The sequence below is a fragment of the Haloferula sp. A504 genome, assembly GCF_044385805.1.
Classification (GTDB): Bacteria; Verrucomicrobiota; Verrucomicrobiia; order Verrucomicrobiales; family Akkermansiaceae; genus Haloferula.
This window is the reverse complement of record NZ_JBISBU010000042.1, coordinates 1-48,766: the sequence shown is the minus strand read 5'-3', so window position 1 is coordinate 48,766 and position 48,766 is coordinate 1. Positions and strand designations below refer to the sequence as shown.

Genomic DNA, 48,766 nt, shown 5'->3' with positions numbered 1-48,766 from the left:
GGCGGTTGGGTTTTGTGTGTGAGTCATTGATTTGAACACCAACAACTTACACCAAAACTCCAACCGCCCTCAATTCTCGGTATGAGAAATCCGGGATAAACATCCTCCCGGCCGCGAAACAGCGACCGGAAGAGCGCCACCTTCTCCTCCGCCGGGCTGCGGTGGTCGATGGCCGCAGCGGGTTCATGATTGGCGCTGCCCTGCATGGCATTTCCCCTCACCCGGCTGCGGCCAGCGGCGTCGCAAGTCCCTCGGCCTGGGCCAGGGCGCACTGGTTGGCGTCGAAGCTGAGAAACTCTTCTGCGCCCAGCACCAAGGCGGTGGCGACGTGAAGGATGTCAAGACTGCGGTGGCCGCCGGAGTGGGTGCGAGTCTTCGACAAGTGCTCGGCGGTGATGAGGATGTCGGTGAGATCGCAGTTCACCATCCGGATGATCCCGGCTTCAAGATGCTCGGAGATCTTGGCGATCATCTTCTCCGCCTCAGTGAGCGGATAGCCCATCTGACGGTTGTGGGAGTGCCGGAAAGCTTGGAAGCGCGCCCCTTGCCGGAATTCCCACAGCAACAGGCGGGTGACGTGCAGGGGCTCGGTCATCCGCTTTCGGTAGGCGAGCGCCTCCTCCGATTGATCCTGCCGCCGGTAGAGCGAGCAGAGAAACGAAGTGTCGGGGTAGGCCTTCAACTGAAGTCTCCGAGTTCGGCTTCGCGCATTTCCCGGACCTCCTCCGCCGAAAACACGCGATCACCCCAGGTCTCCTTCATCCACCGCTTGTGCGCCTCAACATCGAACTGCGGCCCTCTGCCGGAACGCGGCGGCGAGAGTAACGCCACCGGCTTGCCGTGCTTGGTGATCTCGATCTCCTGGCCGTCCGCCAACCAGGCCTCGACCTTGGCGAAGTCGTAGCGCAAATCCCTGACCGTGAGCGTTTGCATGATTGTGATGTTTTGTTTCATCACAGCATACCGGAGCAGCAGATGGTGTCAATCCAACCGAAAACGCTGCCGTCGACTCACCTGCTGGTCACCAGGGACTTGAGCCGACTCTTGAGATCCAAACATGCCGGTTCCCCACGGGCGAACCCCGAGCGGTTGGGAAGCGTCCGGACCTGAAGTGAAGTGCCGGGAGGTGGCTACATGAAACATCCCGTGATCGCCGAGCCCGAGGACGAACTCATCGCCCACCTGTCGCCCGTCCCGAGTTCCCTCCTACTTCAAGGTCGTCGCACCCATCAGGAAGCGGTCGCACTCGCGGGCCGCGCCGCGGCCCTCGTTGATCGCCCACACCACGAGCGACTGCCCGCGCCGCATGTCACCCGCCGCGAAGACGCCCTCGACGTTCGTCGTGTAGCGCTCGTGCTCGGCCTTCACGTTGCTCCGCGCGTCGGTCTCGAGGGCGAACTTCTCGACGATCTCCTGCTCCGGCCCGAGGAAACCCATCGCCAGCAGCGCCAGCTCGCAGGGGATGACCCGCAGCGTGCCTTCCTGCTCGACGGGCGTCATCCGCCCGTCCTCGCCCTTCGACCATTCGATGTTCACGATCTCCAGACCGGTGAGCTTGCCGTCCGCATCCTTGAGAAACTGCTTGGTCATCACCAGGTACTCGCGCGGATCGGTGCCCTGCACCGCGGCCGCCTCCTCCTGGCCGTAGTCCATCTTGTAAATCCGCGGCCACTCGGGCCACGGGTTGTTCGGCTGACGTTCATCCGCCGGACGCGGCAGGATCTCGAGCTGCACCACGTTCTTGCACCCGTGGCGCAGCGAGGTGCCGACGCAGTCGGTCCCGGTGTCGCCACCGCCGATCACCACGACGTTCTTGCCGGCCGCATTGAGCTCCGGCTTCGTGCCGTCGTCGTTCGTGTCCAGCAGGTGCTGCGTGTTCCCGGTGAGGAATTCCATCGCGAAGTGCACGCCGTCGGCGTCGCGTCCGTCGATCGGCAGGTCCCGCGGCAGCGTCGCTCCGCAGCAGAGCACGACCGCATCGAACTCCTCGCGCAGGCGCTCGACCGTCCAATGCTCGTCCCGGCCGATCGCGACGCCGCACTTGAAGACGACTCCCTCCTGCTCCATCAGCCCGATCCGCCGCTCGACGACCTCGCGCTTGTCCAGCTTCATGTTAGGAATGCCGTACATCAGCAGTCCCCCGGGCCGGTCGGCGCGCTCGAAGACCGTCACCGAATGCCCCACCTGGTTGAGCTGGTCGGCGCAGGACAGCCCGGCCGGTCCGGATCCGACGACCGCCACCGACCTGCCGGTCCGCTCGGCCGGAGCGTGAGGGGTCATCCAGCCTTCCTCCCAGCCGCGGTCGATGATCGAGCACTCGATGTCCTTGATCGTCACCGGCGGCTCGATCGATCCCAGCACGCACGATCCCTCGCACGGTGCCGGACAGACCCGGCCGGTGAACTCCGGAAAGTTGTTTGTCTTCCGCAGGCGCATCAGGGCCTCCTTCCACCGGCCGCGGTAAACGAGGTCGTTCCATTCCGGGATCAGGTTGTTGATCGGGCACCCGCTCGCCGCGCCGGCCAGCGTGATGCCCGTGTGGCAATACGGCGTGCCGCAGTCCATGCAGCGCGAGGCCTGCTTCGAGACCGCCGCGTCGTCGCGGTCGGCGTGGATTTCGCGCCAGTCCTTCAACCGCTCCAGCGGGGGACGGTTGGGAATGGTCGTGCGTTCGACTTCGAGGAATCCGGTGGGTTTGCCCATGATCTGTAAATGGTGGTGGCGCCGCCGACGCCCGGTGATGGATGTGGATGTTAGTGGCCGACCTTGGCGTTTTCTTCGAAGGCCGCGAGGATTGCGTCGTCCCCCTCGAGGCCGCTCTCGCGGGCCCGCTCCAGCGCGTTGAGCACGCGCTCGTAGTCGGCCGGCATCACCTTCAGGAATTTCTCCAGGCTGGAGTCCCAGTCGTCCAGGATCGCCCGGCCCTTCGCGCTGCCGGTCAGCTCGACGTGGCGTTCGATTCGGTTTTTCAGCTCGGCGATCTCGACGTCGCGGCACTCGATCATCGGATAGAGGTTCACCATCGCACGGTTGAGCTTCGACTCGAAGTCGCCGTTCTCGTTGAAGATGTAGGCCACCCCGCCGCTCATGCCGGCGCCGAAGTTGCGTCCGGTGCCGCCGAGGCAGGTGATCGACCCGCCCGTCATGTACTCCGCGCCGTGGTCGCCGATGCCCTCGATCACGGCGTGGACGCCGGAGTTCCGCACGCAGAACCGCTCGCCGGCCACGCCGGCGATGAACGCCTCGCCGGAGGTCGCGCCGTAGAACGCCACGTTGCCGATGATGATGTTCCGGTCCGCGACGAACGACGCGTGCGAGTTCCTCGGCGGATAGACGACGATCTTCGCCCCGCAGAGCCCCTTGCCGACGTAGTCGTTGGCGTCGCCCTCGAGCTCGAAGGTCATGCCCTTCGGGCAGAACGCCGCCAGCGACTGGCCGGCACTGCCGGTGAACTTCAGGTGGATCGTCCCGTCCGGCAGGCCCTCCGCGCCGTGGCGGCGCGAAATCTCGGCCCCGGTGATGGTGCCCACCACCCGGTTGGTGTTGATGATCGGCAGCTCGGCCCTGACCGGCTCGCCCTTCTCGATGGCGGGCTTGCAAAGCTCCAGCAGCGTCGTGTTGTCGAGTGCCCGGTCGAGCAGGTGGTCCTGCGCCTGCTGGCAGAAGGTGCCGACCTCGGGGCCCATGTCCGGACGGTAGAGCGTCTTCGAGTAGTCGAGGCCCTTCGCCTTCCAGTGCTCGACCGCCCGGCGCATCTCGAGCCGGTCGCTGCGACCGACCATCTCGTCGATCGTCCGGAACCCGAGGCTGGCCATGATCTCGCGCACCTCCTCGGCCACGAATCGCATGAAGTGCACCACGTTCTCCACCGCTCCGTTGAACTTGGCGCGGAGCCGCTCGTCCTGCGTCGCGATGCCCACCGGACAGGTGTTCTTGTGGCACACCCGCATCATCAGGCAGCCGAGCGCCACCAGCGGCGCGGTCGCGAAACCGAATTCCTCCGCCCCGAGCAGGGCCGCCACCACCACGTCCCGGCCGGTCTTGAGCTGGCCGTCGGTTTCCAGCACCACGCGGCTGCGCAGGTCGTTGAGCAGGAGCGTCTGGTTCGTCTCGGCCAGGCCGAGCTCCCAAGGGCACCCGGCGTGCTGGATCGACGACCGCGGGCTGGCCCCGGTGCCGCCGTCGTGGCCGGAAATCAGGATCACGTCCGCCTTCGCCTTCGCCACCCCGGCGGCGATCGTGCCCACCCCGACCTCGGAGACGAGCTTCACGTTGATCCGCGCGTGGACGTTCGAGTTCTTGAGGTCGTGGATCAGCTCCGCGAGGTCCTCGATCGAGTAGATGTCGTGGTGCGGCGGCGGTGAGATCAGGCCGACCCCCGGGGTCGTCCCGCGCACCTTCGCGATCTGCGGCAGCACCTTGTGACCGGGCAGCTCGCCGCCCTCGCCGGGCTTCGCCCCCTGCGCGATCTTGATCTGGATCTCCTCGGAGTTCACGAGGTAGTGGCTCGTCACGCCGAAGCGCCCGCTCGCCACCTGCTTGATCTTGCTTTTCTTCGAGTCGCCCTGCTCGTTGGTCCAGGTGAAGCGCTCCGGATCCTCGCCGCCCTCGCCGGTGTTGCTCCGGCCGCCGAGGCGGTTCATCGCCACCGCCAGCGCCTCATGGGCCTCCTTCGAGATCGACCCGTAGGACATCGCGCCGGTCTTGAAGCGCCGCACGATGTCCTCCACCGGCTCGACCTCCTCGAGCGGGATCGCCTTGCTCTCGTCGACCTTGAATTCCATCAGGCCGCGCAGCGTGTAGAACTGCTTCGACTGCTCGTCGATGAGCTTCGAATACTGGCGGAAGACGCCGTAGTCGCCGTTGCGCGTCGCCACCTGCATCAGGTGGATCGACTCCGGGCTGAAGAGGTGGCCCTCGCCGCCCGCACGCCACTGGTAGAGACCGCCCGGATCGAGCTCCTTGTCATCGGTCTGGCGCGGCGCGAAGCCGTCGTCGTGGCGCATCTTGACCTCCCGCGAGATCTCCGGCAGGCCGATGCCCTCGACCCGCGATGCGGTCCGCGTGAAGTAGCGCTCGATAACGTCGGTGTTCAAACCGACCGCCTCGAAAATCTGGGCCCCGCGGTAGGAGGCCACCGTCGAGATGCCCATCTTCGACATCGTCTTCACGACGCCCTTGATCGACGCCTTGAGAAACTTCTGCTCGGCCTCGTCGCGGGTCATGTCGAGCTCACCGGACTCCACCATCTCGCCCAGCGTGTCGATCGCCAGCCACGGGTTGATCACGTCCACGCCGTACCCGAGCAGGACCGCGAAGTGCTGGACCTCGCGCGGCTCGCCGGACTCCAGCAGGATCTTGATGCGGGTCCGCGTTCCCCTGCGGATCAGGTGGTGGTGCAGGCCCGCCACCGCCAGCAGCGCCGGGATCGGCGCCTTGGCGGCATCGACACCCCGGTCGGAAAGCACCAGCAGGTTCGCGCCGTCACGGATCGCCAGGTCGGCCTGCTCGCAGAGCGTGTTCATCGCCTCCCGCAGCGCCTCGCCACTCACTTGGTTCGAGTGGTGCCGGAACAGGTGCGGATTCGCCGCCTGGCCGGGCAACTGCCCCTCGGCCAGACCCTCCTGCTGCAACTCGGGCGTGTAGAGGATTGGCAGGGTCACCACCTTGAATCCGGGCTGGTTCAGATCACGCAGCTTCGCAAATTCCGCATTCCCGAGAATCGGGCTCTCGAGCCGCACCATCCGGCAGTTTTCCGGACCGGAAGACAGCAGGTCCTTGCCGGACCCCACAAAGGTCACGCTGGCCGTGATCAGCTCCTCGCGGATCGGGTCGATCGCGGGGTTGGTCACCTGCGCGAAGAGCTGGCGAAAATAATTGTAGAGCAGCTGCGGACGGTCGGAGAGCACCGCGAGCGGGGCGTCGTTGCCCATCGCTCCGAGCGGTTGGTTGGCGGTCTCCGCGCTCGGCCCGAGAATGAAACGCTTGTCCTCGAAGGTGTATCCGAAGCTCCGCTGCTGCTTCAGCAGCTCGTCGCCGGTCACCGGCTCCTTCGGCTCCCCGGCGGGAAGGTCCTCGAACAGCAGGCGCTCCTGCTTCAGCCAATCCCCATAGGGCTTCTGGCCCGCGATCTCTTCCTTCACCTCGGCATCGTCCACGATGCGCCCCTTGCTGGTGTCCACCAGGAACATGCGGCCGGGCTCCAGGCGGCCCTTCTTGACCACCGTGGCCGGGTCGACCTTCAGCACGCCGACTTCCGAGGCCATGATGACCAGGTCGTCCTCGGTCACGTAGTAGCGCGACGGACGCAGGCCGTTGCGGTCGAGCACCGCGCCGATCGAAATGCCGTCGCAGAACGCGATCGACGCCGGGCCGTCCCACGGCTCCATCATGCAGGCGTGGTATTCGTAGAAGGCCTTCTTGGTCGGGGTCATGTGCTCGTGCTTCTCCCACGGCTCCGGGATCATCATCATGACCGCGTGCGGCAGCGAGCGGCCCGAGAGCACGAGGAACTCGAGGCAGTTGTCGAACATCGCCGAATCCGATCCGTCGTCGCGGATGATCGGCAGGAGCTTCTCGAGGTCGTCGCCCAGCACGCCGGTCCCGAGCAGTTGCTCCCGGGCGTGCATCCAGTTCACGTTGCCGCGCATCGTGTTGATCTCGCCGTTGTGCGACATGTAGCGGAACGGCTGGGCCCGCGGCCAACTCGGGAAGGTGTTGGTGCTGAAGCGCGAGTGCACCAGCGCCATCGCCGACTCCATGTCCGGGTGGGTCAGGTCCGGGAAATACGCCCCGAGCTGGCCCGTCGTCAGCATCCCCTTGTAAACGATCGTCCGTGCCGAGAGGCTGGCGTGGTAGAAGTGCTCGCCGCCGGGCTTGCCGCGGTAGCGGATCACGTCGGAGGTCATCCGCCGCACCACGTAGAGCTTGCGCTCGAAATCCTGGTCGTCGGTGATCTCCTCCGGACGCCCGATGAAGACCTGCTTCATCTGCGGCTCGCATTCCGCCGAGGCCTTGCCCAGCAGGGAGCTGACCACCGGCACGTCACGCCAGCCCAGGAGCTCGAGGCCCGCCTCGGCCACCACTTCCTCGTATTCCCTGACCTGCTGGCGGCATTCGGCGGCATCCGGCGAAAAATACACGAAGCCCACCGCATACCGCCCCTCGGCCGGCAGCTCGATGCCCAGCTCCGGCGTCACGGTGCGGAAGAACTTGTCGGGCAGCTGCAAGAACAGGCCCGCCCCGTCGCCGGTGTCCGGATCGCAGCCACACCCGCCCCGGTGATCCATGTTCACGCACATTTCCAGCGCGCCCGCCACGATGTCGTGGGAGCGCTTTCCCTTCAGGTGGCACAGGAAGCCAACCCCGCAGGAATCGTGTTCGTTGGCGGGATCGTAGAGACCTTGGGGAGCGGGGAGACCAGGTGGGTTCATCAGGGTGACTAAAAACGGTTTTGGGGAGTCAGGGGGGCTGGGTTAAACCAAGATCCGGGAGCTTTGGTCAATGCTGATAGCGAAATCGCTCCCATCACCCCCAGCCTGCCAGCCCCTTTTTGAAGCCTTGGCGGCACGGAAAACTCCTTTGAATTGCCCCTTTTCCGGAATGGACCTCAGCCCCCGGCCGACCGGATCACACTCCAGCGTCCGCTGACACAGAAGATCGCGGGTCCGGGCACCCCGCGCCTTCGCGTGAGGCTTTCGCCTTCCTCGCGAGCGTCCGACTTGGAATGCTTGCGTCAACGATGGACGGGGACGCGCAACGCTCGGCATGGCTGGAAAACCTTGAGTCCGGCTGGCGACGTGAGCTTCGGGCACAGCGTACGGAGGTCGAGGAACTCTGGCGCACCCCGCTGGCGGAACGACTCTCGGACGGGAATGCGCTCCGGATCTCCAGCTTCCGGATAACCGGCAACCACCAACTCCTCGTGGTACCGGTCGATGCCGACGCCTGCCGGTTTCGCGAAGGCGACTTCCTTTGCCTCAGCCAGGACCACCCACTCGCGCCGACGGGGAAGTTCATCCACCTCGGCGAGGACGACGACGGACTTCATCTGTGGCGCTGGTGGGGCGAGATGCCCGACCCCGGCTCGGAGGGCTGGGTGCTCGACCGCGATTTCGTCGATCTGAGCGACCGCTACGAGCAGGCCACCCGCGCGCTGGCCGAAACGGTGCGCGGTCGCGAGAAGGTCCTGCCTTTCCTGCTCGGGGACAGCGGCGGCGAAATGGACGGCGGGCTTTTCACGACCACCATGGACGAGTTCGAGGACGAGGATGCGCCGCGTGATGTCCTCTGGCATGATTCCCAGCAGGATGCCATCGCCGCCTGCGTGGCCACCCACGACGGCTACCTCGTCCAAGGTCCCCCCGGCACCGGCAAGACCTTCGTGCTCGCGGAAGTCGTGCGGCGTCTCGTCGGGAACGGCGAGCGCGTCCTTGTGACCGGTCCGACCCACCGCGCGATCCAGCACGCGCTCGAAGGCTGCCGCAGGCTGCTGCCCGACTCGGTCAGGGTGGTGAAGATCGGCCCCGCGATGCTCGCCCGTGGCGACATCGAGCATTTCGAGACTTTCGCCGACAGTGGGCTCATCGAGGAAGCCGATGCCTGTGTCGTCGGCGCCACCCCCTTCGCCCTGTGGTCGAGTTTCACCGGGCTTCGCGAGGTGGAGTTCGACACGGTGGTGATCGATGAAGCCTCGCAGGTCACCGTGATGATCGCGGTCATGGCCATGCTCCACGGCGAGCGCTGGCTTTTCTTCGGCGACGACTGCCAGCTGCCGCCGGTGATGATCTCCGGCAGCGGACGGGAAGCGGCGGAGTCCTCCATCTTCCGGCTGCTCAAGAACCGCGGTTTCGAAACGATGCTCGAGGAAACGTGGCGGCTGAACGAGCAGCTCGCGGCATGGCCTTCCGCCACCTTCTACGGCGGACGCCTGACCTGCCGCACCAACCGTCGGCTCCTCCTCGATCCCCCGCCCAGCCACCCGGTGCTTCTCGGCGGAAATGCCGTCGGACTCGTCCTCTCCGGCGATGACCGTGCGACCGTCCGCTCCGAGGCGGAGGCGCAGACCGTGGTCGATCTCGTTCGTGAACTCGTCCGCGGCGGTGTCGGCCCCGGAGACATCGGCGTGATCACGCCCTTCCGCGCACAGGCGGCGGCGATCCGGGCGGTGCTCCGGATCCCGGCGGAAACCGCCTCGCTGCACCGCCTGGTCACGGTGGACACCGTGGAGCGGTTCCAGGGGCAGGAACGCGAGGTCATCCTCGTCAGCCTCGCCGCCGCCCGGCCGGAATGGGTCCGCCACCTGGCCGGCTTCCTGTTTCAGCCGGAGCGCTGGAATGTCGCCGTCACACGTGCCCGCCGGAAGCTCATCGTCGTCGCCTCGCGTGGGCTCCTCGACGCCGCCGAATCCCTCGCCGACGGCGGCGATCCGGGTGCTGTGTGCTTTTCCTCATGGCATCGCGAGGTCGCGCGATCCGCCGGCATCACATCCGAAACGGAAGGAGGTGGCTGATGGCGGTGATGATCCCGGACAGACCGCCCGCCTCCGCGCGCAAGTCGGTGCAGACGATGTTCCGCCTGCTGCGGAAGCTCGATGACGGGTTCCAGATCTGGCTGCGGATGGACCCGCTGCAAACTCCGGGATTCCTCGTACTTTGGCGCGGCCGGCACGCGTTCCTCATCAAGGTCGCCGACACCAGCCAGGAGCTCGCCGATCGAGCCCTCCAGCCGGACTTTCTCGACGGGGAAAAGGTCACCGCCGAGTCGCTGGAGGAGTCGGCGGGATTCCGCGAGCTGCTCGACCCGGACGACCACGGCCTCGTCCGCTGCCTGCTGGTGTTCCCGAACGTCGACGAGGGATCGATCGACGCGATCGAAAAGCTCCGCTCGGCGGACACCGGGGTCACCTTCCTCGGGCTCAAGCAACGCAACGCCGACGACTTCGGCGAACACCTCAAGTCCCTCGCCGAGTCCGCGGTGCCCCAACCGGTCCTGCTGCGACTGCGGGCCCGCTTCACGCCCGAGTCCGTGATCGCCACGCCCGCCGCGCGGGTCCCCCTCGCCCGCCGCGGCGCCGGGGAATCCCTGCCGCCCGCGTTCCTCGACCTCGCCCAGGAGTCGCTCGCCAAGCTCGAAGTCGAGCTGCCGCGCGAGCTCGAAATGGAGGCGCGCCGCTTCGAGACCCGCCTGATCACCGGCCCCGCCGGCTGCGGCAAGTCGCTCGTCCTGCTCCACCGCGCCCTGCTCGCCGCCCGCCTCAATCGCGGCGCCCGCCTGCTCGTCCTGACCCACAACCGACCCATCAACGGCGAACTCAAGCGCCGCCTCACCACCGCCGCCGGTCGCGCGACCCGCATCGAATGGCGCACCTTCTTCTCGTGGGCGCGAAGCCAGTCGCCCCACCGGCCCGGAGGCATGGTGCACGATTACCAGATGGAGGAGCGGGTCCGCGCCCTGATGCGGGACCGCGACTTCGGCAGGCTCACCCCCGCCTTCATCGCCGAGGAGATCGGATACCTCCGCGACCTCGGCATCGACACTCTCGACGAGTACCTCGCGCTCGATCGCTCCGGCCGGCTGAAGCGCCTCGGCCCCGAGCAGCGCCGCGCGATCTGGAATCTGCTGGGTCGTCATCGCGAGAGCATGGAGCGAGCGGACGAAAGCGACTGGCACGAGCAGGCCCTGCGCTTCCGCGACCACGCCCGGTGCCACCCGGAACTACTACGGAAATACGACTTCATCTTCATCGACGAGGCGCAGTTCTTCGCCAAGGTCTGGTTCGAGCCGGTCCTCGCCTCGCTGGCAGCCGGCGGTCAGCTCTTCATGGCCGCCGATCCCACCCAGGGATTCCTCAAGCGCCGTGAAAGCTGGGCCGCCGCCGGCATCGATGTCCGCGGCCGCTCGAACCGCCTCGCCAAACCCTACCGATCGACCCGCCGCATCCTCGAGTTCGCCCGCGAACTCGTCGAGCGCCGCCGCGCCCTTCACCCCGACACCGCGGACGACCTCGACCCGCCGACCGACGACGAGCTCGATGCCATCGAGGAGGACGGCGAGGATCCCGCCATCCTCCGCCTTCATCCCCAGGCCGCGCTGCGCCAACTCGGCGACGAGCTTTCCCGACTGCGCGAGGAAAGCCCGCAGCTCCGCGGCAGCATCCTCATCCTCCACGCCGAGAGCAGCGCCACCCGCAGCGTGACCGCCCTGCTCCGCGCGAAACTCGGTGCCGGCGAGGTCGCCGACCTCGACGACCGCGGCGACCCGCCCGCCGGTCCCTTCTGCTCCATCGCCCGCTTCCACTCCGCCACCGGCCTCGAAGCCGCCGTGGTCTTCCTCCTCGGCATCGACTCCCTGCTCGAAGCCGAGGGCGACCCCCGTCTCGATCCCGAGTCCCGCGCCGAGCGCGCCGCCGCCCACACCCGCCTCCTCTACATGGCCACCACCCGCGCCGCCCGCCGGCTCGTCATTTTCTCCCGCCACTGGCCCTGATCTAACAGCGGCTGTGACTTCCATCCGCGTGGCCTGATCCCGTCGAAACTCTCGGGATTTCCGTGCTCGTCGGGGAACGCCGGCATGCCCTGCCGAACATGAACCGATCATCGGGCGCCCGGCGGAGAAGGCAGGTCATCACGCTTTCCCAAGACGACGAAGTGCCTGGAATAGGCTTCTTCGAGCTTGGGTTCGCCGCTGCGGGAGAATCGCAGCGGGTGTTTGCGGTGGTGATAGACCGTGTGCGAGGGCTTGAGCTTGAGATCGTGGGCGTGGAAACGGAGCAAACGCAGGATGCGGCCGGCCCGGGTGAGGTTGCAGCGGATGACGCGCTCCAGGCAGGGCACCTGGCCGCGTTTCCAGCTTTCGAGATCCGCAGGCCGCAAGAGGCCCATTTCCACGAAAAGCTCCACCGGGGCGACGAAGCGCTTGCGGGCAAGGATGCGCGGCACGGTCGCCACGATCTTCGGGTAATCCTTGAACTCCCGGTAGTTCGCGACGGTGAGCTTGGGCAGGGAGGACATGGGGTTCTCAGTGAGAGTGCAGCCGGGCAGGAACAGGAGATTTCAAATCCGGCGGGGGTCGGGCAAGCACGAAGGCGGAGGTTTCCCTGGCGGGCGGCATGGAAAACGATTTGCCATCTCCGCGCCGTCCCAGAAGTCTCAGAGCATGCCGACACTGCACGACACCCTTTGGGATCTGACGGTCGATGAACTCCGCTACCGCCTCAAGTTTCTCGTCCCGGGGTCGAAGGCGACGCGCAAGGCCGAGATTATCGACGGCATCAAAGCCGCGCTCGACGGGGATGGTCTTGCGGCGGTGTGGGGCACGCTGGACGAAACGGCGCGGCACGCGGTGAGCGAGGCAGCGCATGGTTCCAGCGGTCGGCACGATTCCGTGCGCTTCGCCGCGAAGTATGGAAGTGACGCCAGCTTTTTCACGACCTCCGGGCAATCCCGGTATCATGATCGTTACCAGACGCCGCAAAACTCGACCTTTCTGAACGTGTTCTTCTATCCGGAAAAGCGCCCGCGCGCCCGGGTGATCCCATCCGACCTGGCGGAGCGCCTGCGGGCCTTCGTGCCGCCGCCACCCGCCCTCACCATGCCCAGCGTGCCGGAACCTGCTGCGAAGGATGGACTCATGGTCCGGCACACCGAAGCCGAGGCCCTTGCGGATCTCGGCGCACTGCTGCGGCTGGCCGCCATGGGCAAACTGGGGTTCGGAGCGAAGACCGCGATGCCTTCGAAAGGCTCCCTCCCCGGCATCGAGGCCGCGCTGACGGGCGGCGATTGGTTTCCACCCGAACTCAGCCGCATCCCGAACCGCAAACCGTGGCAGCAGGAGATCGGTCCGATCAAACCGGTCGGCTGGACACGGATGCTCCACGCTGCCGGACTCATCGCGATGAAGGGCACGAAGTCCTCGCTCACTCCGCAGGGCCTCTGCGCCGTGGAAAAGCCCGCCTGGGAGGCCGCCGTGGACATCTGGCGGAAGTGGATCACCAACCAGGCGTATGATGAGTTCAACCGGATCGACGTGATCAAGGGCCAATCGGTGAAGGGCTCGCTTACCGCCCGGGCGCCCCGCCGCGCGGCACTGCTCGAAGCCCTCGGCAAGTGCCCGGCAGGAGAGTGGATGGCCTTCGACGACTTCTCCCGCTTCATGCGCGCGAACGGCCACCTCTTCGAGGTGTCTTCCGATCCTTGGAAACTCTACATCTGCGATCGGGAATACGGCTCGCTCGGGTATGATGGATACGGCGGATGGGCCGTGTTGCAGGATCGCTACCTCATGTGCGTGCTCATGGAGCACGCCGCCACCCTCGGCCTCGTCGATATCGCCTACACCATTCCGGATCGAGTCCGCCCGGTGGATAACTGGGGCATGGACGATTACGCGTGGCTGTCCCGCTACGACGGACTGCGGGCCTTTCGCATCAACCCTCTCGGTCAGCATGTGCTCGGCGGCGGGCATGCTTCCTTCAAGCCGACCCAGCCCATCGCCCAAGCACGCCTCACGGTCCTGGGAAACCGCAGCATCCGCGTGGTTTCGGGAAATCTCACCGCTGGCGAGCGATTGCAGCTCGAAACCTGGGCCGAGCCGACGGGCGAGGGCGTCTTCCGCCTCGATGAAGGTCGCGCGATCGAAGCGGTCGAATCGGGTCGCGGGCCGGATGACTTCGCGCGTTTCCTCGAAGAGCGCGACGATCAGCCCCTGCCGGAGACGGTGGTCGCCTTCCTCAAGCAGGCCCGCGACAACGGTGCTGCCGTGCGCCAGTCCGGCAGCGCGGTGCTTTTCGAGTGCCGCGATGCTGCCACCGCCGAGATGATCGCCGGTGCCAAGGAGCTCACAGGCATCTGCCTCCGCGCCGGGGAAACCACGCTGGCCATACGCGAGGACAAGCTCGCCAGATTCCGCAAACAGGTCCGCCTGCTCGGCCTGGGCATTCGCTAGCTCGATTCACACTTCCCATCACCCGCCTCCGCCGCATGATTTCCCCGCCCGCATGATCTTCGACCTGCCGCTTCCCCACGCCCCGGACTCCGATGGCGAACCCGTCGTCGCCGCGCTGCCCGATCCCCTCCTCGAGCAACTCTTCGCCGCCGCCGCCGAAACCCTGAAGGCCCGGCCTTGGGAAAAACTCCACGACACCGACTGGTTCGTCATCGTCGATCCCGACACCGGCGCGACCCACATCGTCGCCATCATGGGCGCGGCCCGGCAGTTCTACGCCGTCCAGGTTTACCTCCCCGACGAAGGCATCCGCTTCTGGAACGACTTCATCCACAACGGTGCCCCGAACACCCAACTCGGCCAATACCGCCAGCGCATGGTCTCCTGCGAGTTCGTCGCCTTCAACACGGACGATCTCGACGAGACCGACATGGACCGCAACGACACCTTCGTCGATCCCGATTTCGAGCCCGATCATCTCGACTCCTTCCTCTTCCGCGCCACCCACCCCGGCTGCGTCAACTGGCATCCCGATGAAAGCGAGGCCCGCTGGATCCTCGACGCCCTCCGCCTGGTCCCCCGTTTCCTGAAGCAGTGGAAAAAGCTGCCCCACAAATGCTATCAGCACGAGCCCGGCGACCTCATGCCGTGGATCCCATGCTACCGGCTTCCGGAAAACAAGGACCGCGCCCGCGCCGCCGACTGGGAGCTCACCACCATCCGCTTCCCCGAGGTCGATGCACCCGACACCTATCTCACCGACGAACTCTTCCCCGCCCGCCTCGACGCCTTTCCGATCCAGAAAGACGAGACCTGGCAGATCGGCAACAACTACTTCGGCAAGGCCGTCTTCATCGGAGGCCGCCCCACCTGGCTCATGCTCCACGCCATCGCCAGTGAAACCACCGGCTTCGCCCTCGGCGCGCAACTCCTCCCCTGCACCGAGCCCATCGAAGTTGGCCTCCGCAAGTGCCTGCTCAAGGCCGCCTCCGAGACCGGCCACCTGCCCGCCACCCTGAAGGTCCGCTCGCCCCTCGCCGACAAGGTCTTCAGCGGCATCCCGCGCCTGAAGACCGCCCTCCAAGATGACCTGCCACAACTCGACGAAGTCCTCGGCGGCCTCACCCACCAGCACGATCTCCTCGCGGAAGACCATCCCCTCAACCAGCTCTCCGAAGAGGCTCTCGAGAAATTCGATGCCATCATGGCCGGGCTGCCATCACCCGACCAAGTCACCCCGAAAGAATTGACCGACCTCATGGAGCGGATTGCCCAAGTCGAAGGCGGCGGCGATTTCCTCCAGGGAGTGCTCGGCAACCTCGGCGCAGCCCATCAGGACTCGACCCCAGGCAAGGCCGGAAAGCTCGATGACCATCCCGACCTCTTCGCACACACCGCGCTCGTCCAAGGACCGAAACCCGGCAAATCCAAGTTGGCGAAACGCGGCACGGGAGATACCGGCGAACGCTTCATCTTCCGCATCGACCTCGAACGCATCCGCCCTCCCATCTGGCGACGCCTCAGCATCCCCACCGACGCCACCTTCGAAGACCTGCATTTCGCCATCCAGGTCCTCTTCGACTGGGACGACGACCACCTTCACTCCTTCATGAAACGCCAGGCCCGCCGCCTCATTCACAGCATCGGCCCCGACCCCGAAAACGACGAGCTTCCCGAAGACCGCACGCCGCTCAAGGACATCTTCACCCGCAAGGGCACCAAGCTGCACTACATCTACGACTTCGGTGACAACTGGACCCATCTCATCCAGCTCGAAGACAAGGTGAAATCCCAGCCCGGCGAGTCGGGTCCCGCCTGCCTCGCCGGCCGCGGCATCGCCCCGCCGGAAGACTGCGGCGGCATCCGGGGGTTCATGGACCTCCTCAATCCCGACTCCGGATATGCCGAGGACATCGGGTGGGAGCCCGAGGAAATCCAGCGCCTCCGCGAAGGGAAATTCGATCCCAAAAGCATCCGCTTCCGCTAACCGCCCATACGCCCCGTGCTCCCCGCCCTCACCGGACTTTCCCGCGACGACCTCACCGCCCTCATGGCGGGGTTGGGTTTGGAAAACGACTGCTTCGGGAACAGGTTTGTGCCTGGAATTGCCACCTGCTTCAGGAAAATAAATCGTTGATGCGCCTCCTTTATTCTGTTCACTTGAACTCATGCCCCGCCGAACCTTGATCAGCCTCTTCAGCGGTGCCGGCGGTCTCGATTTGGGACTGGAGGCCGCCGGATTCGACACCAAGGTGGCCGTGGAGTTCGACGCGGCATGTGTGGAAACACTCCGTCAGAACCGCGATTGGCCGGTCATCCACTCCGACATCCACGCAGTAACCAATCAAGCCCTTCTGAAAACGGCTGGACTGCGGGAAGGTGAGGCCGACCTGCTGGCAGGTGGACCGCCGTGCCAGCCTTTCTCAAAGTCCGGCTACTGGGCGAGTGGAGACGCGAAACGCCTTCGCGATCCGCGAGCCACGACCTTGGATGCCTACCTCCGGATTCTCGAAGCAGCCAAGCCGAAGGCCTTCCTTTTGGAGAACGTGAGTGGTCTTGCTTACCGAGGGAAATCGGAAGGTCTCGATTACCTGCTCCGTTCCATCGATGCCATCAACAACCGTACGGGACTGAATTACGGAGTCGAGGTTCTCCAGCTGAATGCCGCCCATTTCGGAGTTCCCCAGATTCGCGAGAGGGTGTTCCTCGTGGGATCACGCGAAGGAGAAAGCTTTGGCTCCTTGGCCGCCACGCACCAGCTCCCGGACGATTCTCAGTGCGATGCTTTGCTGGATTCGGCCTTTACCGCCTGGGACGCGATCGGAGATCTGGAAGATGACGATTCCCCGGACCTCGCCGTAAAGGGCAAGTGGGCGGATCTTCTGCCATCGATCCCCGAGGGCATGAACTACCTCCACCACACCGATCGAGGCGAAGGTCTGCCCCTTTTCGGCTGGCGGCGGCGCTTTTGGAATTTCCTGCTCAAGCTGTCCAAGGACAAGCCATCTTGGACACTGACGGCTCAGCCTGGACCCGCAACCGGTCCGTTCCATTGGAAAAATCGCCACCTGTCCTCGCAGGAACTTGCCAGACTCCAGACCTTCCCAAGGGACTACCAAATCCTGGGCAATCGAGTCGTCGCACAAAAGCAGGTCGGCAATGCGGTCCCCTCGGCGCTCGCCGAAAAGTTGGGCCAGGAATTGAGGTCCCGCTTCCTGGGAGATACCCTCCGTTCCGGTGGGGCTCTCACCTTGCTGCCAAAAAGATCCTCGAAAAGAGCACACCCGGAGCCCGTAAAACGCGTTCCACGCAAATACTACGAACTCAAGGGAGATCACGAAGCGCATCCAGGAACCGGACTCGGGTACGGAGCCGTGCAGCGAATGAAGTCCGCCTGAGGCATCTCCCTCCGAAATCATGAGCGATTTCAGGCGCTACTCGGTGTCCAAGTCCGCCAAGCAGCCCTTGGTTGATTTCATGACCAAGGCTCTTGAGGCGAGTGGATGTCGCATCATCCGCGCCTCCGAGGCCGACCATGCTCCCTTCAAGATCACCTTCGAAACACGACAAGGAGAGCGAGCCGGGATCATCGCCTACGCCTTCTTTGCGAATGCGAAGCTCACCCGCAACCGGCCGGAGGACGAACATCGATTCCAAGTGAAATACGGGGCAAAGGACGGGCAGCTCCATCAGCTATGGCAAGATCCATTTGGTCTCTACACGACCCTTTTTCTCGGAATCAATCCCGAGGCAGGCTTCTTCGTTGCGGCCGATCCTGTGCTACACAGCCCGACCAGGATGTTCATCTCCATCGAGTTCAAGGAGGAGCACGCCCGCTTGGTTCTTCGCGACGGATGGCATTTCTGGGAACGTGAGAAATCGAGCAAAGGCTACGACTCCCCTGTCGAGACGATGGTGGGCGGGACTCCCGATCGCTTTCTCGACTACGTTCGTTTCGAACAAGCGGCACTCGGCCTTGATCAGGGTCACCGCTATCTCCTCGCTGAACGCTTCTCGCAAGGTTCTCGCCTCACCCCCTCCACAATCCCCACGCTTTCTGCAACCCCGGCCGGACCTCATCTACACGCGTTGTCGGAAGAGTTCGAAATGACAGCAGGTCAAATCCTCTCGCTCATCGAATCGGCACCCATGCTCAAAATGGCCGTTCGGGGTTGGGTCGCGGAGTCGCACCTCGAAACCGAACTGAGAAGTGTCCCGGGAATTCGTGAGGTGATCCGGCTTGAGTCGGCCGGCAAACCCGATTTTGAACTCAAGCTCGAACGCGGTCCGAGGGTTCTCGTCGAATGCAAGAATGTCCTCAGGAAACGGATGGCCGACGGAACGATCCGTGTTGATTTTCAGAAAACCCGGGCTTCCAAAGCAGATCCATGCTCGCGCTACTACCGGCCGGCGGATTTCGACGTGCTCGCCGCATGCCTGCACCCGGCGACGGAAAACTGGGAGTTTCGCTACAGACTGACCCGCGACATGCCGCAGCACCGCAAATGCCCCCTCCGCTTGGACAACAGGGTTCGAGTCGGAGCGGACTGGTTCCCGACCTTTCCCGAAGTCATCACGGCACTTTGATCTCGTTCCAGCGGAGTTCGAGATTGGAGCTTCCTTCCCCATGCTCCACCCTCCCCACGTGCTTCCCGCCCTCACCGGACTTTCCAAGGACGACCTCACCGCCCTGATGGCGGAATGGGGGCAACCCGCGTTCCGGGCCGGGCAGATCCTCGACTGGGTGTGGAAAAAGCAGGTCGGCTCGATCGACGAGATGACCAACCTGCCCACCTCGCTGCGGGAAAAACTTGCCGAAACCCACCGGCTTCACGCCCTCGAGCACAGCCAGACCCAGGGCAGCGGCGACACCACCCGCAAGTTCCTCTTCAAGCTCCACGACGGCCGCTACGTCGAAAGCGTCCTCATCCCAGCCAACCCGGCCCTCTACGGCGAGCGCTCCGACCGCCGCACGCTGTGCGTCTCGTCCCAGGTCGGCTGCGCCTACGGCTGCAAGTTCTGCGCCTCCGGCCTGGCCGGCTTTTCCCGCAACCTCGACCCCGCCGAAATCGCCGGCCAGGTGCTCGCCGCCGAACAACTCTCCGGCGAGCGCGTCGACAACCTCGTCTTCATGGGCATGGGCGAGCCCTTCGCCAATTTCGACAAGCTGATGGCTGCGATCGAGATCATCACCGCCGAGTGGGGCCTTCACCTCGGGGCCCGGCACCTGACGATTTCCACCTCCGGCCTCGTCCCGCAGATCCGCAAGCTCGCCGATCATCCGCAGCAGATCCGGCTGGCGATCTCGCTTCATGGCGCCACCGACGAGGTCCGCGAGCGGATCATGCCGGTGAACAAGAAGTGGAACACCGAGAAGCTCTTCGAGGCGCTCGACTACTGGAACGCCCACAAGAAGCAGCACCTGACGCTCGAGTACATTCTCATCAAGGACGTCAACGACGAGCTTGAACAGGCGCGCATCCTCGCCGGTCACGCCCGGCGGCTGCGGGCCAAGGTGAACCTCATCCCCTACAACACCGTCGAGGGTCTCGACTGGGTCCGCCCGTCGGAAACCCGCTGCAAGGCCTTCCGCGACATCCTGAAAAACGCCGGCGTCTCCGCCACCCTGCGCCTTGAAAAGGGCCACGACATCGACGCCGCCTGCGGCCAGCTCCGCCTCAAACAGGAGACCGAAGAAGGCATCATCGAGGCGCCGGTGAAGTAGACAGCCGGATCCGTCAGCGAAACGGATTCAGAATCCGCAGCGGCCCGATCCCGCGCTCGTGCTGGAGGTCTTCGGAATAGAGAACCGGTGCCCCGGATTCGAGCGCCGAGGCCACGACGAGTGAGTCGTAGAATCGATACCGGGTGAGCTCACGGATCTTGAGCGCCGCCTCCCAGATCGACGGAGTCGGGTAAACCGCGCAATGAGGCACCAGCAGCAGCTCGAGAAGATCGCTCAAATAGGGCTGATCCAGGGGCCTCTCAAAACGGTGGAGCGCCACCGAGCAGAACTCCTGCACCACCTGCCAACTGATCGCCCACGGCGCTTCGTCCGCCATCAGTTCGCGCGCCCGCGCCTGCTTGCCCGGGTTCTCCGGGTCGAAGGCATACACCAACACGTTGGTATCCAGGAAATACTCAGCGCTCATTCATCTCATCCCGCGTGAAGGGCCCTCCTGCCTTGTATTTCCCCGCATCCTCCATCAGTCGGGAAATCCGTTCGCGCCGCTCGTCGCGACGGGCAAGATCCGCCAGCCATTCCCGGAACAGGGCATTCAGCGTGGTGTGCCGCCGCCGGGCCTCCTCGCGCGCCTCGGCAATCAGGCGCTCGTCCGCACTGAGGGTGATGTTCTTCATAGCACGAAAGTAGTGCGCACATGATTCGTGATCAAGAATTTCCGCCGCCTTGCCGGCATCCATCAGCCCCGTAGGCTACCACCACGCCCATGATCCCCCGACTCCTCCTCGTCGCCCTGCTCGCTGCCCTCGCGGCGGCATCCGGTGCCCGGCCCAACCTCGTGCTCATCGTCGCCGACGACTGCACCTACCTCGACATGGAGGTCTACGGCGGCCAGGCGAAGACCCCCCACCTCAAGAAGCTGGCTTCCGAGGGGATGACCTTCAGCCGCTGCTTTCAGGCGGCGCCGATGTGCTCGCCGACCCGCCACAACCTCTACACCGGCATCTACCCGGTGAAATCCGGCGCCTGGCCGAACCACACCGCGGTTTATCCGGGGACGAAATCCATCGCCCATCACCTGCAGGCCGCCGGCTACCGCACCGCACTTTCCGGGAAGACCCACATCGGCCCGAAAGCCTCGTTCCCCTTCGAATACTCGTCGGATTTCGCCCAGGACGGCCCCGACACCCGAGCCCTCTACCCGAAGATCCGGAACCTCCTCACGGAGTCGAAGCAATCCGGCACCCCCTTCTGCCTCATCGCCTGTTCGAAGGAGCCCCACAGCCCGTGGGACAAGGGCGATGCCTCGGCCTACCCGCCAGCCGGACTGAAGCTCCCGCCGAACTGGGTCGACACCCCGGAAACCCGCGCCGCCTATGCCGACTATCTCGCCGAGGTCACCTACTTCGATTGGCAATGCGGGCGGCTTCTCGCCCTGCTCGATGAGTTCGGCCTCCGCGACAACACGCTGGTTGTCGTCCTCTCCGAGCAGGGCTCGTCCTTTCCCTTCGCCAAGTGGACCTGCTACGAGATGGGGCTCGCCTCCGGCCTGATCGCCCGCTGGCCGGGCAAGGTGGGAGCCGGCTCGAAAACCGACGCGATGGTCGAGTACGTCGATGTCACCCCGACCTTCCTCGACGCCGCCGGGGTCGAGGCCCCCGGAAACCTCGACGGCCGGTCCTTCCTGCCCGTCCTCAGGGGTGAAACCGACACCCACAAGCAATTCACCTACGGCCTCCACACCACCCGCGGCATCATCAACGGCTCCGAAGCCTTCGGCATCCGCTCGATCGGCACCGCCACCCACCGTTACATCTGGAATCTCCACCCGGAGACCAGCTTCACCAACGCCGTCACCGGGAAATATCAGGCCGGATGGTGGGGGAGTTGGACCGAAAAGGCGGAGTCCGGCGACGAACAGGCCCGGGCTCTGGTCCACCACTACCAGCACCGACCCGCCGAGGAACTCTACAACATCGTCGAGGACCCCCACTGCACCCGCAATCTGATCGACAACCCCGACCTCGCCGAGCTGCGCAAGGACCTTCGCCGCCGCCTCGAGGCATGGATGGCAAGCCAAGGCGACAAGGGAGATGAGACCGAACGCCTCGCCCTGACCCGGATGCCGCGCCACAAGGATCGCAGCGGACGCCCGAGAACCAGCGATTCGCCCCGAACGAAGAACCCGCAATGAAATTTGCATCTTATTTACTTTTAATAAACAAGTAATATTACTTGCTATTAACAAGTGAACCGCTATGCTCAGGGCATGGTTGAACGGCGGAGAACCTGCCCCCTGGCGTGTGCGCTCGACCTTTTCGGAGACCGCTGGACCCTGGTGCTGGCCGACCAACTGATGTCAGGACCCTCACGCTTCAAGGACTTCGTGGCCCGTGCGGACGGAATTCCCACCAACATTCTCACCGAACGGCTGAATCGCCTCGTCGAGACGGGGATTGCCGAGAAAGTTCCGGTGGCCGAAGGTTCCAGGCGGCAGGCCTACCGGCTCACGGAGAAGGGCACGGCCCTCCGCCCGGTCCTGGCCTCCATCCGCCGCTGGCAACGCGACTGGGACAAGGCCCCGGAAGCACCGCCGGAGCCCGTCCCCCCGGCCGGCCCATTCTTCGAAGAACCCGAGCACTTCGCCGACCTCGGCTGATGCCTCACCCATGCCCTCGCCTGCTCCGCTCCTGATCACCGCCTTCGGCCCCTTCGGCGGCCGCACGGTCAACGCCTCCGCACTGGCACTCCGCGGTCTCCGGCAGACCGACCGGTCTTTTAATTACCGCATTCTGCCGGTGGACCAGTTCGAGGGGCCGCGGCGGCTGCGCGATGCGGTGCGGCGCCTCGCCCCCCGGGCCCTGCTGCTGCTGGGGGAGGCGGCCGGGGCGGGAGGCATCCGGCTGGAGACGCGGGCGTGGAACAAACTCGATTTTTCCATCCCCGACATCGCGGGCCGCCAGCCCCGGGGCCGCCCGATCGATGCCACGGCCCCGGCGACGATCTCGACCCCGGTGGATGTCCGCCGACTGCGGCAAACCCTCAGCCGGGCCGGTCATCCGGTGGAGCTCTCCAAGGATCCCGGCCGCTACCTCTGCAACCAGATCTACTTCACCGCCCTCCACCAGGCCGCAATCCCGGCGATTTTCGTCCATCTGCCGCTTGAGGAACGATTCCCCACGGCCCGGGCGGTGGAGGCGATCCGGATCATCGCCGCCGCGCTGTGACGGTGTCGTCGCAGCCCGGAGACTGCTTGTCCTCTCGCGCCATGGCGTTCAGCCTCAGGTCATGATCCGCTTCACGCTCATCGCCCTGCTCGCCGCCGGTCTGTTCTCATCCTGCGCCACCTGCTGGTCCGGCGGCATCCCGCTGCGTCCCAGCGAGGAGGCCGCGCTCCAGGGCGCGGTGCGCGATTTCGGCGACACCTCGAAGGCGGTGGTTTATCGCGGGCTGGCCCACCCCGAGGCCGACACGGCCCGCTACGAAAAACAGGTCAAGGCCGGAGGCTGGGTCGAGTTCGAGGACTTCAAGTTCTTCAAGGAACCCGTCGACGTCCCGCGCCGGACGATCGACCAGGTGCTCTCGCTCTACGCCCAACCCGGCTCCCACCAGGCATGGGGACCGAAGGAACTGTGCCCGGGATTCCACCCCGACTACGCCATCGTCTGGTCGGACCGCGGCACCCGCCGCGTGCTCCAGTTGTGCTACGGTTGCCACGAGTGGAAATTCTTCGGACCCGGCGGGATGCTGCTGACCGACATCTCGGAGGAAGCCTACTTCGGACCGCTCACGACCGAGTGGCTGGAGAAGGAAGGTCGCTAGCCGCAATGGCACTTCCCCAAATGTGTGTTCGCGAGCCGAGGTGGTTCAGGGCAGTCCTTCGACCTTCAGACCGGGGCACTCGTCAAGAGAAGTGCCATTTTCGCCAGCCGCCCCAACGTGCGCGGTTCACCCATCCTGCTTCGACGCGGGAAACGGATTGCCCCGGAGCCCGGTGGCTGCTTGATTCAGGGGTATGACGCCGTCCAACGATGGCAGTGACATGGCGGATGTCGACGGGAGTCGGCTGGAGCTGGCGCTGCGAGCTTCCAATGAAGGCATCTGGGACTGGTGGACGGACAAGCGCGAGATCTACTACTCGCGCCGGATCCTCGAGTTCCTGGAATGCGGCGATCGCCGCGCCCCGAACTTCTTCCTCGCTCCCCACGAGTCGATCCACGAGGAGGACCGCGAGGAATTCGCCGCCGCCCTCGGCAGCGCGCTCGACCCGGGTGGACCGGAGTATCTGGCCATCGACAGCCGGGTCCACACCGGCAGCGATGGATGGATCTGGCTGCGCATCCGCGGCAGCGTCGTCCGCGACCGCACCGGCCACGCGACCCGCATCGCCGGGTCGATGATCGACATTTCCCGCCGCAAGGCGGCCGAAGCCCAGATCGAGGAGGAGCGCCACGTCCTCAGCACGCTCATCGAGCACGTTCCGCTGCAGATCTATTTCAAGGACACCGAATCCCGCTTCGTGATCGTCAACCAGCAGATGGCCGAGTGGAACGGCATGGCCGGGCCGGAGAAGATCATCGGCAAGCACGACCGCGACCTCTTCGCCGAAGCCCACTGGAAGGAGGCCTTCGAAGACGAGCAGGCGATCATCCGGTCGGGCGAAGCGATCACCGGCAAGATCGAGCACGAGGTCCGCGACGACGAACGCGGTGACACCTGGGTGATGACTTCCAAGTTTCCGTGGCGCGACCGCAAGGGCCGGATCAAGGGCACCTTCGGCGTTTCCAGCGACGTCACCGACCTGGTGCTCGCCCAGAAGCAGGCGGCCGAGCTCGCCGCCGAGCTCGCGCTGCGGAACCAGACCTACGAGGAGGAAGTGCAACTCGCCCGCGAGATCCAGCAGGCCCTGGCGTCGTCCGCCTTCCCGATGGTCAGGCACCACCGCGGCAATCTCCACTTCGGCTCGCGCTACCTGCCGATTTCCGGCCTGGCCGGCGATTTCTTCGAGGTCGTCCAGGTCGGCAGAACGGGAGTCGGCCTGCTGATCTGCGACGTCATGGGCCACGGTGTCCGCGCCGCCCTGGTCGTCGCCATGCTGCGGGGCTTGCTGGAGAAGCAGCGGCGCGACGCCGGCCGACCCGGGCGCTTCCTCAAGGGGCTCAACGACGGCCTGAGCGCCATCCTCCAGCGGGCCGATGCCACGATGTTCGCCACCGCCTTTTATGCCCTGATCGACCTGGAGAAGGGGGTCGTCCGCTACGCCTGCGCCGGGCATCCCGGGGCGATCATTTCCGGCCCCTCGGGCGTGCGGCAGCTTTCCTGCGAGCGAGACCAGCGGGGTCCGGGTCTCGGCATCATGCCCAAGGCGGAGTTTCCGGAGAACGAGGTGCCCCTGCGGGAGGTCGACCGCCTGCTGCTCTTCACCGACGGCATTCTCGAAGCGGAGGACCACACCGGCGAGGCCTTCTTCGAGAAGAGACTGATGGACGTCGTCGCCGAGCGCTCCGAGGAACCCCTCGAGGAGATGCTCGACGGCATCATCGCGAGCGTCCTCGAGTTCGCCGAGGGCGAGCACTTTGATGACGACGTCTGCCTGCTGGCGACCGAGTTGCCGAAGTGAGGCGATCAAAGAGCCGCCCGCCACAGGCAGGCGATTCCAAGCTTCAGGCCTTCAGACCCTGAACCGCCGCCACGATGTCGGCCACTTCGGCCATCCGGCCGAGGCCTTCGTAGCCGCAGGCGAGCTGTCCCGCCGCCGGACCGACGAAGCGGCAGCCGTCCTGCGTGAGTTGAGCGACGTTGCGCTGCGTCGCCGGGTGCTCCCACATCTTGCCGTTCATCGCCGGTGCCAGTACGACAGGCGTCGTACGTGGCAGCGCGAGATACACCGAGCCCAGGGAATCCGGTGCCATGCCGTTGGCCAGGTTTGCCAGCGTGTTGGCGCTCGCCGGGGCGACCAGAAACAGGTCGGCCTCGTCGGCCAGCTCGATGTGGCCCGGCTTCCACGAGCTTTTCTCGTCCTCCAGCCCGAGCAGCACCGGCCGCCGGGTCAGCGTCTGCAGCGTCAGGGGCGTGATGAACTCGGTCGCCGCCGCCGTCATCACCACGTTCACTTCGTGGCCGGCCTTGACCAGTTGCGAGGCCAGCTCCGCTGCCTTGTAGGCGGCGATCGAGCCGCTGATGCCGAGGACGATGTTCATGGGTTCCGCAGGCGTGAAATTCTCATCCGCTCCGCCACCAGGAGCGACTTGAACTGGGCGTAGTCCTCCTCGCGGGTGGCCGAGACGAGGCGGTAGCTGTAGTCGCTCCAGTGCGACATTTCCTCGATCGCATTGCGCAGCCGCAGCTGGATCACCTCCTCGCTGTCGGTGGCACGACCGCGCAGGCGGGCTTCCAGCTCGCGCTCGTCGGGAGGCATCACGAACAAGTCGACCAGCGCTCCCCGAATCACCGGATCCTCGATCGCCCGCACCTGGGCGGCACCCTGGACGTCGATGTCCATCACCACGTCGATGCCCTCCGCCAGGCGGTCGACCACCTCGCTGCGCAGCGTGCCATAGAAGTTCCCGTGCACCTCGGCGTGCTCGATGAAGTCGCCCGCGGCGATCCGGCGCTCGAAATCCTCGCGCTTGAGAAAATGATACTCGCTGCCGTCGCGCTCGCCCTCTCGCGGCGCGCGGGTGGTGCAGGAAACCGAAAACTCCGCCTCGCCCTCGGATTCCAGCCGCCGGCAGAGTGTGGATTTCCCCGAACCCGAAGGACCCGAAACGAGAAACAGAATCCCGGTGCGCATGAGGAAAGGGTGGGAAGGCGGCGTGCCATGAGCAAGCCAAAGCTCGTGAGGACCGCACGACGAGGTCGCGCAGCGAGGAACCTTGCCGGACCTTTCTTCAGCGAATGGGCGTCGTCCTCGGGCGCTTCCTGCCCGGGTGATGAGCACAAACGCCGCGGGTTGGCACCCGTGGCTATGCGCCACCCGGAACCGTCATGCCATCATCGCTCCCGCCAGCCCGGAGCGCTCGAGCAAAGGCTCGAGCTGCGGATCCCGGCCCATGAACCGGCGGAACGACTCGTCCACCGGTCGTGAGTTGCCTTTCGACAGCACATGCTCACGGAACTCGAGGCCGACCTGCTCGGACATCACGCCGTGGTCGCGGAACTTGGTGAAGGCGTCGGCATCGAGCACCTCCGCCCACTTGTAGGAATAATAGCCCGCCGCGTATCCGGTCGGCGAGCTGAACAGGTGGCTGAATCGCCGCGCCATGCTCGGCGTCTTGGTCTTCAGTTCGACCTGGTAGCCCCTCAGGATCTCCTTGTCGACCTCGTCGAGGTCGCGGCCCTTGTATTTCGCGTGGTGGACGTGCAGTTCGAGGTCGAGCTTGCCGAGGGCGAGCTGTCGCATGAAGACGGTGGCGCTCATGTAGTTCCGCGCCGCGAGCATGCGCTCGAAAAGCTCGTCGGGGATCGGCTCGCCGGTCTCGTGATGACGGGCGAAGAGGTTCAACGATTCGCGGTCCCAGCAGAAGTTCTCCATGATCTGCGACGGCAGCTCGACGAAGTCCCACGGCACGCTGGTCCCCGCCAGCGAGCGCACCGGCACGTCACTCAACAGCCCGTGCAGCAGGTGGCCGAACTCGTGAAAGATGGTTTCGACCTCGCGATGGGTCAGCAGCGCCGGCTTGCCGTCCACCGGCGGGCTCATGTTGCCGGTGATCAGGCCCAGATGCGGCTTGCGTTCTCCGCCCGCCACCGGCGGCAGGCCGGTCTCGAGGCAGTTCATCCACGCCCCGCCGCGCTTCTCCTCGCGCGGATGCCAGTCGGCGTAGAACGACCCCAGGTGATCCCCGCTCCGCCCATCCCGCAGGTCGTAGAACTTCACGTCCTCACTCCACACCTCCGGGCGGTCGTCGGCGCCGTCCGGTCGGCCACCCCGTTCATAGTAGACCGATTCGCGTTCCTCGATGCGGATCCCGAAAAGCCTGGAGCACAGCTCGAAGAGGCCGGACATCACCCGGTCGACCGGAAAATACGGGCGCAGCACCTCGTCATCGAGGTTGAACTCCTCCTGGCGCCGCTTCTCCGCCCAGTAGGCCGTCTCCCAGGGCTCCATCGGCTCCTGCGGATCCCCGCCCGTCTTCGACGCCTTGAACTCCCGCAACTCGCGGTAGTCCTGCTCAAACTGCGCCTCGATCCGGTCGTGCAGGTCCTCGACGAAACCCAGCGCCTTCGCCCCGTCGCCCGCCATCCGGCGCTGCAGCGCGAGGTCGGCGAAATTCTTCTTCCCGAGGATATCCGCCTTCTCCTGGCGCAGCTCGAGGATCTTCGCGATCAACTTGGTGTTGTCCCAGTCGCCCTTCGCGCCCACCTCGATCGACCCCTCCCACACCTCGCGCCGCAGGGCGTCGTCGGCGGCGTGCTGCATCACCGGATACATCGACGGAAACTGCAGCGTGAACCGCCATGCCGGCTTGTCGTCGGTCGCCACGCCCTTGGCCCTGGCGTTGGCGAGCGCCGCCGCCTTGGCCGACTCCGGCAGGCCGGCCAGCCGGGACTCGTCCTCGACCACCAGCTCCCAGTCGTTGGTCGAATCGAGCACGTTCTCACCGAAGCGCTGGGTCAGCTTCGAGAGCTCGGCCTGCACCTCCGCCAGCCGCTCCTTTTTCGCCGGCGGCAGCTCGGCACCCGCCTGGATGAAATCGAGCATCGTTTCCTCGACGAACCGCTTCTCGACCGGCTCCAACTCATCGGCGGCCGCCGACGATCCAAAGGCATGCAGCACCGACCATAGCGCATCGTTCAGCGGGATCGAGGAATGGAAGTCCGACACCGCCGGGAGCATCTCGTTGAGCGCCTCGCGCTGCTCGGGGTAGTCGCCCACCGAGTCGAGGTGCTGCAGCCGGCCCCAGCCGCGGTCGAGCAGCTCCGTCGCCTCCTCCAGCGCGGCGAAGGTCGACTCGTAGGTGGCCCGGGCCGGGTCCTGATCGCAGATGGCCTGGATGCCCGCCTTCGCCACCTCCAGCGCGTGGGCGATGTCGTCGCGGATGGACTCGGCGGTCAGGGTCGACCACTTGACCTCGAAATCGTCGGCAAGAAACGGATGCATGGGCCTTTCCTAGGTCATCCCCGCCCGATTGAAACCGGAAATTCCCGGCATTCCCTCAACCGCGGCCCGCCATGGATCGGGGAGCAGGATGGATGGGATGGGTTCCAGAATCAAACATGCGAATCCTGATCCATTCGAGATCCCGTGCATCCTCTTCCATCAAGTGCATCAAGCGACCCTTTCCCAAAACCCCGCTTCCTGTGAAGATCCCCCCATGCCGCACGACCTCCTCGCCCTGAGCCGCGAAATCAAGGGCATCGCCGAGACCGGGCTGCGCTATGGCGACAACGAATTCGACCGCCAGCGCTACCAGCGCCTCCACGCAATCGCCAGCGAACTGCTTGCCAGCGAGTTGCCGGGATTCCGCTGGCCGGTGGAATTCGGCTACCCGACCCCGAAGCTCGATGCCCGCGCGGCGGTGATCGAGGACGGCCGCATCCTGATGGTCCGCGAGGCCTGCAACGGCCTCTGGACCCTGCCCGGCGGCTGGATGGATGCCGGCCACACACCGACCCAGAACGTCCTCCGCGAGATCGAGGAGGAAAGCGGCTACCGCGCCGAAATCGTCAAGCTCGCCGGGGTCTGGGACAAGGCCTGCCACAACCACCCGCCCGAGCCCGAATACAGCTACAAGATGATCTTCCTGTGCCGCCTGCTCGGCGGCGAACCGGCGCCCGACCACGAAATCCTCGAGGTCGGCTGGTTCACCCCCGAAGACCTTCCCGAGATGTGTCCCGACCGCGCCTCGCCCGACTACGTCCACCTCGCCTTCCGCCACCACGCCGACCCCTCCCTGCCGACCGAAGTCGACTAGCCGGTGGAAGCGGCGGGCCTGCAGGATCTCCGTTGCTCGATGAACGTGATCGATCAGGATGAACGAGATGGATCTTCAGAATCAACAATCCAAAACCTGATCCGGTCCGGATCCCATCCATCCTGATTCATCCCATCCATCCTGCCAAAACCCCTTCCGACTCCGCCTCCCGTCGGCCCCATGCGCACCATCCTCCACATCGACATGGACTGCTTCTATGCAGCCATCGAGGAACGCGACCATCCCGAGCTTCGCGGCAAGCCGGTCGGGGTCGGCGGACGCTCGCGGCGCGGGGTGCTGACCACCGCCAACTACGAGGCCCGCAAGTACGGCTGTCATAGTGCCATGCCGGTCTTCAAGGCGCTCGAGAAGTGCCCGCACCTCGTCATCGTCCCGGTGCGCTTCGACGTCTATCGCGCCGAGTCGGCCCGCATCCGCGCCATCTTCGGGCGCTTCACCGAAACCATCGAACCGCTTTCGCTCGACGAGGCCTACCTCGACGTCTCCCACCTCAAGTCCTCCGGCGCCGCCGTCGCCCGCGAGATCCGCGCCCAGATCCGCGAGGAGACCGGCCTCACCGCCTCGGCCGGCATCGGCCCCAACAAGCTGGCCGCCAAGATCGCCAGCGACTGGAACAAGCCCGACGGCCAGAAGGAGGTGAAGGCCGACGAGATCGACGCCTTCCTCCGCGATCTGCCCGTGGGCAAGCTGTGGGGAATCGGTCCGAAAATGAAGGCACGCCTCGCCCAGCTCCAGATCCACACCTGCGGCGAACTGCGCCGGCTCGACAAGATCGAGCTCGCCCGCCGCTTCGGCTCGTGGGGGCTCGAGCTCTACGAGCTTTCCCGCGGCATCGACCGGCGCGAGGTTCGCACCGAACGCATCCGCAAGTCGCTCTCCAGCGAGAACACCTTCTCCGAGAACGTCGAAACCCTCGCCGCCCTCAGGCCGCTGATGCTCGGCCAGCTCGAGGGCATCCGCGAGGATCTGGTGAGAAAGCACGCCGACCGCGCGATCCGCTCGCTGGTGGTGAAGCTCAAGTTCGCCGACTTCACCCGCACCACCGCCGAGCGCGCCCATCCCTCACTCGAGCCATCCATCTACGAGGAGCTCCTCGCCGAGGCCTGGAAGCGCGGCGGCAACCGCCCGGTCCGCCTGCTCGGTGTCGGCGTCCGCTTCCGCGACCCCGAGGAAAAGCAGCAGCTGGACCTCTTCTGAACGCCCGCCACTGCAGTTCGTAGTCCCCCCTTCAGGGGGTCTTCCGTCGTGTTCTTGAGGCGGGAGTCGCCGGACCCTTCGTTGGACCCCCTGAAGGGGGAACTACGAACCCAACCCGCCCACCGTAAGGGCAATCCCGGCCCCAAATCCCAAAAAAGCCCGGACCGCTCACACGGCCCGGGCTCTCCAAAAACGAATGCGGCGCGAGGGCGCACCGCCTCCAGATCACTCGTCCTCCATGAACTCGTCGTGGCCCTTCTTCTTCGATTCGCGGAGCGGGGTGATGAGCTCCTTCACCTTGTCCAGGTCCTCGGCGAGAAAGGCGGTCTCGATTTCGCAAAGCACCACCAGCAGCTGGGCGGTCTGCATGCGGTAGGAGGCCATCGCCTTCTCCTTGCCCGCCGGGTGACCGCCCTTCTCGACAAACTCCGGAGTCATCGAAAAGGCCTTCGCCACCGCGGCCTGGGCCTCGCGGGCGAGCTTGGCGCCCTCGGCCGCGTCGTCCGTGCGGCGCATCGCCTTGTAGGCATCGTTGAGAATCTCCATTTGCTCCGCGAGTGGCGTGTCGTCCGCCTGCGCGGGGGCAGGAGCAAGCACCACCAGACCGAGAGCCATTGCCGGAATCAGAAGCATTTTCATACGGCGTCGATACAGCCCATCCCGTGCCGACCTGTCAACTTGTCGGTGAGTCCGGCATCAAGAATGCGCCAGGCCCCGATAATACGCAGGCAATGACCCGTGGCCAACTTCCTGGTAACGAGCGCGGTGGTTGATCTCGCCGGCGCGTGAACAAAGCACCGCCGACTACCTGAAGGACTTCGGACTCCCGCCGCGGATTCCGGAAAGGCGTGCCTGCCGTCGGCCGCAAATCCTGACTTGGACAACGGCGATCCCTCGGGGTAAGCAATGTCACCCCTCCCGACCGCCGGATCTTCACCCGCTGTGCATGCGAACGAAGGCCACCCGGGACGAACTCCCCCCACCATGGCCATCACCCGCAAGAACCTCGGAGGTCTCGAGCATCTCGACACCAGGCTTTACCTGCTGCTCGCCTTCCTCGGTGTTGCGATACTCCGGGCCTACCTGCTCCTTTCGGTCTATCACGATCCGTCGGTCTATCACACCAGCACCCGGCTCGATGTCGTGCTGCACAGTCACTTCGCATTCGGGATGCTGGAAGGCGAGTTCTTCCACTACGATGTCAATGGAGTGGATATCGAGTACTCACCCGTGCTCCCGGTTCTCGTGGGCTTGATTGCCATTCCCCTCCATTTTTTCGGTGTCCCGGAACTCCACGCAACATTCCTGTCCGTCTCGATCCTCATGGGGCTCACCTCCCTCGGCCTGCTGCTCCAGTTGTCCCAGTACAACTTGTCGCGGCTCGCCATTCTTTTCATCGTGATCCTGAACCCGATCGACACGATAGGGGTGCTTCCATGGGGTGGTTTTTCGATGACCCTGAGCGCGGGGCTGACGGCCTTCGCCATCTACTTCCACCGCCGGCATCAGGAGGAGGAGGGAAACCGGTTCCTGTGGCTGTGCATCGCGAGCATGATGCTGTCCGCTTCGATCCACCGGACCGGCCTGCTGGTGCAGGCATCCGTCCTGATGGTGTTGATCGTCGGCCAGCTGGCAAACCGGGAGCGGCGGAAGGTCCGGCGCCGCGAATGGATGGTGATCGCCGGATGCCTCGCCCTGCTCGTTCCCCTGTTCCTCGGCAGGGTCCTGCCGCTGATCCAGGCCACACCGGTCCTCGCGGGCAATGGCTTGTTGGAGAAGTTCGGCTTCGTCTTCCTGGTTCTCCCCATTCGCTTCACCCTGGTGTTTGCCGTGCTGTGCGCCATCGGCTTCATGATCCGGCTCCGGCAGCTGAGCTCGCAGACGACACCTCTCAGCTTGCGCTATCCATCAACGTCCCGGATCCGACTGGACGTCATCTATCTCTGCGTCGGTCTGATGTTCTACGTGATGCCGCTCAAGGATATCGAGCTCAGCACCCGGTTCTTCGCCTTCTTCCACGGGGTCATCTACTACTTCTTCTGCTACTCCTTCAAAATGTTCAACCGCCCTTCGATCCGAACAAGATGGTACAATACCGCGCTCGTCGGCATCCTCGTCTTCTGCGGATTGTGCATCTCGACGAGAAACATCCTGCATCACTCTCAGTCGCTCATGATCTTCTTCAGGGACACCCTGGGCTTGGCTTGAAGACGGGCCGCAGGCGGAATGCGCGGCGTCCCGGGGTCCGTGGAACCTGCGCCATTGATCATTCCGCCAGCCCGGCGACAATGGGGGCGACATGAAAGCCGTATTTCTTTTCCCGCTGATTCCCGCGCTGGCCATCGCGGCGGAAACCCTCCCGCTCTTCAATGGCAAGGACCTCGACGGCTGGACCCTGGACGTGCCCGCCCGCGACAAGATGGCCGCTGCGGACGAGGTCGAGATCAAGGACGGCATCATCACCTTCGACACCCGCAAGGTCGCGTGGTGGCAGGCGAACCCACCAAGCTTCATCGTCCGCGACGGCCTGCTGGTGAGCCTGGGCAAACCCGGCGGGCACCTGGTCACCGAGAAGGAGTTCTCCAACTACGAACTCGTCGTCGAATACCGCTTCTCGAAGGACCCCGGCAACTGCGGCGTGCTGGTCCACGCCTCGACGCCGCGCCGCCTCTACGACATGTTTCCGCAATCGGTGGAGGTGCAGATGATGCACAAGAATGCCGGCGACTTCTGGTGCATCGGTGAGAACATCGAGGTGCCCGACATGGAAAGCCGCCGCCCGCGCAAGGACGAGAACCAGAAGTTCGGTGGCGACGCCAAGGACGCCCGGCGCATCGTCAAGCTCACCGACGGCGCCGAAAAGCCGCTGGGCGAATGGAACACGATGAAGATCGTGTGCAAGGGCGACGAAATCATCGTCCACGTGAACGGCACGCTCGTGAACCACGGCCACCACAGCACCGCCACTTCCGGAAAGATCGCGCTCCAGGCCGAAGGGGCGGAGGTCGAGTTCCGCAAGGTCGAGCTGACTCCGTTGGACGGGGACTGAGCGGGGTTTGCACTCCACATCTCCCCTTGCACTCCACCGGATCGGTCGCAGCTTCGATCCCATCCACCATGAGCACCTCGAAACTTCTCCAGCCCTATTCCCTGCACGATCTTTCCTTGAGCAACCGCATCGCGATGGCGCCGATGACCCGCGCCCGTGCCGGCAAGGAGCGTGTGGCCAATGCCCTGATGGCCGAATACTACGCCCAGCGTGCGTCGGCCGGCTTGATCATCACCGAGGCGACCGTGGTTTCCGAGCAGGGGATCGGCTGGCTCGACTCGCCGGGGATCTACACCGATGAAATGACGGAAGGCTGGAAGCTGACGACCGACGCCGTTCACGCGAAGGGCGGCAAGGTCTTCCTCCAGCTCTGGCACACCGGTCGGGCGTCGCACAGCAGCTTCCACGGAGGCGAGCTCCCGGTGTCGGCCTCGGCCGTGAAGCTCGAGGGCGACGGCATTCACACCGCCGGGGGCAAGGTTCCCTACGAAACACCGCGGGCCCTGGAGACCGATGAACTTCCCGGCATCGTCGCCGACTACCGTCGCGCCGCCGAGCGGGCGAAGGAGGCGGGCTTCGATGGGATCGAGGTCCACTCGGCCAACGGCTACCTGCTCGATCAGTTCCTGCAGTCGAAGACGAACCATCGCACCGACTCATACGGCGGCAGCATCGAAAACCGCTACCGCCTGCTCGACGAGGTGGTGCGGGCCGTCACCGAAGTCTGGCCGGCCAACCGGGTCGGCGTGCGGCTGGCACCCAACGGCGCGTTCAATGACATGGGTTCGCCCGACTATCGTGAGCAGTTCTCGCATGCCGCGAAGCAGCTCGACCGCTTCGGGCTCGCCTACCTTCACGTCATGGACGGCCTCGCCTTCGGCTTCCACGAGCTGGGCGAACCGATGACGCTGGAGGAATTTCGCGCGCTCTTTTCCGGCCCGCTCATGGGCAACTGTGGCTACGACAAGGAGTCGGCCGAAAAGGCGGTCGCCGACGGCCATGCCGACATGATCGCGATCGGTCGCCCCTACCTCAGCAACCCGGACCTGGTCGAGCGTTTCGCCGCGGGCGCCGGGCTGAACCCCGAATCCGACATGTCGACTTGGTATTCCCCCGCCGGCGCCGAGGGCTACACCGACTTCCCGACGCTGGCGGAGGCCGGGTGATCGGATCGGCTCTTCCGACCAAACCGATCTCCGTCAGCCTCCCCCACCGAGGATGGCGATCAGGGCGAGGAAGACGCCCGACAGGCTCTCGCCGGCGATGATGCCCGAGGCGGCGATGATCATGAAACGGCTGCTCCAGTCCGGAGCAATCTTGCCGGCGACCAGCGCCACCATCGATCCGAAGAACAGCGAGAACGAGGTGCTGGGCGCGATGACAAAGGACAGACCGACGCTCGGCCCGCTCGGCACCCAGGCACGGCCCTTCTCCGGCAGGACCTTCTCGAGCACCGCCAGCACGATGCCCACCAGGGCGCCGACGATCATCGCGTTGACGGCCCCGGGTGGCAGCGCATCGAGGCCCTTCATGAACAACTCGGCGACGGATTTCCAGGCAGCGACGCTGGGAGCGGGCCACTCCGCGGTGAGCAACTGCCTTGCGGGATCCGGCACCAGGATCAAGTAGCCGGCGCAGCCGACCAGCGATCCGGCCAACACGCCGAAGATCTGGGCGAGGTACTGCGGTCGGGGATCGGCGCCGAGCATCTTGCCGGTCTTGAGGTCATGCATCATGTCGGCGCACAGCGCCGCAGACCCTCCGGTGACGTTGGCTGCCATCAGGTTTGACGAAGGTTGGGCGGGCGCGATCAGGGCGAAGGTGAGCTGGGTCACCTTTCCCATGGCGGTGACGGGGGTGACGTTGACCTCGCCCGAGACGCGGGCGGCGACCAGCGCGAGGAGGAAGGTCAGCATCACGCCGAAGGTCGCCACCCATGGCTCGATCCCGAAGAACAGGGTCTGCAGGATCACCGACAAGGCGGTCACGCACACCAGCGCCGTGATGAACCATTTTTTCGGGAGCACCTCGGAACCGGCCTCGGCGGCCGGCGCGTCGGAGCGGGCCGGCAGAATCGCGCCGACGATCGACTTCCACGAAAAGGCGAAGGAGGTCAGGGACGACGCGACCATCAGCGCGACACCCGGCCAGATCAGCCACTTGAGTCCCTGGCCGTACCAGACTTCGTCCGCGCCGCCGGGCTTCACCCAGCCGGCCTCGAACACATACGGCGCGAGAACCGCCCACGAGGTGATCGAGCCGATCAGCACCGAGATGCCGACCCGCGGGCCAACCAGCGCACCGACGCCGTACATCATCAGCGTCGGCTCGATGGCGAAGCCGAGGTTGGACGACGAGAAGCCGCCCAGGCCGGCCTTCTCGAGACCGCCGCCGGGCTGCGCCTTGAACCAGCCGGGGATCGGTGCCTTGGGCAGGTTCTTGAAATGCTCGATGCCCTTGATCACCGCAGCGAACAGCGCGGTGCCGCCGAGCAGTTGCAGCCGGACCATCGCGTGCCGGCCGTGGTTGTAGATCTCCTGGATCGTCTTGCCGGTGGCGAAGCCGCTGGGGAACGGGAGCTTTTCGACGTCGATCAATTGCTTGCGCAGCCCGATCGAGACGACGACGCCGACCATGCAGACCGAGAAGGTCCAGATCACCAGCGCGCCCCAGGAGAGCGTCTGGCCCGTGATCATCGTGAGGGCGGGGATGGGGGCGACGAGGCCGGCGGCGGAGATCGACGCGGCGGCGGAGGCGGCCGTCTGGCTGATGTTGGTTTCGAGGATCGAGAGACCTTGGCAACGACCGCTGAGCTGAAGCAGCCGCCACAGGCCGAAGGCCAGCAGCGCGGCGGTGAGGGACATGCCGATCCCCCAGCCGATCTTGAGGCCGACGTAGAGGTTGCACAGCGAAAGGATGCCCCCGAAGAGCATGCCGGTGATCACCGCACGCCAGGTGAACTGCGCAACGGGCGGCGATTTCGGAGAGCTTGGGTCGGCCATGGTCGATCGGAAGCTTGGGTCATCGCCGGGATGCCCGGCGGCGGCGCAGACCCTGCGGAGGGGATGCCGGGGTGTCAATTCCACCCGGCCCTGAGAGACCGTGCCAAAATTGAGAACCTCGTCCGGGTCCCAAGAGCACCGAAGGAAATATCGGTGCCCTCCGCGAAAGAGCTTACTTGAGCGGCTCCAACTCCGGGCGGTCGTCGGTCTTCTTGAGCCACTCGATGGTCTCGCGCACGGCCTCGGCCTTCTGCTTGCTCAGGTGCTTCGGGAAGTAGTGCGGGATGCCGGCGTCGAAGTCGGTGGCGAGTTTCTCGAGGTCGGGGATGGTGCGCTTGGCGTGGGCACCATACTGGCGCAGGATGCCGAGCAGCTCCGGGGTGCGTTTCTGGCTGCCCCAGTGGTTCTGGTTTTTCAGCCAGTCGAGGCAGGCGTCGATGCCCGCCTCGATCCGCAGGTCCGCCAGCATCTTCATCCCCTCCATGCGGCTCTGGTTGGTGAACATGATGCCGCTGGCCGAGGGCTCGACCACCGAGCGATGGACGTCGGGAAGCAGGCTCTGAATTTCCGCCTCGCTGAGCAGCGGATAGATGCCCGACACCGCCCCGCGCGCCCGGCCGTCCTCGTTGAGCAGGCCGGCCCGCATCGCGGCGAGCAGCTTTTCGCGGTCGACGCCCTCGAGCGACTTGGAAAGCAGCTTGCCCTTGTTGAAAAGCGCGAAGCAAAGGTAGCGCCGCTCCATGGCGCGGGGGTCGTCGGGGCCGGGTTCGCGGATGAGCATGTCGAGCAGTTCGGAAATGGCCGGGCGGGCGGCGTCTCCGATCGCCGACAGCGCATCGGCCGCCTTGATCCGCAGCCACAGGTCGTCGGCCTTCAGGGTCTCGCGCAGCTTGGGCACCGCCGCGGCGGCCTTCGGCCCGAACTGGGCCAGCGCCTGGCAGGCTCCGAGGCGGGTGTCGAGCGAAGGGTCGTCAAGCAGCGCGATGATGGGCCCGACCTCGACCGACTCGTTTCGGGACAGCGCGATGGCGGCGCGCTCGCGGACGACCGGCGACCACGAGCCGAGGCGTTCCAGCAGGACGTCGCCGGGCAGGGCATCGTAGGCACCGAAGCGGTCGCTTTTGCGCCAGCCCCGGCCGTCGTTGATGATCGCATCGGCCTCCGCCGCGCTGAGCTGCTTGGCGGTTGGCGCCTTGCGACCGGTCAGCACGAGCTTCTTGAGCGGCATCGCGTAGGCCAGCAGGTAGGCGCCGGTGGCATCCCAGCCGCGGGTCGAGTCGCCGGCGGCCTGGGGCGGGCCCTGATGGGTGAACTGTCCCTCGTGATCGCGGGCGAGGTCGTAGTACCAGGCACCGAACTCCTTCATCCACGCCCCGGTCGCCTCGGGTCCCGACTGGTTCACCCCCGGCATCGCCCAGGTCATGTTCCAGAAGTTGCCGGTGTGCCCGGAGTCGCGCTCGTTGCCGTGGGAGGCGAGGCTCATGCGGGAGAAGAACTTCGCACCCTCCGGCTCCTCGAGCAGGTTGAAGAGCACCGCCGCCATGCCGCACTTGCCGTTGTCCTCGTGGGTGTTGATCCACGGGTGGTGGTCGCCGTAGGGCACCGCACCCTTGCCGATGTAGAAGCGCAGCAGCTTGGCGCTGCGCTCGATGGCCTCGGGGATCTCCTCGTCCTTCACGCCGGCCATGCGGGACAGCTCGAGCGAAATGGTCAGCGGCACGCCGGGCGCGTTCATCATGCCGTAGCCGACCAAGCGGCCGTCCTTGCCGGCGAACTTGTGGCCCCAGGAGCCGACCTTGCTCTGGCCGGCGGCGGATTCCAAAGCCAGCCGGCGCAGACCGGGGACGACGGATTCGTCGCCGGTGACCATCACGTACTCGGCGAGGAAACTGACCACGTAGCCGTAGTACCAGGTGCTGAACTGCTCGACCGAGTAGTTGGAGGCCCACTCGGCTTCCTTCTTGAGAACGGGCAGGTATTTCTCGTCGCCGCTGGCGAGCAGCGCCATGGCGTTGAGGGAGCGCGAAATCGGGTTGGTCTTGTAACCGGGATCGGCGATCCGTTCGGCCAGCCGCCCACAGCCGCGCTCGAGGATCCTCGCGGACTTGGGGCAGTCGTAGGGCGCGGTGGCGGAGTAGGCACCGAGCACGGGAAGGTTCAGCGTGACCGTTTCGTTCTTCCCGTCGCGCCAACGCAGCAGCGGCAGCTTTCCGGTCTCCGCTTCGGCCGCGGTCAGGGCCTTGCCAAAGGCACTGCGGGCGTCGGAGTCGAAGGGCTTGCCGCCGATGCCGAGGATGACGTCGCCGACCTTCAGCACGCCGTCGGCAGGAGAATCCTTGGCAACCTCGGTGACGTAAATCTGGCGGGCCTTGGCGGTTTCGAGCTGGTTGGAGTACATCCAGCCGCGGCACCCGGTGGCCCCGAGGTTCCAGTCCTTGGTGGCCCCCTCCGGGATCTTCTCACCCTTGGTAAAGTCGGGGTTCGGGAAATTCTTGAGCTTGGCGGCCCCGGCCGGGCTGACCCACAGCAGGCCGATGGCAAGGGAGGCGAAGAAGCGGAGGGTTGTTAGATCGAGGCGTGGAGTCACGGTGGTGGAGATTGAGTTCACGAAACCGAGGCGGCAAGAGATACGGCCAGGCCTCGCCGGGCCTGTCTCCGGGATTTTTCCGTTTTGGGCCGATCCCTTACGAATGGGTCCCCAATCGCAGGGGGGCCGCCAATGAACCGCGGGAGGTCACGGGTGGGTTCCTTGATGCGGCTGGAAGAGCGGCATTCGCAACCTGCCATGTTTACTGAAACGTGGCTGGGTGAGGGCGAGGAGAACCCGGACAGATCATGGCGGACGCTCCCGTCCGCCCTCCCCTCACGGCCAGACCTTCCATGGCCCGGGGCCGGCGAACGGGCCGGGCAGCGGGTCGGACTCCGTGCCGAAGTAGTCGCGGTCAAGCCGGTAGGGCGATCCGTCGGGCCGGACGTAGCCCTGGCCGCTGACCAGCGTTTTCCCGAGCAAGTCCGAGGTGACCTGCGGGCCCGGCTTCTCCGGAATCCGGCCACCTTCCAGCTCGAGCGTCCAGCCGTCTTCCTCCTCGCGCAGCCGGACCTCTGCATCTTTGAGCACGAGGTTGCCGGCCATGCGGTTGGGCTGCTTCGAATCGTCGTATTGGTCAAGCCCGGCCGGGGCGACGAGGACGTTGTTGTAGAAGCGGTTGTCGCCGCCCTGCGTGGTCGCGAGGCCGGCGATGGCCGTGCCGTGTTCCTCCTGCCAGGGCGTTTCACGGTTCGGCTCGGGGCGCGCGATCATTTTGCCGGCAAACAGGTTGTGAACGTAGGCCCCGCCCTCCGACCAGTCGGCCAGCGAGGTTTTCGAAAGGAACAGGTTGTGATCCACCAGGAAGGGCCCGTGATTTACCTCGACGAAGAGGTCTTCCCGCGGTGCGCAGTCATGGACGAGGTTGCGGGTGACTCGGGTCCCCTGGGTCATCCAGTCGAGCCAGATCCCGCGGACGCAGCGGTGGATATGGTTGCCGCGGATGAGGGTGTCGATCGCGCCATGAAACTTGATGCCGGCCATCTCGGCACCCCCGAAGAGCTGGCGGATATGGATGTCGTGGATGTGGTTGTCCTCGATCACGCTGAAGGCCGGACCGAGGCTGCCGACGATCCCGGCCTGCTCGCAGTGCGAGATGTGGTTCCGCCGCACCACGTGGGACCCGATCTTCTCCTTCGACCAGCCGGCGGCGAGGCCGCGCTTGATCGTCTCGACGTAGCCCTCGGCGGAGTTCGCCGAGGTGTTGTCAAACTCGTCGCCGTGCTTGCCGAGCGTGACGCCGGTGCAGACGGAGTAGCGGATGGTGTTGTCCTCGATGATCCAGCCCTTGCTCCAGTGGGTCCCGATCAGGCCGACCTGCTCGGCGGTCGGCGGGGCCCAGTTGGTCGCGGCGTGCTCGAGGGTGAAGCCACGCACGGTGATGAAGTTCCGGCCGGGTTCACTCGGGTAGAAGACGCTCTGGCGGACGTTGATTTCGATCCCCTCCTCATTCGGATCGACACCGGGAAACTGGGCCCAGAGGGAGGTCTGGATCTTGTCGACGCGGCCGAACCACAGTGCTTGCTCGCCCGCGGGCTCGAGGACCTCGTCGAGCTTCGCGGCTTCGACCAACCAGTGCCCGTCACGATAGACCGCCCCGGTGTGGTGCTTGCGGCCCTGCGGCCGGAACCAGTCGCCGCGGATCTCATCGGCGTAGGGGTTGAAGTCGCCAAAAAAACGGTTGGGCAGGGTGAGCTTCCAGGTGTCGTGCTCGAGCTTCTCCCAGCCTTTCACGACCTCGGAGCCCTTGATCGCCACCTCGGCACCTGCCGCGGCCTTATAAATGATTTGCTTTGACTCCGACTCGCCGCCGCGGGGCGGATCGATCCGCTCGCGGTAGGTGCCGGGACCGACCGTGATCACATCCCCCGGCTGCGCGAGTTCGGCCGCCGCCTGGATCGTGCGCAGCGGGTTCGACGTCGTGCCGTCCGCTCCATCATCGCCGTTCACCGCGACATGAAGCTCGCGGGCTCCCCCCATTCCAATCCCGACCAAAACCCCCGCTGCCAACCACAAAATCCAGCCACGTTTCATCAACCCGTTTACGCTTGCCGACACCAGAATCTTCATCCCCGGGCATGGAATGACAAAAGAGCGCCCGGCGGGCGTAGCGTTCGATGCAACTGTGCCCGTCCCCATGAAGCTCCCCACCCTGCTCCTCGCCACCCTCGCGCTCGTTCCATCCGCCACCGCCGACGAAGGGATCATCCCGGGCCGATGGTCGGAGGAAAAGGCCAACGCCTGGTACAAGGAACAGCCGTGGTGGGTCGGCTGCAACTTCACGCCCTCGACCGCGATCAACCAGCTTGAGATGTGGCAGGCGGAGACCTTTGATCCGGCAACCATCGACCGGGAGCTGGGCTGGGCCTCGGACATCGGCATGAACACGGTGCGGGTCTATCTCCACGACCTCGTCTGGGAAAAGGACGGCGAGGCCTTCCTCGAGCGCATCGACCGCTTCCTCACGATCGCCGACAAGCACGGCATCGGCACCATGCTGGTTTTGTGCGACGCGGTGTGGAATCCCCACCCGAAGCTGGGCCGGCAGCCCGAGCCGAAACCCCACGTCCACAACTCCGGCTGGGTCCAGTCGCCGCACATCGAGGTGCTGCGCGACCCGGCGAGACACGACTCGCTCGAGCCCTACTTCCGCGGCGTGATCGGGCGCTTCAAGGACGACCCGCGGGTCGTCGTGTGGGATCTCTACAACGAGCCGGGCAACGACGGGGCCGGGGATGCGATGAGCACCGAGGAAAAGGAGAAGCTGGGTCTGATGCTGCTGACGAAGATGTTCACCTGGGCGCGCGACGTGAACCCCTCACAGCCGCTGACCGCCGGCTTGTGGGCCCGGGAGTGGACCGGCCCCAAGGCGACCCCGGTGAATATCTTCATGCGCGACAACTCCGACGTGATCTCCTTCCACAGCTACGACGGACTCGAGCGGACCGCCGAGCGGGTCGGCTCGCTCAAGCCCTTCGGGCGGCCACTACTATGCACGGAATACATCGCGCGCACCAATGGCAGCACTTTTGAAACGCACCTCCCCTACTTCAAGGCGAACAAGATCGGGGCCTGGAACTGGGGCTTCGTCGCCGGCAAGATCCAGACCCAGTATCCCTGGTCGTCGTGGCGGAAGAAGTTCACCGCCGAGCCCGAGGTCTGGCACCACGACGTGCTGCGCCCCGACGGCACCCCCTTCCGCAAGGCGGAGGTCGAGCTGATCCGGAAGCTGACCGGGAAGAAGTAGGGCGCCCGGCAGGTGGCCGGTCAGGCGAGGGTGCAGCTGAAAGTGGTGGGCGGAGCGATCGGGGTGACCGCGAAGCAGTGGTCCGCGGCCGGACGTTTCAGGCTCGGTGTCCCTCCCTTGCTCCCTGGCTTCACTCCGCCCCGGATGAGGAGCCGCCGGGAAATCCAGACTGAGGCGATTCATCGCCGCTTTCATGGAGGCGATTCATCGCCGATGGCCCGGCTCGCATTGAAATGCTTCGCCAAAGCGGCGATCAATCGCCGCAGTCTAGAGGGGGATGCCTGCCGGCCGGCGTCGGCCCGGGAGAAAGACAGGCCGGAAGAGCGGACTGAAGTCAGCATATGGCTTCGCTGGCGAATCCGATATCCTGACGCCGGGATGACTCTCCGGCCGACAAGTCCCGGCCATGCCCCCCACTTCCAGTGACACCCGGCGGGTGATGCCGCAAATCGCCCGAAATGGTCCGGAAGCGATCCGCGTATTCTCCCATGTGAAGGCGGCACGCATTTCCGGGCAGGCGACCGCCTCCCGGCTATCCGCCCTGCTGCTGGCCGGGCTGCTGGTCTCCCCCGCAATCGCCTCCCCCCGGCGCAAAGTCCTCGAGCGAGCGCCCGAGCTGAAGGAGATCGTCTTCGCCCTGCGCAAGCCCGGCTCGGACCCGCACTGGTATGCGAACTTCGGCTACTACGGTCCCGACGAGAAGCGCCTCGCCTACCGCCCGGGCGGACGGCTGTGCCGGCTCGATCTCGCCAGCGGCGAGGTCACCGACATCATCGACGACCCCGAGGGCGGCATCCGCGATCCGGTGCTCCGCCACGACGGCAGGACCATCGTCTTCTCCTGGCGCAAGGGCGACAGCGAATACCACCACCTTTACGAGTGCGCGCTCGACGGCTCCGGCCTGCGGCAGCTCACCGACGGGCCATGGGACGACCTCGAGCCGTGCATCCTGCCCGATGACTCCATCGTCTTCGTCTCCAGCCGCTGCAAGCGCTGGGTCAACTGCTGGCTGACCCAGGTGGCCACCCTGCACCGCTGCGATCGGGACGGCTCCGACATCGAGCCGATCTCAGCCAACATCGAGCACGACAACACCCCCTGGCCGCTTCCCGACGGCCGCATCCTGCACCAGCGCTGGGAATACATCGACCGCTCCCAGGTCCACTATCACCACCTGTGGACGATGAATCCCGACGGGACCAACGCGATGGCCTACTTCGGCAACATGCGCCCCGGCCTGGTGATGATCGACGCCAAACCGGTGCCGGGCAGCGACGGCGAAGTGGTGGCCATCTTCTCCCCGGGTCACGGGCAGAAGGAACACGCCGGGCGCGTGGCCGTTCTCCACCCGGACCGCGGCCCCGATGATCCGGCCGCCGCCCGCGTGATCGCCGACGACACCGCCTTTCGCGACCCCTGGGCACTGGCCTCCGACGCCTTCCTGGTCGCCCGCGGCGCCGAGCTGCTGGCGATGGATGGCGAGGGACGAACCGAGCCGCTCCACGTCCTTTCCGAGGCCGACCGCAAGGCGGGCTATGATCTCCACGAACCGCGGCCGGTCCTGCCGCGCCCGCGCGAGGAGATCATCCCGGCGCGGGTCGATCGCTCGAAGGCGACCGGCAAGCTGATCCTCGCCAACATCATGGAGGGCCGGAACATGGAGGGCGTCGAAGCCGGCGACATCCGCAAGCTGCTGGTGGTCGAGTCGCTGCCCAAGCCGATCAACTACACCGGCGGCATGGACCCGCTGAGCTACGGCGGCTCCTTCACCCTCGAGCGCATCCTCGGCACCGTGCCGGTCGAGGCCGACGGCTCCGCCTACTTCGAGCTGCCCGCCCGCCGCAGCCTGTTCTTCGTCGCGCTCGACGAGAACGACCTCTCGGTGAAGCGGATGCAGAGCTTCCTCACCGTCCAGCCCGGCGAGGTGACCAGCTGCGTGGGCTGCCACGAGCAGCGCACCCGCACCACCCTGCCGCCCCGCCCGCTGCTGGCCCTCGGGCGCCCGCCCAGCCGCATCACACCGGAACGCAACGTCCCGGAGGTCTTCGATTTCCCGCGCGACATCCAGCCCATCCTCGACCGCGCCTGCGTCGACTGCCACGGCTACGACGCCACAAAGCGCGGCGGCCCGGCCGACGGTGGCCTCGTGCTCAGCGGCGACCGGGGGCCGATGTTCAGCCACAGCTACTTCACGCTCACGGTCGAGGGCCTGTTCTCCGACGGCCGCAACCGCGCCCAAAGCAACTATGCTCCTCGTACTTTGGGCTCCTCGGCCAGCCGGCTGCTCAAGCTCGTCGACGGCTCCCACCACGGGGCCCGCGTGACGCCGCTGGAGGAAAAGAAGCTGCGCCTGTGGATCGAGGCCGCCGCCACCTACCCCGGCACCTACGCCGCCCTCGGCACCGGCATGATCGGCGGCTACGAGGAAAACCGGCAGGTCGAAACCGATCACGACTGGCCGACGACCCGCGCCGGGGCCGCGGTGATCGACCGTCGCTGCAACACCTGCCACAACCGCGGGCACGATCCACCGCTGATCCCCCGGACGCTTTCGGATGAACGGAACGTGTCCTTCTGGATGCCGCGCATGCCCCACCCCGCGCACCGCACCAGCCGCCACCTCGTCTTCAACCTCAGCCGGCCGGAAAAATCCCTGCTGCTGCTCGCCCCGCTGGCCCGCGAGGCCGGCGGCCTCGGCCGGTGCACCACGCCGGATTCGAAAGGCCCGGTCTTCACCGGCACGGACGATGAAGACTACCGCACGCTGCTCGCGATGGTCGCCGCAGGGCGCGACCGGCTCGAGGAGATCACCCGCTTCGACATGCCGGACTTCCGGCCGCGGCGCGCCTACATTCGGGAAATGAAGCGCTTCGGCATCCTGCCACAGGACCTGCCGCCGGACGCCCGCATCGATCCCTACAAGACCGACGAACGCTACTGGCGCTCCTTGTGGCACCAGCCTTGAAGCGGACCTCCGGGGTCCCTCATTCTTGAACCACGCACGGGATTCTCAAGGCAGCGGCAGCTTCTTTCATCCTCACGGGACCGGCGGCGGAAACCCGGTGAGTGAAGCTCCCTACCGGGACGATACCGCGGTCGCGGGAAAAAAACTTCGAAAACTCCTGGGACATTTCGGTCAGCGGAATCGTGGTATCCTGTGACATGCCTCATTCGAGCGACAGAACCGACACTAATCTCCTGAGGGACTTCTCCGGCAAAGGTTGCCACGCCGCCTTTGACACCCTGGTGAGGCGCCATGGGCCGATGGTCCACGCCGTCGCGATGCGGATCCTGTCCAATCATCACGACGCGCAGGACGTCACCCAAGCCGTGTTCCTCGTCCTGACACGGGAGGCGGCCAAGTTGGGCGGGAAGCCCTCGGTGGCCGGCTGGCTCCACACGGTGTCCCGGCACCTGTCGCTGGATGCCCGCAAGTCAAGGGAACGCCGCCAGCGCCGGGAGCAAGCCGCCATGAATGAATCCTCAAACATCACCCCGGACGCCACCGCGAGCACCGGGTTCCGACGCGAACTGGATGCCGCGCTCGAGCGCCTTCCGGATCGCTACCGCCAACCCTTGGTGCTCTTCCACCTCGAGGGCGCTTCGCTCAACGAGGTTGCCCGCCGTCTCGATCTCCAACCATCCACCCTGCGCACCCGCCTCTCCCGCGCCCGGGAAAAGCTGCGCGAAATTCTCGGCCGACGGGGGGTCGAGATTGCCTCGGTCGGAGCGCTCGGCGTGCTCTTCGAAGCCGAGGCCAAGGCCTCCCCATTCACGCCCGCTATCCTTTCCTCCGTCCTCGATACCGCGGCCCCCGGCGGGGCCGGGGTTTCTCCCCACATCCTGCAGCTGGCCGACAAAGCCGCCTTTGCCAGCACCACATCCGTTTCTTGCACCATCACCACCGCAACCATTCTCATGAAAACCAAAGCCATCCTCATCTCCGCCATCGTGGTCACCCTGGCAGCCGTCGGAACCACCACCTACATCCTCAGCCAGGAAGACGATGGAACCGGCAGAGAGACGCTGGATGCCGATCGCCGCGGCACCGCCAGCCAAGGCAACCCCGCCAACGATCCAACCGGGAAAGTCCGGGAGCGCGAATCCCGATTCCAGAGCCTCGAGGAGGCGGAGCAGGCCTTGCTGGATTTCGATCTGATGCCGATCCGCGAGGGCGACCGCGAAGAGAGCCAACGTTGCGCGTTGCGCTACCGCGCTTTGGTCGCCCGAATTCCGGAAGCCTACTACGGCGAACTCGCTGCTCGTTTGGGCGAAGGCGCGGATCAGGACCTCATGCGCTACCTTCGACAAATGGCGCTCTACCAGGAATGGGGGCGGCTCGACCTCGACGCGGCTCTGGCCGACCTTTCCGGCATCGACAACGTCCGGCTGCATTCCAAGGCCCTGCACAACGCGTTCGTCGGTGCAGCGGACGCCGATCCGATCGCGACGATGCGCCTGGCCGAGACGCTGGAGATCGAAACGCCGGATGAATTCGGAGAGTCCGAGCGCATCGATCTCATGGACACGATCTTCGACTTCTGGATCGAATCCGATCCCTTCAGTGCCGTCCAGTGGGCCAAGCAGGCGTCGGTCCCGGAGAAACGCCGCGACCAATGGATCGCCGACGGTCTCCGCGCTTGGCGCGAGCAGGACCCCGATGCCGCCGAGAAGTGGCGCCGAAGCGAGAACTTCGAAGGCTTCGTTCCGGCAAATTATGAACCGTCGTCGCGGGTTCCAACGCGATGAGGACCCCGGCTCCGACGGCATCCTGACTGCCGACATCGCGCCGGAAGCCCCCATCGATCCCTACAAGACCGACGAACGCTACTGGCGCTCCTTGTGGCACCGGCCTTGAACCGATCGGCCAAAATCCACCATTCTCCCGTCATGCACGGGATCCTCAAGGCAGCGGCAGCGTCTCTCATCCTGACCGCTTCGGCGGCGGAAACGCAGCGGGTTTGGCTCGGGACCACCGGCCAGGACGAAGCCAAGGGCATCTACACCGCGGAGTTTGATCCGCAGAGTGGCAAACTGTCCGCACCGACCCTGGCCGCCGAAGTGCCGCGGCCGGGTTTTCTCACGCTCTCGAAGGAGGGAGGGTTCCTCTACTCGACCAGCCTGACCGAGCCCGCCGACGGCGGGCGGCCGGAAGGGGCGGTGGCTGCCTTCGCCATCGAAGGGGCGACGCTCAAGGAACTCAACCGGCAGGAGAGCGGCGGCGGCGGACCGTGCTTCGTCGCGCTCGATGCCAACGGCAAGACCCTCATGGTCGCCAACTACGGGGGTGGCTCGGTGGCATCCTTTCCGGTGAAACCGGACGGCTCCCTCGGTCCGCGGGCGTCGCTCGGCCAACACGAGGGATCGAGCGTGAACCCGAAACGCCAGCAGGCACCCCACGCCCACTCGATCTACCCCGGCCCGGACAACCGCTTCGCCTACGCGCCGGACCTCGGCATCGACGAGGTCGTGATCTACGAACTCGATGCGACCGCGGCGAAGCTCACCCCCGCCGGCAGCGCCAAGACACCTCCGGGATCGGGTCCTCGCCACATGAAGTTCGGCCGCGATGGCAGGCAGGCGTATGTGCTCGGTGAGTTGGATCTCACCGTGATCGTCTATGATCGCGGCACCCGGAACGGCATGCTCACGCGGAGACAGGTCCTCAGCGTGCTGCCCGACGACGCCGACGGCAGTGACATGACCTGCTCGGAGATCCTGGTCAGCGCCGATGGAAAGCACGTCTACACCGCCAATCGCGACGTCGGTGATCGCGGCCGGGATACGCTGAGCGTGTTCCGGGTGGAGGACGAAGGACGGCTCAAGCGCATCCAGACCCTGCCTGCGGAGGTTTCCATCCCGCGCAACATCCAGCTCAGCCCCGACGGTCGGTGGCTGCTGGTGGCCGGGCAAAAGAGCGGGGGAGTTCCCGTGTTCCGGGTGGGCGACGACGGCATGCTGAAATTCAGCGGCCACCGGGCTGAATTGCCCGGGGCGATGTGCATCGTGTTCGCGCCCTGAATGGGATAGGGGTAGGGACGGCGCATTGGCTTGCGCCGCCCCTCCCTTCGAACCGGACGTGCGGATCTCCCGCATCCGGCTGTCCAGTCAGCGGTTTG

Annotated in this window: 36 protein-coding genes; 22 read left to right on the top strand and 14 right to left on the bottom strand. The window is 65.6% G+C overall.

Translation table 11 applies throughout. The features are described from left to right. Positions 1–217 precede the first annotated feature (217 nt). The 4 genes from ACG2LG_RS17120 to gltB all read right to left on the bottom strand — a co-directional run bounded on the left by ACG2LG_RS17120 (position 218) and on the right by gltB (position 7,433). Positions 218–682: a PIN domain-containing protein gene (locus ACG2LG_RS17120; protein WP_396261019.1), complete on the bottom strand. Its 465-nt coding sequence runs from the start codon at positions 680–682 to the stop codon at positions 218–220. Beyond that, positions 679–933, bottom strand: a complete 255-nt coding sequence (locus ACG2LG_RS17115) for a type II toxin-antitoxin system Phd/YefM family antitoxin (RefSeq protein ID WP_396261018.1) — start codon at positions 931–933, stop codon at positions 679–681. Before ACG2LG_RS17115 ends, ACG2LG_RS17120 begins: the two co-directional genes overlap by 4 nt. Before the next feature lie 273 nt (positions 934–1,206). After that, positions 1,207–2,703 (bottom strand): glutamate synthase subunit beta, encoded by a 1,497-nt coding sequence (locus tag ACG2LG_RS17110; RefSeq protein ID WP_396261016.1) that lies wholly within the window; start codon positions 2,701–2,703, stop codon positions 1,207–1,209. Positions 2,704–2,753: 50 nt separating this feature from the next. Beyond that, positions 2,754–7,433, bottom strand: coding sequence for a glutamate synthase large subunit (gene gltB, locus ACG2LG_RS17105; RefSeq protein WP_396261015.1), 4,680 nt, complete (start codon positions 7,431–7,433; stop codon positions 2,754–2,756). A gap of 293 nt (positions 7,434–7,726) precedes the next feature. On the opposite strand from gltB, the gene ACG2LG_RS17100 reads away from it, so the two are divergent. Both ACG2LG_RS17100 and ACG2LG_RS17095 read left to right on the top strand, forming a co-directional pair. Beyond that, positions 7,727–9,511: a DEAD/DEAH box helicase gene (locus ACG2LG_RS17100; RefSeq protein ID WP_396261013.1), complete on the top strand. Its 1,785-nt coding sequence runs from the start codon at positions 7,727–7,729 to the stop codon at positions 9,509–9,511. Between the two features lie 8 nt (positions 9,512–9,519). Continuing rightward, entirely contained in the window at positions 9,520–11,487 is a 1,968-nt protein-coding gene (locus ACG2LG_RS17095; RefSeq protein WP_396261011.1) for a hypothetical protein, read from the top strand. Between the two features lie 107 nt (positions 11,488–11,594). On the opposite strand, the gene ACG2LG_RS17090 is transcribed toward ACG2LG_RS17095, so the two are convergent. After that, a complete protein-coding gene (locus ACG2LG_RS17090; RefSeq protein WP_396261009.1) occupies positions 11,595–12,011 on the bottom strand; it encodes a hypothetical protein in 417 nt (138 codons plus the stop codon). Between the two features lie 145 nt (positions 12,012–12,156). Between ACG2LG_RS17090 and ACG2LG_RS17085 the strand changes: the two genes are divergently transcribed. The 5 genes from ACG2LG_RS17085 (at position 12,157) to rlmN (ending at position 19,669) form a co-directional block, all read left to right on the top strand. Further along, positions 12,157–13,944 carry a hypothetical protein gene (locus ACG2LG_RS17085; protein ID WP_396261007.1) on the top strand — a complete coding sequence of 596 codons (1,788 nt, stop codon included), beginning with the start codon at positions 12,157–12,159 and terminating at the stop codon, positions 13,942–13,944. 52 nt (positions 13,945–13,996) lie between these two features. Next, positions 13,997–15,931, top strand: coding sequence for a plasmid pRiA4b ORF-3 family protein (locus ACG2LG_RS17080; protein ID WP_396261006.1), 1,935 nt, complete (start codon positions 13,997–13,999; stop codon positions 15,929–15,931). A 181-nt stretch (positions 15,932–16,112) separates the two neighbouring features. Further along, positions 16,113–17,342 carry a DNA cytosine methyltransferase gene (locus ACG2LG_RS17075; protein WP_396261005.1) on the top strand — a complete coding sequence of 410 codons (1,230 nt, stop codon included), beginning with the start codon at positions 16,113–16,115 and terminating at the stop codon, positions 17,340–17,342. 79 nt (positions 17,343–17,421) lie between these two features. After that, complete coding sequence (locus ACG2LG_RS17070; RefSeq protein ID WP_396261004.1) at positions 17,422–18,531, top strand: hypothetical protein; 1,110 nt, start codon at positions 17,422–17,424, stop codon at positions 18,529–18,531. 40 nt (positions 18,532–18,571) lie between these two features. Continuing rightward, positions 18,572–19,669 carry a 23S rRNA (adenine(2503)-C(2))-methyltransferase RlmN gene (gene rlmN, locus ACG2LG_RS17065; protein ID WP_396261002.1) on the top strand — a complete coding sequence of 366 codons (1,098 nt, stop codon included), beginning with the start codon at positions 18,572–18,574 and terminating at the stop codon, positions 19,667–19,669. A gap of 13 nt (positions 19,670–19,682) precedes the next feature. Here the strand turns inward: rlmN and ACG2LG_RS17060 are convergent, their stop codons facing one another. Further along, positions 19,683–20,096, bottom strand: a complete 414-nt coding sequence (locus ACG2LG_RS17060) for a PIN domain-containing protein (protein ID WP_396261001.1) — start codon at positions 20,094–20,096, stop codon at positions 19,683–19,685. Then, positions 20,086–20,304, bottom strand: a complete 219-nt coding sequence (locus ACG2LG_RS17055; RefSeq protein WP_396260999.1) for a hypothetical protein — start codon at positions 20,302–20,304, stop codon at positions 20,086–20,088. Before ACG2LG_RS17055 ends, ACG2LG_RS17060 begins: the two co-directional genes overlap by 11 nt. 89 nt (positions 20,305–20,393) lie before the next feature. Here ACG2LG_RS17055 and ACG2LG_RS17050 point away from each other — a divergent pair, with 89 nt between their 5' ends. The 5 genes from ACG2LG_RS17050 to ACG2LG_RS17030 all read left to right on the top strand — a co-directional run bounded on the left by ACG2LG_RS17050 (position 20,394) and on the right by ACG2LG_RS17030 (position 25,247). Next, the gene (locus tag ACG2LG_RS17050; RefSeq protein ID WP_396260997.1) at positions 20,394–21,821 is read left to right on the top strand and encodes a sulfatase; all 1,428 of its coding nucleotides are present in this window, start codon (positions 20,394–20,396) and stop codon (positions 21,819–21,821) included. 54 nt (positions 21,822–21,875) lie between these two features. Continuing rightward, the gene (locus ACG2LG_RS17045; protein WP_396260995.1) at positions 21,876–22,286 is read left to right on the top strand and encodes a winged helix-turn-helix transcriptional regulator; all 411 of its coding nucleotides are present in this window, start codon (positions 21,876–21,878) and stop codon (positions 22,284–22,286) included. Positions 22,287–22,296: 10 nt separating this feature from the next. Beyond that, a complete protein-coding gene (locus ACG2LG_RS17040) occupies positions 22,297–22,854 on the top strand; it encodes a pyroglutamyl-peptidase I (RefSeq protein WP_396260993.1) in 558 nt (185 codons plus the stop codon). Positions 22,855–22,915: 61 nt separating this feature from the next. Continuing rightward, positions 22,916–23,449 (top strand): hypothetical protein, encoded by a 534-nt coding sequence (locus tag ACG2LG_RS17035; RefSeq protein ID WP_396260991.1) that lies wholly within the window; start codon positions 22,916–22,918, stop codon positions 23,447–23,449. A gap of 193 nt (positions 23,450–23,642) precedes the next feature. After that, entirely contained in the window at positions 23,643–25,247 is a 1,605-nt protein-coding gene (locus ACG2LG_RS17030; RefSeq protein ID WP_396260989.1) for a SpoIIE family protein phosphatase, read from the top strand. Between the two features lie 43 nt (positions 25,248–25,290). Here the strand turns inward: ACG2LG_RS17030 and ACG2LG_RS17025 are convergent, their stop codons facing one another. From ACG2LG_RS17025 to ACG2LG_RS17015, 3 genes are all read right to left on the bottom strand, one after another. After that, the gene (locus ACG2LG_RS17025; protein WP_396260987.1) at positions 25,291–25,827 is read right to left on the bottom strand and encodes a flavoprotein; all 537 of its coding nucleotides are present in this window, start codon (positions 25,825–25,827) and stop codon (positions 25,291–25,293) included. Further along, positions 25,824–26,420 carry a guanylate kinase gene (gene gmk, locus ACG2LG_RS17020; RefSeq protein WP_396260985.1) on the bottom strand — a complete coding sequence of 199 codons (597 nt, stop codon included), beginning with the start codon at positions 26,418–26,420 and terminating at the stop codon, positions 25,824–25,826. Before gmk ends, ACG2LG_RS17025 begins: the two co-directional genes overlap by 4 nt. Before the next feature lie 192 nt (positions 26,421–26,612). After that, complete coding sequence (locus tag ACG2LG_RS17015) at positions 26,613–28,730, bottom strand: M3 family metallopeptidase (protein WP_396260983.1); 2,118 nt, start codon at positions 28,728–28,730, stop codon at positions 26,613–26,615. Positions 28,731–28,944: 214 nt separating this feature from the next. On the opposite strand from ACG2LG_RS17015, the gene ACG2LG_RS17010 reads away from it, so the two are divergent. Next, entirely contained in the window at positions 28,945–29,544 is a 600-nt protein-coding gene (locus ACG2LG_RS17010) for an NUDIX hydrolase (protein ID WP_396260982.1), read from the top strand. A 180-nt stretch (positions 29,545–29,724) separates the two neighbouring features. Beyond that, positions 29,725–30,762 carry a DNA polymerase IV gene (gene dinB / locus ACG2LG_RS17005; protein WP_396260980.1) on the top strand — a complete coding sequence of 346 codons (1,038 nt, stop codon included), beginning with the start codon at positions 29,725–29,727 and terminating at the stop codon, positions 30,760–30,762. Between the two features lie 225 nt (positions 30,763–30,987). Here dinB and ACG2LG_RS17000 read toward each other — a convergent pair whose 3' ends face one another. After that, positions 30,988–31,401 carry a cytochrome b562 gene (locus ACG2LG_RS17000; protein WP_396260978.1) on the bottom strand — a complete coding sequence of 138 codons (414 nt, stop codon included), beginning with the start codon at positions 31,399–31,401 and terminating at the stop codon, positions 30,988–30,990. Positions 31,402–31,746: 345 nt separating this feature from the next. Between ACG2LG_RS17000 and ACG2LG_RS16995 the strand changes: the two genes are divergently transcribed. From ACG2LG_RS16995 to ACG2LG_RS16985, 3 genes are all read left to right on the top strand, one after another. Next, positions 31,747–32,970, top strand: a complete 1,224-nt coding sequence (locus ACG2LG_RS16995; protein WP_396260976.1) for a hypothetical protein — start codon at positions 31,747–31,749, stop codon at positions 32,968–32,970. Between the two features lie 91 nt (positions 32,971–33,061). Then, the gene (locus ACG2LG_RS16990) at positions 33,062–33,811 is read left to right on the top strand and encodes a DUF1080 domain-containing protein (protein WP_396260974.1); all 750 of its coding nucleotides are present in this window, start codon (positions 33,062–33,064) and stop codon (positions 33,809–33,811) included. Positions 33,812–33,879: 68 nt separating this feature from the next. Continuing rightward, positions 33,880–34,977, top strand: coding sequence for an alkene reductase (locus ACG2LG_RS16985; protein ID WP_396260972.1), 1,098 nt, complete (start codon positions 33,880–33,882; stop codon positions 34,975–34,977). A gap of 33 nt (positions 34,978–35,010) precedes the next feature. Here the strand turns inward: ACG2LG_RS16985 and ACG2LG_RS16980 are convergent, their stop codons facing one another. From ACG2LG_RS16980 to ACG2LG_RS16970, 3 genes are all read right to left on the bottom strand, one after another. After that, complete coding sequence (locus tag ACG2LG_RS16980; RefSeq protein WP_396260970.1) at positions 35,011–36,813, bottom strand: OPT family oligopeptide transporter; 1,803 nt, start codon at positions 36,811–36,813, stop codon at positions 35,011–35,013. 172 nt (positions 36,814–36,985) lie between these two features. Beyond that, positions 36,986–39,421: a DUF6288 domain-containing protein gene (locus tag ACG2LG_RS16975; RefSeq protein ID WP_396260968.1), complete on the bottom strand. Its 2,436-nt coding sequence runs from the start codon at positions 39,419–39,421 to the stop codon at positions 36,986–36,988. Positions 39,422–39,676: 255 nt separating this feature from the next. Continuing rightward, positions 39,677–41,380, bottom strand: a complete 1,704-nt coding sequence (locus ACG2LG_RS16970) for a right-handed parallel beta-helix repeat-containing protein (protein WP_396260966.1) — start codon at positions 41,378–41,380, stop codon at positions 39,677–39,679. Positions 41,381–41,537: 157 nt separating this feature from the next. Here ACG2LG_RS16970 and ACG2LG_RS16965 point away from each other — a divergent pair, with 157 nt between their 5' ends. The 5 genes from ACG2LG_RS16965 (at position 41,538) to ACG2LG_RS16945 (ending at position 48,668) form a co-directional block, all read left to right on the top strand. Beyond that, entirely contained in the window at positions 41,538–42,647 is a 1,110-nt protein-coding gene (locus ACG2LG_RS16965) for a cellulase family glycosylhydrolase (RefSeq protein ID WP_396260964.1), read from the top strand. A gap of 406 nt (positions 42,648–43,053) precedes the next feature. Then, positions 43,054–45,612 (top strand): hypothetical protein, encoded by a 2,559-nt coding sequence (locus tag ACG2LG_RS16960; protein WP_396260962.1) that lies wholly within the window; start codon positions 43,054–43,056, stop codon positions 45,610–45,612. A gap of 197 nt (positions 45,613–45,809) precedes the next feature. Continuing rightward, positions 45,810–47,396 (top strand): RNA polymerase sigma factor, encoded by a 1,587-nt coding sequence (locus ACG2LG_RS16955; RefSeq protein WP_396260960.1) that lies wholly within the window; start codon positions 45,810–45,812, stop codon positions 47,394–47,396. After that, complete coding sequence (locus ACG2LG_RS16950; protein WP_396260958.1) at positions 47,365–47,505, top strand: hypothetical protein; 141 nt, start codon at positions 47,365–47,367, stop codon at positions 47,503–47,505. Before ACG2LG_RS16955 ends, ACG2LG_RS16950 begins: the two co-directional genes overlap by 32 nt. Before the next feature lie 32 nt (positions 47,506–47,537). Next, a complete protein-coding gene (locus ACG2LG_RS16945) occupies positions 47,538–48,668 on the top strand; it encodes a lactonase family protein (RefSeq protein WP_396260956.1) in 1,131 nt (376 codons plus the stop codon). Positions 48,669–48,766: the final 98 nt, after the last annotated feature.

Coding starts and splice junctions, on each gene's coding strand:
- ACG2LG_RS17115 (WP_396261018.1), bottom strand. CDS start 933: ATGCAAACGCTCACGGTCAGGGATTTGCGCTACGACTTCGCCAAGGTC.
- ACG2LG_RS17110 (WP_396261016.1), bottom strand. CDS start 2,703: ATGGGCAAACCCACCGGATTCCTCGAAGTCGAACGCACGACCATTCCC.
- gltB (WP_396261015.1), bottom strand. CDS start 7,433: ATGAACCCACCTGGTCTCCCCGCTCCCCAAGGTCTCTACGATCCCGCC.
- ACG2LG_RS17100 (WP_396261013.1), top strand. CDS start 7,727: ATGCTTGCGTCAACGATGGACGGGGACGCGCAACGCTCGGCATGGCTG.
- ACG2LG_RS17095 (WP_396261011.1), top strand. CDS start 9,520: ATGATCCCGGACAGACCGCCCGCCTCCGCGCGCAAGTCGGTGCAGACG.
- ACG2LG_RS17090 (WP_396261009.1), bottom strand. CDS start 12,011: ATGTCCTCCCTGCCCAAGCTCACCGTCGCGAACTACCGGGAGTTCAAG.
- ACG2LG_RS17085 (WP_396261007.1), top strand. CDS start 12,157: ATGCCGACACTGCACGACACCCTTTGGGATCTGACGGTCGATGAACTC.
- ACG2LG_RS17080 (WP_396261006.1), top strand. CDS start 13,997: ATGATCTTCGACCTGCCGCTTCCCCACGCCCCGGACTCCGATGGCGAA.
- ACG2LG_RS17075 (WP_396261005.1), top strand. CDS start 16,113: ATGCCCCGCCGAACCTTGATCAGCCTCTTCAGCGGTGCCGGCGGTCTC.
- ACG2LG_RS17070 (WP_396261004.1), top strand. CDS start 17,422: ATGACCAAGGCTCTTGAGGCGAGTGGATGTCGCATCATCCGCGCCTCC.
- rlmN (WP_396261002.1), top strand. CDS start 18,572: ATGCTCCACCCTCCCCACGTGCTTCCCGCCCTCACCGGACTTTCCAAG.
- ACG2LG_RS17060 (WP_396261001.1), bottom strand. CDS start 20,096: ATGAGCGCTGAGTATTTCCTGGATACCAACGTGTTGGTGTATGCCTTC.
- ACG2LG_RS17055 (WP_396260999.1), bottom strand. CDS start 20,304: ATGAAGAACATCACCCTCAGTGCGGACGAGCGCCTGATTGCCGAGGCG.
- ACG2LG_RS17050 (WP_396260997.1), top strand. CDS start 20,394: ATGATCCCCCGACTCCTCCTCGTCGCCCTGCTCGCTGCCCTCGCGGCG.
- ACG2LG_RS17040 (WP_396260993.1), top strand. CDS start 22,297: ATGCCCTCGCCTGCTCCGCTCCTGATCACCGCCTTCGGCCCCTTCGGC.
- ACG2LG_RS17035 (WP_396260991.1), top strand. CDS start 22,916: ATGATCCGCTTCACGCTCATCGCCCTGCTCGCCGCCGGTCTGTTCTCA.
- ACG2LG_RS17030 (WP_396260989.1), top strand. CDS start 23,643: ATGACGCCGTCCAACGATGGCAGTGACATGGCGGATGTCGACGGGAGT.
- ACG2LG_RS17025 (WP_396260987.1), bottom strand. CDS start 25,827: ATGAACATCGTCCTCGGCATCAGCGGCTCGATCGCCGCCTACAAGGCA.
- gmk (WP_396260985.1), bottom strand. CDS start 26,420: ATGCGCACCGGGATTCTGTTTCTCGTTTCGGGTCCTTCGGGTTCGGGG.
- ACG2LG_RS17015 (WP_396260983.1), bottom strand. CDS start 28,730: ATGCATCCGTTTCTTGCCGACGATTTCGAGGTCAAGTGGTCGACCCTG.
- ACG2LG_RS17010 (WP_396260982.1), top strand. CDS start 28,945: ATGCCGCACGACCTCCTCGCCCTGAGCCGCGAAATCAAGGGCATCGCC.
- dinB (WP_396260980.1), top strand. CDS start 29,725: ATGCGCACCATCCTCCACATCGACATGGACTGCTTCTATGCAGCCATC.
- ACG2LG_RS17000 (WP_396260978.1), bottom strand. CDS start 31,401: ATGAAAATGCTTCTGATTCCGGCAATGGCTCTCGGTCTGGTGGTGCTT.
- ACG2LG_RS16995 (WP_396260976.1), top strand. CDS start 31,747: ATGGCCATCACCCGCAAGAACCTCGGAGGTCTCGAGCATCTCGACACC.
- ACG2LG_RS16990 (WP_396260974.1), top strand. CDS start 33,062: ATGAAAGCCGTATTTCTTTTCCCGCTGATTCCCGCGCTGGCCATCGCG.
- ACG2LG_RS16985 (WP_396260972.1), top strand. CDS start 33,880: ATGAGCACCTCGAAACTTCTCCAGCCCTATTCCCTGCACGATCTTTCC.
- ACG2LG_RS16980 (WP_396260970.1), bottom strand. CDS start 36,813: ATGGCCGACCCAAGCTCTCCGAAATCGCCGCCCGTTGCGCAGTTCACC.
- ACG2LG_RS16970 (WP_396260966.1), bottom strand. CDS start 41,380: ATGGGGGGAGCCCGCGAGCTTCATGTCGCGGTGAACGGCGATGATGGA.
- ACG2LG_RS16965 (WP_396260964.1), top strand. CDS start 41,538: ATGAAGCTCCCCACCCTGCTCCTCGCCACCCTCGCGCTCGTTCCATCC.
- ACG2LG_RS16960 (WP_396260962.1), top strand. CDS start 43,054: ATGCCCCCCACTTCCAGTGACACCCGGCGGGTGATGCCGCAAATCGCC.
- ACG2LG_RS16955 (WP_396260960.1), top strand. CDS start 45,810: ATGCCTCATTCGAGCGACAGAACCGACACTAATCTCCTGAGGGACTTC.
- ACG2LG_RS16950 (WP_396260958.1), top strand. CDS start 47,365: ATGAACCGTCGTCGCGGGTTCCAACGCGATGAGGACCCCGGCTCCGAC.
- ACG2LG_RS16945 (WP_396260956.1), top strand. CDS start 47,538: ATGCACGGGATCCTCAAGGCAGCGGCAGCGTCTCTCATCCTGACCGCT.